We start from the raw sequence: 57,671 nt of genomic DNA, 5'->3' as shown, positions 1-57,671 counted from the left end.
ACCCGGCGCCGCGCCAGCCGTTCACCGTCATTGAGCAGCACGCTGATATCGTCGGCCTCCGCCCAGGCGATCAGGCTCATGTGCAGCGGGTCATAGGCGGCCGCACGGGCGTGCGTCGCGGCCAGCAATTGCTCCAGTGATCGCCCGCGCCGGGCCATGGCCCGCAGCTGATCCGCCAGCTCGACACTCTCCGGATAGAGGTGCGTCATTGCCTGGAGCAATTGCTGTTGAATCGCACCTTCGGCCACAGGCAACCCGCGTCCGCTGAGTGGATAACCGATGCGCCCGTCCAGTAAACGCTGCGGCGGCCTGAACTCGGTGGGTAACGTCCATTGCCCCAACTGCTCGGCCGCCCATTTCGGTTGCGACCGAACCCAGTTGAAGACACGGCGCTTGAAAGCGCGCACGCCGGTCTGCGGGTCGTTGAGCCCCATCGCCTGGCGACTGCTCTCGGGCAGCGCGCGCAACAGCGCGGAAAACAGACTGCCTTTTCCCCCCGATGCCTCAGCGGCCTCTACCTGAAAGCCTTTTTCGCCCTTGATCAACACACGTTGCCGGGTGGCATTCTCGGCGCCGATGCTGTCAAGTAACGCGCCGGTAGCGTCGCCGCTTCGTATCTCAATGCGCACGTCGGCGGGCCATCCCGGGAACGTCGCGAGGCTGCGCAACGTCAGGCGCTGAAGATCGTCATTGGCGGTGCTGGGGGTCAGGAAAAAGCCTTCCAGCGCGCGGCTCATGCGGGTCTGACGCAAATGCCCGCGTACCTTTCCGGCCATTTCCAGCGGGATGCGCCGAGCCTCCAGCATGGCCAGCCGCTGCTCGGCACCGGCCTCAGCGATCAGAGCCTGGCTGGAAGCCAGGGTGAGCGACGGGAAATCGCGTCTCAGCAGTGCAATCAGCGGGTCGTTCGACTGCTCGCTGGCGAGGTATGCCGCGTCCAGGGCCTGGGCAGAGTCGGCCGCCTGCTGACTGAGCCGAAACCGCTTGGCAGTGTCGATCAGCGCTGCGGGCGCGGGTTGCTGACTGATGTGCAATGCGGCCAGACACTCTTCGTCGACGCCGCTCACTGCCATTATCCGGCTGACGGATGGTTCGTCGATGTCTGCGAGTTCGGGGTGCAGACGGCGCAGGGCCGTGCCTACGTCAGTCAGGCGCAGACGACCTGCAGCGTCCCGGGCCGGAAGACTGCGTTTGATGAACGACGGAGGCTGCGACCCAGCGGATTCTGCGGCCATTGCGCCCGTCGCCGCGCCCGCGGCACCCAGCGCGCCTATGAATGCCAGGTTTTGCGCGACACTCCCCAAGTGATCCAACGCCTCATCCATATCGCCATGGCGCCACGCTTCAATGCCTTCGAAGGTCTCGTCGAGCAACTGCGCGCCCGCGACCACCATCATGACTTCACCCAGACCGGGAACGAACAGCGCGGCAACATTCAGCGCGTCCATGCCGTAGTCCAGCCATTCAGCGAGACGTTGCTCCCGGGTTTTCTGGTCCTCGTCATCGGTAGGGACCGCGAGTACGCGAGCGTCGTCCTTGAGTCGCAGCATCTGATACAGGTAGAAAACATCACCCAATGCGCCGCCCACCTCGATGGCTTCCAGATCGAGAAAAGCCGTCTGATCCACCTCGGAAACGCTGATCAGCTGTCGGTGAAAACCTTTGCCACGGGCGACGCTGTGCAGGACATGGGGCGCCAGTCGTTCGTGCAGACGCTTGAAGAAAGCCGACTTGCTGCGCTGGGGAATAAAGCGATCAAAGTAGCGCTGATACACCTCGGAACGCAGTTTGGTCCTCAGTGCCTGTGTGAAATCTTCCAGGGATGCATGGGACTGAATCGCACCATCAGGCTCGCCTGGCAGGTAAACCACGCAACGCGTCTGACCGGCGGCTTTGAACACCAACGCGTCGCGCAACCGGCAGCCCAGCAGTTGCAGGCTAGACACCTGATCCGCAGGCCCGTAGGCATTGACTTGAAGCAGCATCTGGTACTGGGCCTCATCAATGGCGCCCTTGAGGCGTGCGATGTGGGAATCGACCCGCAAGGCCAGACGGGCGTGCTCGATCATGCGCGCCTTGATGTCATCGCTGTCCAGGCTATCTGGCACGTCCGGCCTCGCGACGGGGTGCAGTACATGGTGCAGGTGCCGCTGATACTGGCCGCCCAGATCAAGCCGGCGGCACAGCTCGATGAAGCGACCGGGGCTGACACCCAATGGATGAACGTTTTCCGTCCCCGCCGGCGCATCCGACGCGCCGCCAATGATAGCCGAGGTGCTTTCGCGATCAGCGTCCGTCGCTTCGACCTCCTCGAAATTCTGCAGCGCAGCGGCCAGCAGCGGACGCGTGCTGGAACCCTGAGGCGAAGCGCGACCTGTCAGCCAGTCACGCTGGAATCTGGCGTGAAAGAAGTGGTCACGGTCGACATCCAGACCCGGACCGAATTCGGTGTCGAGGGCCTGAGTCAGCAACGGCCGCGCAAACGACGGCAGGTCCTGAATGCGCAAGAGAACCTGATTGAGGTGTTCGCGGGCGGCTTGCGCGAAGGTCATGTCCCGGCGCAGCGCGTCGCGCATCGCCGGCGTCGCCTGGATAAACCATTGCGGCAGCGTGTTCCGAATGAATGAAGCAGTGAGAGCCAGACTGGCGGTGTTCATGTGACGTCCTTGTTTCTGCGTGTGATCAAAGGCGCATAGATAAACAGGAACGCGCCCGCAAAGTGGCATACATATGTAGTGCACCGCCTACCGGACGCTGGAGTAACATCGCCACCTTGCCCGCCCCGAGCCGAACATGATCACCACTGACCACACCCAGATCGCCAACGCCCAGATTGACTGGGACGAACACGGCAATCCGCATTCGCGGGTGTTCTCCGACGTCTATTTCTCGACCCAGTCGGGCCTGGATGAAACCCGCCATGTGTTCCTGACCCAGAACGAGCTGCCCAAACGCTTTGCCGCTTTGCCGGCGGGCGGTCGGCTGGTAATCGGTGAGACCGGTTTTGGCACCGGGCTGAATTTCCTGTGCGCCTGGCAGCTGTTCAACGCCAGCGCAGTCGCAGATGCACGGCTGCATTTCGTCAGCGTCGAAAAATACCCGCTGAGCCGTGCTGATCTGGAGCGCGCGCTGAATTTGTGGCCCGAGCTCAAGGTGCTGGCGGATCAGTTGCTGGGCCGGTACGTGGCGGTGCATCAGGGCTTTCAGCGATTGGTGTTCGACGGCGGGCGCGTCACGCTGACCTTGCTGATCGGTGACGCGCTGGACATGCTGCCGCAACTCGACGGACAGATCGACGCCTGGTTTCTCGACGGTTTCGCGCCCGCGAAAAACCCGGAAATGTGGACACCCGAGCTATTCGCCGAGCTGGCGCGGCTGGCGGCACCGGGCTCGACCATCGGCACTTTTACCAGCACCGGCTGGGTGCGCCGGGCACTGAACGCAGCCGGTTTCAAAATGAAGCGCGTGCCGGGAATCGGGCATAAGTGGGAGGTACTCAAAGGCCGCTTCATCGCATGGCCTGAAGACGTGCCAACGCCTCCGCGCGCCAAGCCCTGGTTTGCCCGGCCCAGTTCCCTGCCACGTCTACTGCCCCGTTCACCAGACACCCCTCGCACAGCATTGGTGATTGGCGCAGGGCTGGCCGGGTGCGCCACGGCGGCGAGCCTGGCGGCGCGCGGTTGGCACGTCAGTCTTCTGGAGCGCCATGGTGATCTGGCGCAAGAAGCATCGGGCAATCCACAAGGCGTGCTTTACCTGAAACTGTCGGCCCATGGCACCGCGTTGTCGCAGCTGATCCTGAGCGGGTTCGGTCACACCCGACGCTTGCTGGAGCGCCTGCAACGGGGCATCGACTGGGACGATTGCGGCGTGCTCCAACTGGCCTTCGACGACAAAGAGCAGGCGCGTCAGGCGCAACTGGCTGAGGCGTTCCCCGACGATCTGCTGCATGTACTGGACCGGGCTGACGCCGAGTCGCGGGCCGGTATCGTGTTGAAGAGCGGCGGCTTGTTTTACCCACAAGGCGGCTGGGTGCACCCACCGGCGTTGTGTCGTGATCAGGCCAGCGCAAGCAACATCAAGCTGCTGACTCACAACGATGCGATCGAGCTGCGGCGGGACGGGCCGCTGTGGCAAGCGTGGGATGGCGAGCGTCTGCTGGCTTCTGCTCCAGTCGTCGTGTTGGCGGGCGCAGCCGAGATCAAACGCTTCCCGGCCAGCGCTGACCTTCCACTCAAGCGTATTCGAGGGCAAATCACCCGACTGGCTGCCACGCCCGACAGCCAGGCCTTGAAGACTGTCGTCTGCGCCGAGGGTTACGTGGCGCCTGCACGCGGCGACGAACACACGCTGGGCGCAAGCTTCGCCTTCAACAGCGATGACCTGACGCCGAGTACGGCCGAACATCTCGGCAATCTCGAGCTGCTGCGGGAAATCTCCGAGGACCTGACCGAGCGGCTGAACGCCAATGGTTTGCCCGCCGAGGACCTGCAAGGTCGCGCCGCATTTCGCTGCACCAGCCCGGATTACCTGCCCATCGTCGGGCCACTGGCGGACCGGGCGGCATTCCTTGAGACGTACGCCGTGCTGCGCAAGGACGCGCGCAAGACGCCGGATACCGAATGCCCATGGCTGGACGGTTTGTATGTCAACAGCGGTCACGGTTCACGCGGCCTTATCACTGCGCCGCTGTCCGGCGAACTGATCGCCGCCTGGCTGGATAACGAACCCTTGCCCCTGCCGCGAAGCGTGGCCGAAGCCTGTCATCCCAATCGGTTCGCGCTGCGAGGGCTGATTCGCGGGAAATAGCAAAGCCTGCGGTATCGGGTGTCCAGCGCCCGTCATCGCTTTCCGACGCAACTTCTTTGTCCTGCCGAAGATCCACTGCTTCGCCGGCTACATCGGCTCCGGTCAAACCGTTATCCTCCAGCCCATCCCTTCAATCAGGTGCGTGTCGATGCTGCAAGTCCAGGGTGTGTTCAAGAGCTATGCCACGGCCCAGGGCCCTTTGGCCGTTTTGCGTGGCGCGGACCTGCAACTGGATCAGGGTGGCAGCCTCGCGTTGATGGGTGAGTCGGGCAGCGGCAAGAGCACGCTTCTGCATCTGGTGGCCGGGCTGGACAATGTGGACACGGGCAGCATTGAGATTGCCGGACAGCGTCTGGATCAGATGAACGAGGCGCAACTGGCCAACTGGCGGCGCACGGAAGTCGGTCTGGTGTTCCAGCAGTTCAACCTGATCGGCAGTCTGAAGGTAGAAGACAACCTGGCATTTCAGGCGCGTCTGGCCGGGCGCTACCAGCCTGAATGGCAGGCCGAACTGACTGAGCGGCTGGGCCTGGGCGCGCTGCTCAGGCGCTATCCCGAACAACTCTCGGGCGGCCAGCAACAGCGCGTTGCGATCGGACGCGCCCTTGCTTCGCGCCCCGCCCTGCTGCTCGCTGACGAACCCACCGGCAACCTTGACGAAGCCACGAGCGATGAAGTGCTGCAACTGCTGCTGGACCTTCTGGCCGACAGCACCACCAGCCTGTTGATGGTCACCCACAGCCCGAGGGTGGCGGCACGATTGCAGCGTCAGGCCGTGCTGCACCTGGGTCGTCTGGTCAGCGAAGGCGAACGCTGAAATGCCTGTCTTCTACTGGACCTTGAAAGCGCTGCTGAGCCACTGGCGGCGCCACCCCGTGCAGTTTTTCAGCGTGCTGACCGGCCTGTGGCTGGCAACCAGCCTGCTGACCGGGGTGCAGGCGCTGAACAGTCAGGCCCGTGAAAGCTACGCCAAGGCCAGCCAGATGATCGGCGGCGATCCGCAGAAGATTCTGGTCTCGCCCAACGGCGCCAACTTTTCCCAGGACCTGTTCGTGACCCTGCGCCGGGCCGGATGGCCGGTCTCTCCCGCACTGCGCGGGCGCGTCACCCTCAAAGAGGCCCCGGAGCAACGTCTGACCGTGCTCGGCATCGAGCCGGTCTCGCTGCCGGTGAACACCGCGCTGGCCGGGCAATCCCTGGACACCGCGCAGATCGTCGACTTCTTCACCCCTCCCGGCACCACCTGGATTTCACCGCAGACCCTTGCCGCCCTCGGTCTCCATGAAGGCCAGCAGCCGGTCACCGACTCCGGCAAGGTACTGCCGCCATTGCGCGCGAAAACCGACATGGCGCCGGGCGTACTGCTCATGGACATAGGCTTCGCTCAGCAACTGCTCAACCAGCCGGATCAGATCTCGCGGCTGGTGCTGCCAAAGGACTTTGCCGATAACGCCCCCGCCCTGCCGGCCGAGCTGAATGGCGAGCTGGTGCTGCGCAAAAGTGGCGAAGACAACGATCTGGGCAGGCTTACCGAAAGCTTCCACCTGAACCTCGACGCACTGGGTTTCCTTTCGTTCGTGGTCGGACTGTTCATCGTCCATGCCGCCATTGGTCTCGCGCTGGAACAGCGTCGCGGGCTGCTGCGCAACCTGCGCGCCTGCGGGGTCAGCGCACGCGGGTTGATGGTGAGTCTGGTGGTCGAGCTCGGCGTGCTGGCCCTGCTCGGCGGCATAGCAGGTGTCATCAGCGGTTACTGGCTGGCGAGCGCGCTGTTGCCGGACGTGGCGGCGAGTCTGCGCGGGCTGTACGGCGCTGAAGTCGCCGGCCACCTGAACCTTAGCGTCTGGTGGTGGCTGAGCGGTCTGGGCGTCAGTCTACTCGGCGCATTTCTCGCGGGGGCCAGCAGCCTGCTGCGTGCTGCGCGCCTGCCTTTGCTGGCGCTGGCCAATGCCCAGGCGTGGCATGAAACCCATTCCAAATGGCTGCGACGCCAGGGCTGGGTGGCCGGAATATCGGCGTTGATTGCCATATCGGCCGCGCTGTTTGGCGACAGCCTGGCACTGGGCTTCGTGCTGATGGCGAGCCTGTTGTTGAGCGCGGCGCTGGGGCTGCCGGTGCTGCTTAATCTGCTGCTCGATGCACTGCTGGGCAGGAGCCGTTCGGTGCTGGGTCAGTGGTTTCTCGCTGACTGCCGGCAGCAATTGCCGGCCCTGAGCCTGGCGCTGATGGCCTTGCTGCTGGCAATGGCAGCAAACATCGGCGCGGGCAGCATGACGTCGGGCTTCCGCCAGACGTTCACCCACTGGCTGGAACAACGCCTCAGCGCCGAGCTGTACATCAATCCGCAGAACCCGGCGCAAGCCGCGCCGCTGCAGCAATGGCTGAGCCAGCAACCGCTGACGTCGGCCGTGCTGCCCAACTGGCAGGTTTCGTTGCAACTGAAGGGCTGGCCGGCCGAGCTGTATGGGGTGATCGATCATCCGCACTACCGCCAGCACTGGCCGCTGCTGGAGTCGGCAAGCGGTGATGCCTGGAAGCAACTGGCGCAGGAAGACACGCTGATGCTCAGCGAACAACTGGCCCGCCGCCTGGACGTCAGCGTTGGCGATGAAGTAAAACTGCCCGCGCCCGACGGGCCGTGGCCGCTGCGCGTCGTTGGCATTTATGCCGATTACGGCAATCCCAAGGGCCACGTGCTGGTGAACGCCGAGCACCTTCTCAAGCATTGGCCGCAGCTGACACCCAACCGCTTCAATCTGCGCATCGATCCCCGCGCCATCCCGCAACTGCTGCGGGTGCTGCACAACAAATTCACCATCGACGACAACCGCATCGTCGATCAGATCCAGCTCAAGGCCTGGTCGCAACAAGTCTTCGAACGCACCTTCGCCGCCACAGCTGCGTTGAACAGCCTGACGTTGATGGTGGCCGGAGTCGCCTTGTTCATCAGTCTGCTGACCCAGAGCCAAAGCCGCCTCGCGCAACTGGCGCCGTTATGGGCGCTGGGTGTGACGCGGCAGCAATTGATGCTGCTTAATCTGGCGCAGACCTGGCTTCTGGCGGTGCTGACACTGGTGCTCGCAATTCCGCTGGGGCTGTTGCTGGCCTGGTGCCTGGACGCCGTGATCAACGTGCAAGCGTTCGGTTGGCGCCTGCCACTGCAAGTGTTCCCCATGCAGCTGGTGCGCCTGACGCTGCTGGCAATGCTCGCCACACTGCTGGCGTCGGCCTGGCCGCTCTACCGCCTGTACCGCACCCGCCCCGCTGATTTGCTGAGGACTTTCGCCAATGAAGGTTAAAGCCCTGCCCCTGATCACCGTTCGCCTGCAGATCGTCGCCCTGCTGATGCTCGGTCTGCTGCTGAGCGCCTGCGACGACAAACCCGAAGAAGAAAAAGGCTTCGCCGGCCTTGCCGACGACGCCTCAAGTTACGCACAGGTAACGCCGGGCAAGCGGTTCGAGTTTCCCGACGATCACGGCCCCCACGCTGATTTCCGCATCGAGTGGTGGTACGTCACCGCCAATCTGAAGGATGCCGACGGCCAGTCGTTCGGCGTGCAATGGACGCTGTTTCGCAACGCCCTGCCCCGCGCAAAAGGTCTGCAGGGCGATGGGGCTGGATGGAGCAACCGCAACCTGTGGATGGGACACGCGGCGGTGACCTCCCAGGACGAGCACTTCGCAGCGGAACGCTATGCCCGTGGCGGCGTGCAGCAGGCCGGCGTGACACTGGCGCCGTTCGCGGCCTGGATCGACGACTGGTCCTTCACCAGCCAGTCCGCCAGCGATGACCCGCTGGCGGATATACAGCTGCAGGCCAGCGGGCCACAGTTCAACTACCGCCTGCGCCTGAAAGCCACCAAGCCTTTGGTGCTGCAAGGTAAACAGGGCTTTAGCCAGAAGTCCGAGCAGGGGCAAGCGTCGTACTACTACAGCCAGCCGTTCTTTCAGGCGGATGGCAGCATCGAGATCGACGGCAAAACCTACCAGGTGTCCGGGCCTGCATGGCTGGATCGGGAGTGGAGCAGTCAGCCGCTCACCGATAATCAAACGGGCTGGGACTGGTTCTCGCTGCACCTGGGGGATGGTGCCGAAGTCATGCTGTACCGCATGCGGCAGAAGGACGGCGAGCCGTACCTGACCGGGACGTGGATCAACGCCGACGGCAGCACCGAACAACTGGCGGCGGCAGACATAGCGCTGGCACCCGAAGACACCACTGACGTTGAAGGCCGCGACATGCCCACACGCTGGTCGGTGAAAATCCCGTCCAAGGCCGTGGACATCGCCGTCGAAGCGCTCAACCCACAGGCGTGGATGAACTTGCAAATTCCCTACTGGGAGGGACCGGTGACCATAAGCGGCAGCCACGAGGGCGTGGGGTATCTGGAGATGACGGGCTACTGACACGCCGCCGCGACAGACCCTGATAAGCCTCTAAAGTTTCTTGGTCGCTGCCGATAAACAAAGAATCGGACAGTGAACCCGATACCCCAACCCCGTCAGGCCAGGACGCCTGCTTCAATAGCGTCTGGAGCCTCAATGCCTACATTAAGCTTGAAAGATATGCAGCTGGATCTCGAAGATTCGGCGGCTTACTTTGACTCTCTGTCGCAATTTCTCGAAGGTCATGCCATCTACCTGAAGGCTCAGAGAGTTGTGTGTCGACAAGAGGACCTCATGCTCCTCGAAAGTCATGCCGGTAACCTTGCCAACTCGGTGAAGTACATCAAAAGCGCTGCTTTACGGATCGCCAACCGCTCGCGTTGACTCGGGCGAGATATGCGCTCCCAAGACATGACGTGGGCAGCGCTTCTTGGACCTATGAGCGAGTCGACACCCCACGAAAAACGTCGTCAGTGATTGAAAACCCTGTCACACCTCCCTCGCCTGCAATGTTTTTATTGAACGATCCACGCCTGCCGGTACTCGATAAAGCTAGGCCGCTGACGGCAGCGCGCCCTGATGTTGTGTCTGCGCCATAAGGAAGTGGGCTCAGGTCAGGGCTGTATATCCAAGCCGGGACAGGGCCCAAACGTTACTGGCTGAGTGCATTGCGCAAGCTTGGGATTTGACAGCGCAGGATGTACGAAACGCGCCATACGTACGCAACCACGTGCCTGATGCCCGGTGTGAACCCGGCCTTCATCGCCGCGCAATCCCAGTAACGCCAAACACGCCGAAAACATAAAGGGTTTAGGACAGATGTGCGGATTAGCTGGCGAACTACGCTTTGACAATCAACCTGCGGATCTCGCCGCAGTAGAACGTATCACCCATCATCTCGCGGCTCGCGGCCCGGATGCGTGGGGATTTCACAGCCAGGGGCCGGTTGCCCTCGGCCATCGTCGTTTGAAGATCATGGACCTGTCGGACGGATCGGCGCAGCCGATGATCGACAGTCACCTGGGCCTGTCCCTTGCCTTCAACGGCGCCATCTACAATTTCCCGGAACTGCGTGCCGAACTCGAAGGCCTCGGCTATCAGTTCCATTCCGGCGGCGACACCGAAGTGCTGCTCAAGGGCTATCACGCCTGGGGCGCCGACATGCTGCCCAAGCTCAACGGCATGTTCGCGTTCGCCATCTGGGAGCGCGACAACAGAAGCCTGTTCATCGCCCGCGACCGTCTTGGTGTAAAGCCGCTGTATCTGTCGCGCACCGACAAGCGCCTGCGTTTTGCTTCTGCCCTGCCGGCTCTGCTGAAAGGCGGCGACATCAGCCCGATGCTCGACCCGATCGCACTCAACCATTACCTGAACTTCCACGCCGTAGTGCCTGCACCGCGCACCCTGCTGGCGGGGGTTGAAAAACTGCCGCCGGCGTCGTGGATGCGCGTCAGTGCCGAAGGCAAGGTTGAGCAGAAAGTCTGGTGGACGCTGCCCTATGGCCCGCACGCCGACGAAGCGAATCTGACCCTTGAAGACTGGCGCGACCGTGTGCTCGACAGCACGCGCGAAGCCGTTGCCATCCGTCAACGCGCTGCGGTGGACGTCGGCGTGCTGCTGTCCGGTGGCGTTGACTCGAGCATGCTGGTCGGTTTGCTCCGCGAAGTGGGCGTTAAGGATCTGTCGACCTTCTCCATCGGCTTCCAGGATGCCGGGGGCGAACGCGGCGATGAGTTTCAGTATTCGGACCTCATCGCCAAACACTACGGCACCAACCATCATCAGTTGCGCATCAAGGAAAGCGAGATCATCGAGCAACTGCCCGCCGCGTTCCGTGCGATGAGCGAGCCGATGGTTAGCCACGACTGCATCGCGTTTTATCTGCTGTCCCGCGAAGTCGCCAAGCATTGCAAGGTGGTCCAGAGCGGTCAGGGCGCGGACGAGTTGTTCGCCGGTTACCACTGGTACCCGCAAGTGGACGGCGCCAGCGACCCCTATGGGGCCTATCGCGATGCGTTCTTCGACCGCAGCTACGCCGAATACGCCGAAACCGTTACGCCGAAGTGGCTGACAGCGAATGACGCAGCCGGTGATTTCGTGCGCGAGCACTTCGCGATGCCGGGCGCTGATGCCGCAGTGGACAAAGCCCTGCGACTGGACAGCACTGTCATGCTGGTGGATGACCCGGTCAAGCGCGTCGACAACATGACCATGGCCTGGGGCCTCGAGGCGCGCACCCCGTTTCTGGACTATCGACTGGTCGAGCTGTCTGCCCGCGTTCCCGGCCGCTTCAAATTGCCCGACGGCGGCAAGCAAGTGCTCAAAGAAGCCGCGCGTCTGGTGATCCCGTCAGAAGTCATTGATCGCAAAAAAGGCTATTTCCCGGTGCCGGGCCTCAAGCACCTGGAAGGCAACACGCTCAACTGGGTGCGCGATCTGCTGCTCGATCCAAGCCAGAACCGCGGGCTGTTCAACCCGGTCATGCTCGACAAACTGCTGACAGATCCGCAGGGTCAATTGACGCCACTGCGCGGCTCCAAGCTGTGGCAGCTCGCAGCGCTGAACCTCTGGCTCAGCGAACAAGGACTCTGACCGATGAAAGCCAACGCTTCGATTCACAACCAGCGTTTGTTGCGCGGCCAGGCGCCGTCGTACGAACGCTTGCAGGCTCGCCTTGCCGAAGACGGCAGCACGCCTGAGACAGAACCGCTGGCTCTGCATTGCGGCTGGGGACGGCTGCTGATTGGCCATACCTACCCTGACCCGGCCTCTCTCGCGCAGGATTTGATCAACGAAAAGCAGGGCGAGCGCGACATCGCTTTATACGTCGCTGCCCCGCAACAGGTGCTGGCGCAATCGCCGCAACAGCTGTTTCTCGATCCGTCGGACACCCTGCGCCTGTGGTTCAGCGATTACCGCCCGGCCCAGCGCGTGTTTCGTGGCTTCAGGATTCGCCGGGCACAAAGCGAGGGAGACTGGACGTCGATCAACAACCTGTACATCGCCCGTGGCATGTTGCCCATCGACCCCAACCTGCTGACACCGCGTCATCAGGGCGGCCCGGTTTACTGGATCGCCGAAGACGAGGCCACCAATGCCGTGATCGGCAGCGTGATGGGCCTGAATCACCAAAAGGCTTTCAACGATCCCGAAAATGGCAGCAGCTTGTGGTGTCTGGCGGTTGATCCGCAATGCACACGGCCCGGTGTCGGCGAAGTGCTCGTGCGTCATCTGGTCGAGCACTTCCAGAGCCGGGGCCTGGCGTACCTGGATCTGTCGGTGCTGCATGACAATCAGCAGGCAAAGAGCCTTTACGCCAAGCTGGGGTTTCGCAACCTGCCGACCTTCGCCATCAAGCGTAAAAACGGCATCAACGAGAAGCTGTTTCTCGGCCCCGGCCCCCAGGCGGACTTCAACCCCTATGCCCGGATCATCGTAGAAGAAGCCCATCGCCGCGGCATCGAGGTGCAGGTGGATGACGCGGAAGCCGGGCTGTTCACGCTGATTCATGGCAGTCGCCGCGTGCGTTGCCGGGAGTCACTGAGCGACCTGACCACCGCGGTCAGCATGACGCTGTGTCAGGACAAACGCATGACCCAGAAGACGCTGAAGGCCGTAGGTCTGGCAGTGCCGGTGCAGCAGCTGGCCGGCAATGGCGACGATAACCTGGCGTTTCTTGAAGAACATCAGCGCGTCGTGGTCAAACCGGTCGACGGTGAGCAGGGTCAGGGCGTGGCCGTGGACCTTCGCACCATCGAAGACGTCCAGGCAGCGGTCGAGCGTGCTCGGCAGTTCGACAGTCGTGTGCTGCTCGAGAGCTTCCATGAAGGCCTGGACCTGCGCATCGTCGTGATCGGATTCGACGTGGTCGCCGCCGCGATCCGTCGGCCCGCCGAGATCATCGGCGATGGCCGTCACACCGTCGGCCAATTGATCGAGGCCCAGAGCCGGCGTCGGTCTGCCGCTACCGACGGCGAGAGCAAGATCCCGGTGGACGATGAAACCCGCCGCACCGTTGAAGAAGCGGGGTTCAGCTTCGACAGTGTGTTACCGGCCGATCAGCGCCTGGCCGTGCGACGCACCGCGAACCTGCACACCGGCGGCTGTCTGGAAGACGTCACCGCGATTCTTCACCCGGTACTCAAGGACGCCGCCGTACGCGCCGCGCGCGCCCTCGATATCCCGGTGGTCGGCCTGGACCTGATGGTCCCCGCCGCCGATCAGCCGGAGTACGTATTCATCGAAGCGAACGAGCGCTGCGGTCTGGCCAATCACGAGCCACAACCGACGGCCGAGCGCTTCGTCGATCTATTGTTTCCCCACAGCCAGCCTGCCCATGGCTAAGGCGCCATCCCTGTAGCAGTGAGCTTGCCGGCGGATCGAATCCGCCAGCGAGCCCGCTATCAGGTCATTCAGCGCCCCACACTGAGGTTCCTATGACGACTGCAAACATCCATGAACCGGATCTGAATTACCTGCAGAAAGTCCTGCTGGAAATGCTCGCGATCCCGAGCCCCACCGGTTTCACCGACACCATCGTGCGCTACGTCGCCGAGCGCCTGGAAGAACTGGGCATCCCGTTCGAGCTGACCCGCCGCGGCACCATCCGCGCCACGTTGAAAGGTAAACAGAACAGTCCCGACCGCGCCGTCTCCGCGCACCTGGACACCATCGGTGCCAGCGTTCGCGAAGTCAAAGACAACGGCCGGCTGGGTCTGGCCCCGGTCGGTTGCTGGTCCAGCCGCTTTGCCGAAGGCAGCCGCGTCAGCGTGTTCACCGACAATGGCGTGATTCGCGGCAGCGTGCTGCCATTGATGGCCTCCGGGCACGCGTTCAACACGGCCGTCGACACGATGCCCATCAGTTGGGACCACGTCGAAGTGCGCCTGGACGCCTACAGCGCGACCCGCGCGGATTGTGAATCGGTGGGCATCAACATCGGCGACTTCGTGGCATTTGACCCGTTGCCCGAGTTCACCGACAGCGGGCATATCAGCGCGCGCCATCTGGACGACAAGGCCGGCGTCGCCGCCCTGCTCGCGGCGCTCAAAGCCATCGTCGACAGCGGCGTCGAGCCCCTGATCGATTGCCACCCGCTGTTCACCATTACCGAAGAAACCGGCAGCGGCGCTGCGGGCAGCCTGCCGTGGGACGTCAGCGAGTTCGTCGGTATCGACATCGCCCCCGTTGCCCCCGGCCAGCACTCCAGCGAACACGCGGTCAGCGTGGCGATGCAGGATTCCGGCGGCCCCTACGACTATCACCTGTCACGCCATTTGCTGCGCCTGGGCGAGCAAAACGAACTGTCCGTACGCCGCGACCTGTTCCGCTATTACTACAGCGACGCGCACTCGGCGATCACTGCCGGTTACGACACGCGCACCGCCCTGCTGGCGTTCGGCTGCGACGCGACACATGGCTACGAACGCACCCACATCGACAGCTTGAGCACGCTGAGCCGTCTGCTCACCGCCTACATCATGAGCCCGCCAGTGTTTGCCAGCGACGCGCATCCGTCCAACGCATCGCTGGAGAATTTCAGCCATCAACTGGAGCACGACGCGCAGATGGAAAGCGACACTCGTGTGCCGTCGGTGGATACATTGGTGGGGCAGCGGTAGCCTGCCCGCACGGGGCGCGATAGCATCGCCGCCCCGTGTACTTTTTGTGATGGCCGAGAAACCTATGCTGATCCCTTACGACCAACTCGAAGCCGACACCCTGACGCGCCTGATCGAGGATTTCGTGACCCGCGACGGTACTGACAACGGCGACGACACCCCCCTCGAAACCCGCGTATTGCGGGTGCGCCATGCGCTGAGCAAAGGTCAGGCAGTGATTTTTTTCGACATGGACAGCCAGCAATGTCAGCTGATGCTCAAGCATGAAGTGCCAAAGGAATATTTCGAGGAATAGGTCACCTGCCCGGCAACCGGTTGGCGAGGTGCTGCAGCCGTGAGGCGATCCGTCGGATAACTTCTGCCCGATGAATCCTGATGCTCTGGGGCGCATCGATTCCCAGGCGCACTTGATTGCCGGTGATGCCCAGCACCTTCACGGTGATGTCATCGCCAATGTTGAAGGTCTCTCCGATTTCCCGCGTCAATACCAGCATACGTCCTACTCCTTGGCTGTAACCGAGGAAGCAGGTTGACGCTCAGGTCCCCGCGCTTCAATGCGCCAGAGCAAAATCAGTAACGCCCTTCATCCCTTCAAGAACATGGCCGACAGACGCGTCCTACGCACTTGGACATTTCCGGCCCACGCGTCGGAGAAAGGTACGGCAGACGTCAGGTTGTGCCTCAGGCACAACGCATCAGGCGGCTGACCAGCGCGGGCCGAGCAGGATGATGGTCGCGCCGATCACGCACAGGCCAACGCCGATCCAGTCGGACGTCAACGGTCGGACACGTTCGATAACGCCCAGCCAGGCAATGGAAGCAATGATGTAGATGCCACCGTAGGCTGCGTAGGCGCGCCCGGCATACGTGGCTTCGACCCGGGTCAACAGCACGGCGAACAGCGTCAGGCTGACCAGCGCCGGAATCACCCACAGCGCGCTCTTGCCCTGGCGCAGCCACATCCAGAAGGCATAACACCCGGCGATCTCGAACAGCGCGGCGAGGAAAAACCACAGGTAATTGAGCACAATGAGCCTCGTCTTGGGCAGCCGGAAAGTGCCGGCCACCCTATCAGAAAAGACCCGTTCAGAATGTCTGGCTCAGCTTCCGGACTTCGCCTTGGCGCGCATCTTCTCCGCCATAGTGGCCATCTCGTCGTACAGCAACTGAGGATTTTTCTGCTTGAGCTGCCAGGCCATTCGCCCTTGCTCATGGGGCAGGATCATGAACTCGCCACTGGCCACCTGCTGGTAGATGTAATCGGCGATGTCCCTCGCGCTGATGGGCGAACTCTCCAGCAACTTTCCAACCTGGGCTTTCATCGCCGGCGTGGGGCCGCGAAAGGAATCCAGCAAATTGGTCTGGAAGAACGACGGACACACCACATGCACGCTGATTTCCTGCTGGCGCAGCTCGATCAGCAGGCTCTCCGACAGCGCAACCACCCCCGCCTTGGCGACGTTGTAATTGCTCATCGCCGGCCCCTGCATCAATGCCGCCATGGAGGCGATGTTGATGATCTTGCCCTTGCTCTGTTCCAGCAGCGGCAAAAACGCTTTGCAGCCCTTGACCACCCCCATCAGGTTGATCGCGATCTGCCAGTCCCAATCCTCCAGCGACAATTCGCCAAAGAATCCGCCTGAAGCGACGCCGGCGTTGTTGACGATCACATCGATGCCGCCGAGTTTCTGTTCGCAGGCCTGGGCGAACGCGGTCAGCTGGCTGTAGTCCCGCACGTCACAGCGCTGAACGAAACCGTCCCCCCCTCCTTCGCGCACCAGGCGCAGGGTTTCCTGAAGGCCGCTGTCACTGACATCCGACAGCGCCAGCTGCCACCCTTCGCGCGCCCAGCGCAGCGCGATCTCGCGTCCCAGCCCGGACCCTGCGCCGGTGATCATGATGCGATTGTGCATAGCAGACGCCCTGTCGGTTGCGAAGAATTAGCCAGAGTGTAAACAGGAGGATTGTCCGACAAACCCTTCATCAGGTCGCTGAATATGAGAGGCAAACCGATGCTTTGAATGGATGGCCACTCTTTTGGATGTATTCGGTCTGCGGTTGATTAAAGCGCAGCGTGTTATATCAAACTTGGCGACCAGTTAGTTACAGGTTCGTTCCACACTAAGCCAGGCACTTTTTGCGCATTTTTAATCAAAATCTGCTGCGATAAATTGTCTTGCTAAAATTTCAAGCCCATGATTTATATTGTTTTTTCCACAGGTGTTAATTTTTATTTCCGCCGCTCAGAACCTTTTGATTAAAGCGATAGTCGGATTCATCAAGCAGCACAATGACTCGCCTGAGAGGCAACGTCTTGAGTTGCATAGCCATCTTCCAAGAACACTAGAAGGAACTCGTCATGGGCATCGGCACAATTCTGATCATCATCCTCATCCTGCTGTTGATCGGTGGACTTCCGGTATTCCCGCACTCCAGAAGCTGGGGCTACGGTCCGTCGGGCATCATCGGTACGATCCTGGTGATCCTGCTGATATTGGTGCTGCTGGGCAGGATTTAACTGCCGGGCTGACATTAAAAAGAACCGCGCTTAGGCGCGGTTTTTTTATGGAAGCGGTTCTGCTGGAGCAGAACTGTTTCGCCTTCGGCGAGTTACTTGGAAAAGCACCCCAAGTAACCAAGGGTGCTTGCTCTCGGTTAGGCCCGACTTCGTCGGGTTCCTTCACTCCGGCCTCGCTCCGTGCGCCCGCGCCGAACGGGCATCCATGCCCTGACGGCGCTCTCGCCGCATCCATGCGGCTCGGCCCACTCCACGAGACCTGCGTTCAGCCTGCACCAAAGTCGCGATTGGCGGTGTTTGAGCCTTTTGTGTACGAAGATCAAAAGCGCTTTAAAGCAGATCAAGAGCTTCCCGGCTGAAGCCGGTCCTACCGGGGTGTACGCGGTGTGCTTTTTAGTGGGACCGGCTTTAGCCGGGAATGGGTCGGTTTGAACACTAACAATTCAGAAACTTGCGTTCGTCCGTCAGCGGCAGCCACTGGGTGTTGAGGAGATCGGGGGGGGGGGGAATTTACAACGATCGAACAGAACGTTCTGGGGAAGCTAGGGCGTGAAGCCCTAGCCAGGTGCAGACATTACTTTTTCTTTTTTGCAGGCTTGTCGGCCTTTTCTGCCTTGTCTGATTTCTTGGCCTTTTCTGGCTTGCTGTCAGCTTTCTTTGCCGCCTTCTTTGGCTCAGCGGCTTTCTTTGGTTCAGCCGCTTTCTTGGTGTCTTTCTTGGTATCTTTCTTTTCAGAAGACTTAGAAAGAGTCGAGGCCGCCGCTGATTTCTTTTCCGGAGAGGACTTCTTGTCCTTCAAATCCTTGCTGGCTTTCGAAGCTTCACCTTTGGTTTTCTTGTCGTCTTTAGCCACGTTAACCACCTCTCGAAGAGTGCCGGTATTAGCACAAGGCCTGTGGGAATCTCCACACGCTGATCATTAGGCGAACCGGCGTAAAAGCGGTTCAATCTTTTTTAAGCACTGATCGCAAAAATGACATCTGCCTCAGATTTACCCGCGCCTGAACTGGCCCCTTCCCGGCTAAAGCCGGTCCCACTAAAGCAGCGCGGGCATTCAGTAAAACGTTTGGTGATCAAACCGACCTCTTCCCGGCTAAAGCCGGTCCTACACCGGACGCGCTTGTGATCTTGCTCTTCCTACGCAAAAACTCCAGTCACCGCCAAACGCGACTTGGGTGCAGGCTGAACGGAGGTCTCGCGGAGTGGGCCGAGCGGCATGGATGCCGCGAGAGCGCCGTCAGGACATGGATGTCCGTTCGGCGCGGGCCCACGGAGCGAGACCGGAGTGAGGGTACTCCGACGAAGGAGGAGCCCAACCAGGAGCACAAGCCCTTGGTTACTTGGGGCTTTATCAAGTAACTCGCCGAAGGCGAAACAGTCCTGCCGTTAGGCAGGGCCCCTAAACAAAAACGCCCCGAATTAATCGGGGCGCTTTCACAACAGCACTACCTCACATCAATGCGACACCGCACCACTGGCCCCCAGGCCCGTCTGCGAACGCACAAACTGCGGGAAGAACAACGCGCGCTCACCTTCTGCCGCCTTCGACTTATCCGTAATCGAGAAAAACCAGATCCCGACAAACGCAATCGCAATCGAAAACAACGCAGGATACTCGTACGGGAAAATCGCCTTCTCGTGATGCAGAATCTGCACCCAGATGGTCGGACCGAGCACCATCAACACCACCGCACTGACCAGCCCCATCCAGCCGCCGATCATCGCGCCACGCGTGGTCAGGTTCTTCCAGTACATCGAAAGCAACAACACCGGGAAGTTACAGCTCGCCGCAATCGAGAACGCCAGGCCCACCATGAACGCAATGTTCTGACTCTCGAACGCGATACCCAGCAGAATCGCCACGACCGCCAATGCAACCGTGGTGTACTTCGACACACGGATCTCGTCTTTCTCGTTAGCCTTGCCCGCCTTGATCACACTGGCATACAAGTCGTGAGACACCGCCGAAGCACCGGCCAGGGTCAGACCTGCCACCACCGCCAGAATGGTTGCGAACGCCACCGCCGAGATAAAGCCCAGGAACAGACTGCCACCGACCGCATCGGCCAAGTGAACCGCCGCCATGTTATTGCCGCCGAGCAGCGCGCCCGCCGCGTCCTTGAACGCCGGGTTGGTGCTAACCAAGAGGATCGCGCCAAAACCGATGATGAAGGTCAGGATGTAGAAGTAGCCGATGAAACCGGTCGCGTAGAGTACCGACTTACGGGCTTCCTTCGCGTCACTCACGGTGAAGAAGCGCATCAGAATGTGGGGCAAGCCCGCGGTGCCGAACATCAGCGCCAGACCCAGGGAGAACGCCGAAATCGGATCTTTCACCAGACCGCCCGGGCTCATGATCGCTTCACCTTTGGGGTGAACTTTCACCGCTTCCGAGAACAGCACGTTGAAGTCGAAGTTGACGTGCTTCATCACCATCAACGCCATGAACGACGCACCGGAGAGCAGCATCACCGCCTTGATGATCTGTACCCATGTGGTCGCCAGCATGCCGCCGAACAGCACGTACAGGCACATGAGGATACCGACGAGCACCACCGCCACCGCATAGTCCAGACCGAACAGCAGCTGGATCAGCTTGCCGGCGCCGACCATCTGCGCGATCAGGTAGAACGCCACGACCACCAGCGAACCGCAGGCGGACAAGGTGCGGATTTCCTTCTGCTTGAGGCGATAGGACGCCACGTCAGCGAAGGTGTACTTGCCCAGGTTACGCAGGCGTTCGGCGATCAGGAACAGGATAATCGGCCAGCCCACCAGGAAGCCGATGGAGTAGATCAGACCGTCGTAGCCGGAGGTGTACACCAGCGCGGAAATCCCCAGAAAGGACGCCGCCGACATGTAGTCACCGGCAATGGCCAGACCGTTCTGGAAACCGGTGATCTTGCCGCCTGCCGAGTAATAGTCCGACGCTGTCTTGTTCTTTTTCGACGCCCAGTACGTGATGTACAGGGTGAATCCGACGAAGACCACAAACATGATGATCGCCGACACGTTCAACGGTTGCTTCTGCACCACACCGGTCAGCGCTTCGGCTGCCCAGAGTGTCGGTGCGAAAGCCGCAAGGCCGAAGGCCGCAAGCAGGCGCCGGATCATTGCTGTGCCTCCTTCAGGATCGCGTTGTTCAGGTCATCGAACTCACCGTTTGCGCGGCGAACGTAGATGGCGGTCAGAATAAACGCGGACAGAATCAGCCCGACGCCGATCGGCATACCCCAGGTAATGGTTGATGTGGCGCTGAGTTTAGCGCCGAGAATCTGAGGCCCATACGCAATCAGAAGGATGAATGCGGCATAGAGCCCAAGCATGATTGCCGAGAGAATCCAGGCGAATCGTTCCCTTTTCGAGACCAGCTCCTTGAAGCGCGGGCTGTTCTGAATCGAGAGGTAAATGCTGTCGTTCATTGTTTTTGTCCTCGCAGCACAGATGGATGTCACGGTTTGCACTTTAGTCCGCTCTGCGTTGCACTCCAGACGACCTTAGTATTAGAACGACATTAGTTGAGATACGCCGAATTGCACCGCTTCTGCCGACCGCTTTGAAAGAAGTCATGACAGGCGAGCTGAATGGCCAATAAAAAACCGCCTGGCGATGGCTCACCAGGCGGTTCGGTGCAACGTTAAACTTTTGTGACCGGTTACTTGCCGGTCCACTCCTTGACGCGATCCGGGTGTTTCGCGACCCAGTCCTTGGCCGCCGCTTCAGGCTTGGCGCCGTCCTGGATGGCGAGCATGACTTCGCCGATTTCATCCTTGTTGGCCCACTGGAACTTCTTCAGGAAGTCCGCCACGTCGGGGGCCTTCTTCGCCAGGTCCAGGCTGCCGATGTTGTCGACGGTTTCAGCCGCACCGTATACACCTTTCGGGTCTTCGAGGAACTTCAGCTTCCACTTTGCGAACATCCAGTGCGGCACCCATCCGGTCACCGCAATGGACTCCTTCTTGTTCTCCGCGCGGGTCAGCTCGGCGATCATGCCGGCGCCCGAACTGGCCTGCAGCTTGTAACCGTCGAGGCCGTAATCCTTGATCGCTTGATCGGTCTTGATCATGACGCCTGAACCGGCGTCGATGCCGACGATTTTCTTCTTGAAGGAGTCGTCGGTCTTGAGGTCTGCCACCGAGTTGGCTTTCACATACTCAGGCACGATCAGGCCGATTTTCGCGTCCTTGAAGTTGGGGCCGTAGTCGGTGACCTTGTCCTTGTTCTTGGTCCAGTACTCGCCGTGGGTCACGGGCAGCCAGGCGGACAGGATCATGTCCAGTTTGCCGGTCGCGACGCCCTGCCACATGATCCCGGCGGCAACGGCCTGCAGCTTCACCGGATAACCCAGTTTCTGCTTGATCACCTCGGCGGCGACGTTGGTGGTGGCAACACTGTCGGACCAGCCATCGACATAACCGATGCTCAGCTCGGGTTTGGCGTCGGCATGGGCCAGCGTGGAACTGATGGCCAGTGCCAGCGCGGCACCGACACCCAGGATTTTTCGCATCGTCATTTTCACTTCCCCGGTAGTCCAGAACCCGACAGCGGTCGGGCGTCGTTAACGTTCTTATAACGTCGCACTCGCGCCCTGGTTCGGGGCAAGCCACGCGTTTCACGCTTCCACCACGTGCCCGCGCAGACGCAATCACTGCGTGGACAATGGATCATCAACCCCCACAGACCTTGTGCCTTTCCTGCCAGCGACACCCAGCCACCCGGTAAACGACATCACCGGGCCATCAACGACAGACAGGTCGTAACGACGCTATGAAACCGTCCGAAAATTGCATGGCGTGCAAAAGCGCAGAGAGGATGAGGTGTGTAACCGCGTCATCTTGCTACTATGCCGACCTTCGCCCCACTTCGGCCCCGTCATGTCCGCAACCTCCCGCTCCCCTGTCGCCCTCCTTTATCTGCTCTCCTGTCTGATTGCCCTGCTTGGCCTGTGCGGCTATTGGTACTGGCTGGGCAAGCCGGTGATTCTGCCGGACGCTGCCACGCCGACCCACAAACTGCAGTGCGCGTCCTACACGCCGTTTGACAAGGATCAATCGCCCTTCGACCAGCCGTTCACCCTGCGCCCCGCGCGCATGGACGCAGACCTCGCGTTGCTGGCGACCCGTTTCGACTGCATTCGCACCTATTCCATGACCGGCATGGAAGCGCTTCCCGACATTGCTCGCAAGTACGGCCTCAAGCTGATGCTCGGCGCCTGGGTCAACGGCAATCCGGTCGACACGGCCAAGGAAATCAAGGCACTGGTGACGGCAGCCAATACGCATCCGGATGTCGTGACGGCAGTGATCGTCGGCAACGAAAGCCTGTTGCGCAAGGAAGTCACTGGCGCTCAACTGGCCACGTTGATTCGTCAGGTCAAGGCTCAGGTCAAGCAGCCGGTGACCTACGCAGACGTCTGGGAGTATTGGCGGCAGTACCCTGAAGTCGCGCCTGCCGTGGATTTCCTGACGATCCACCTGCTGCCGTACTGGGAAGACGACCCCACCGGCATCGACGAAGCCCTGGCCCACGTCGCGCAGATCCGCGAAACGTTCGGCAAGCAATTCGCGCCCAAGGACATTCTCATCGGCGAGACCGGCTGGCCCAGCGAAGGCCGCCAGCGTGAAACGGCGTTGCCCAGCCGGGTCAACGAGGCGCGATTCATTCGCAGTTTCGTCACGATGGCCGAGCAGCACGGTTGGCACTACAACCTGATCGAGGCCTTCGACCAGCCCTGGAAGCGCCAGTCCGAAGGCGCCGTGGGCGGTTACTGGGGGCTGTTCGACGCGGATCGCCAGGACAAAGGCGTGCTGGCCGGGCCGGTCTCGAACCTGCCCTTGTGGCCATTCTGGCTGACGGTCAGTGGTGCGATCGCCCTGATGGCCCTGGCGTGGGCCGGCCGTGTCAGTCAACCACGCAGCGCGCTGATGCTCCCGTTGCTGGCGGCGTTCGCCGGTTGCTGCATCGGCACGTGGGGTGAACTGGCCCGGGTGACCAGCCGCTTCGCCGGCGAATACCTGTGGGCGGCGGCGCTGGTAGCGCTCAATCTGCTGGTCCTCGCCCACGCAGCGCTGGCGTTGTCAGCCCGCGCGGGCTGGCGCGAGCGGGTGTTCGCCTGGCTGGACGCTCGGGCCGGGTGGTGGTTGTACGCCAGCGGCTTCGCAGCGGCGGTGATGATGCTGGCGATGGTCTTTGATCCGCGCTACCGCAGCTTCGCGACGGCGACGCTGTGGCTCCCCGCCTTGGTCTACCTGATTCGCCCGGTGGCGGCACCGCGCCGGGAAATCGGCCTGCTGATGTTCATCGTCGGCGCGGGCATCGTGCCGCAGCTGTTTCGCGAAGGCTTGAGCAATCCTCAAGCGTGGGCGTGGGCGGCGGTGAGCCTGCTGATGGCGCTGGCACTGTGGCGCAGCGTGCGCATCGATGTTCGGTTAACCGCGCCGAGCGGTACGCGGACCCGCAGCGAAGAGGCTGTGTAACCGAGTGTGCGGCGCCACGGATACATTGTGTTACCGCCGAGGGACTGAAAAGCCCGAAGGCGGGTAACACGGAAACAAAAAACCGTTACACCGCAGGGGTGGCGATTGATCAGATTTCACAACCCCTTGATTTAAAAGGGATTAAAAAAGTTGGCACGCACCCTGCTATATCTCCTGCATAACAAGAACAAAATGTGAAAACCCAATAAAAATAAGATGAATCGGCTCTGACATAACAAGAACAACGGCACAGAGACGCAGCCAACAGATTTTTTTGGAGTAGAAACGCTTTACCGAGGCCCCGGCCTCGCAGCCCGACCGAGAACAATAAAACTACCCTCAGGTAGCGGCCAGAACGGGTTGGATCACCTCTCGCAGAAGAGGAATCAAAGCAGGTCAGCGCTCAAAAAAATACGTTTGCTCTTGTATCCCGTATGGGGATCACCGAAGACGCTGTAAAGGGACCGGTTGCCAATAACAACAACAGACCGCCCTACAACAATAAGAAAGAGCACGTGCAACGATTTAAAGGGGAGCCTCGGCTCCCCTTTATGCTGTCTGGGCTTTGGCGTTCAGCGCTCGGTTTTTTAAGTCACGCCTGCCGAGCCCGCACCAGCCGCAACCCGGCAATCACCACCGCGAACACCGCCAGACTGGCCGTGTACAGCACCAGCGCCAGTATCCCCAGCAACAAGCCAACGACCGCGAGCGCCCGGCCAACCTGACGGGGCACAAAGAACGCGACCAGCGATGCAATCAGCGCGCCCCACCCGAACACACCGAAGTGAATCCACAGGCCCAGGTTCGAGCGCAACTGGCACTGCCATTTCGACGCCTCGTCAGCGCAAATTCCTACCCATTGCACGTCTTCCATCAGGCCGTAGCGCAAGCCATAACTGACGGCCAGCCACAGCAACAGGATAAAAAACAGCACCACCAACGGCAGACGACGGGACACGACACACTCCAGAAAATAACCAACGGCGCGCAGCATAGCCGCAGCCGCCCGGGCAAAACCATACGGGCGATAAAAAGCACGAGCAGACAGGCCAGAAGTGCCATAACCTGTATCGTCGCGGAGGGTCATGCGAGAGTCGCTTGCCGTCACGGCACTTTGGCACTACACCCGTGTCATAGCCTGCGTATTTCAACAGCACATCATTCCCAAGGGATTCAGTCATGCTTCGTTTTCTGCGCCTCGCCGCCTTATCAGGCGGCCTGTTTTTGAGTGCGTCCGTGATGGCGGTCGATATCGATCCGTCCAGCTATGGCTTCCCCTTGACCAATCCGTTCGAAGCGACCATCGCCACGACCCCACCGGATTTGCGTGCCAAGGTGCCTGAAGACGCCGACATCGATCAGGACGATTACAGCCTCACAATGCGCCCGGAGCGTGAGTTCACACTGCCGGACAACTTCTGGGCCGTGAAGAAATTGCGTTATCGCCTCGCCAAACAAGACCACCCTGCGCCGCTGATCTTCCTGATCGCCGGCACCGGCGCGCCTTATAACAGCACCCTGAACGAATACCTGAAGAAGCTTTATTACGGCGCGGGTTACAACGTCGTACAGCTTTCGTCGCCGACCAGTTATGACTTCATGAGCGCCGCTTCGCGTTTCGCCACCCCTGGCGTGACCAAGGAGGACGCCGAAGACTTGTACCGCGTCATGCAGGCCGTTCGCGCCCAGCAGTCCAAACTGCAGGTCACCGAGTATTACCTGACCGGCTACAGCCTCGGCGCGCTGGATGCGGCCTTCGTCAGCAAACTCGACGAAACCCGCCGCAGCTTTAACTTCAAGAAAGTGCTGCTGATCAACCCTCCGGTGAACCTCTACACGTCGATCACCAACCTCGACAAAATGGTTCAGACCGACGTTAAAGGCATCACCAACAGCACCACCTTCTATGAACTGGTGCTGCAGAAGCTGACCCGCTACTTCCGCGAAAAAGGTTACATCGACCTGAACGATGCCCTGCTGTATGACTTCCAGCAGTCCAAGCAGCACCTGTCCAATGAACAGATGGCGATGCTGATCGGCACCTCGTTCCGCTTCTCCGCCGCCGATATCGCGTTCACTTCCGACCTGATCAACCGTCGCGGCCTGATTACCCCGCCCAAGACCCCGATCAGCGAAGGCACCAGCCTGACGCCGTTCCTCAAGCGCGCGCTGCAATGCGATTTCGATTGCTACGTCACCGAGCAGGTCATCCCGATGTGGCGTGCCCGCACCGACGGCGGCAGCCTGCTGCAACTGGTTGATCAGGTCAGCCTGTACGCGCTCAAGGATTACCTGGCCAGCAGCAAGAAGATTGCGGTGATGCACAACGCCGACGACGTGATCCTCGGCCCGGGCGACCTCGGTTTCCTGCGCAAGACATTTGGCGATCGCCTGACCGTTTACCCTTACGGCGGTCACTGCGGCAACATGAACTATCGCGTCAACAGCGACGCCATGCTGGAGTTTTTCCGTGGCTAAACGTCTATTGCTTATCGCCGCCCTCCTCTGCGCTGGCGCCGTCCACGCGGCCGACGCGCCGATCGTTTCCCAGGCAGCCCCGGTCCAGCGGATCGACAACCCGGATGGGTTCACCGAGCCGTTGAAGTCGCTGAAATTCAACCCGGGTCTGGACGCTCAGGAGTTCGAGCGCTCGTCGCTCAACGCACTGAATGTCTACGATCCGCTCGAATCCTGGAACCGCCGGGTTTACCACTTCAACTATCGCTTCGATGAGTGGGTGTTCCTGCCGGTGGTCAACGGCTACAAATACGTCACGCCGAGCTTCGTGCGCACCGGCGTCAGCAACTTCTTCAGCAACCTGGGCGATGTGCCGAACCTGCTGAACAGCCTGCTGCAGTTCAAGGGCAAGCGCTCGATGGAGACCACCGGCCGCCTGATCGTCAACACCACCCTGGGCATCGCCGGGCTGTGGGACCCGGCGACCATGATGGGCCTGAAGAAACAGAGCGAAGACTTCGGTCAGACCCTGGGTTTCTATGGCGTTCCGGCCGGTCCGTACCTGGTGCTGCCGATCCTCGGCCCATCGAACCTGCGTGACACTGGCGGTCTGGTCTTCGACTTCACCGCTGAATCGCAGATCAACTTCCTCAACGTCGCCCAGGTCAGCGAAGACCACCCTGAGCTGTACCTGCTGCGCGCCATCGACCGTCGTTACACCACCAGCTTCCGCTACGGTCAGATGGACTCGCCGTTCGAGTACGAGAAAGTGCGTTACGTGTACACCGAAGCCCGCAAGCTGCAGGTTTCCGAGTAACGCGGCCTGAACGCTGCCGGCACTGCTGGCAGCAAAACCTGTAGACCGGTTTCAGCCGGGAAGAGGCCCGTCGGCACGCCATCACATTCGGGGTGTTAATGCCGGCGTCTTCCCGGCTAAAGCCAGTCCTACCAGTGCACGGTCCGGCCGCTGGAGATCTAGCGGCTGCTCACACCTCTTCGCGAGCAAGCTCGCTCCCACATGGACAGTGTTTGCTGCTCGACCTTACGGCGCCCGGATGAAGGGGCTCCCCAACAGTATCCGGAACAAGCCCCAGACCCATCGCCAAACCCGATCATTCCCCCGCAAAAACCTCACCCATCCATCGCCCCAACAGGCCTACCATAGGCGCCATTCCCCTTCTGCCGGAGTGAGCCCCATGCCTCAATTTCGTAACGTGCTGTCGATCCAGGCCGGCCAACCGACGTCGGACGGCGCTGGCGTCAAGCTGACCCGAGTGTTCGGCGGGCCAGGCGTTGAATCCTTCGACCCGTTCCTGATGCTCGACGAGTTCGGCTCCGAGAACCCTGATGAATACATTGCCGGCTTTCCGCCGCATCCCCATCGCGGGTTTGAAACCGTGACCTACATGCTCGAAGGCCGCATGCGCCATGAAGATCACATGGGCAACGTCGGCCTGCTGCAAGGCGGCGGCGTGCAATGGATGACCGCGGCGCGCGGGGTCATTCACAGCGAAATGCCCGAGCAGGAAAAAGGCGCCATGCGCGGCTTCCAGCTGTGGCTCAACCTGCCCGCCAAAGCGAAGATGGGCGACGCCGGCTACGACGACATTCAGCCTGAGCGCATTCCGCGCATCACCACGCAGAACGGCGTCGACGTTGTGGTCATCGCAGGTCAATTCGACGACGGTCAGATGTCCCAGGCAGGCGCCGTGCAGCGTCCGGATACCGAGCCGCAGTATTTCGATTTCCACATGCCCGCCGGCAGCCACATCAACCCGCGCGTCGCCGAGGGCCATCGCGTGCTGCTGTACGTGTACGAAGGTGAAGTCGAGATTGCAGGACAGCCGCAGAAACTGGGCACGAGCCGTCTCGCGCGGTTGTCGGAAAGGGGTGAAATTCAGCTGAACACCCAGGCGGGCGCCCGCCTGCTGCTGATCGCTGGCAAGCCGCTGAACGAACCGATCGTGCAATACGGCCCGTTTGTGATGAACAGCCGTGAAGAAATCGAACAGGCCCTGCGGGATTTTCGGGATGACAAACTGACGGCGTGATCGCCGTCCCTCCGGCATTCAGCAACGCAGTCAGTCCAGCCGCAAGAACCGCTTCAACTCTTCCTTCTGGGCCATCGCATCGCGGCGGCCCAGCTCGATGAGCTCGCTGCAATAACCCGACTCGAACAGCAGATAACTCAGCACCCCCGCCCCGCTGGTCTTGGTCGCGCCCGGGCCGCGCAGAAACGTGCGCAGCGCCGGGGGCAGTTCGCGGCGATGGCGGGCGGCGATTTCGTCGATGGGCTGGCTGGGCGAAATCACCAGCACCTCCACGGGCGCCAGGGACTGAATGGGCGTGGATTCCGACGACTGCGGCCTGGGCTCGTCGGGCCCGGGCAGCATTCGGCTGACCAGATTCAGCCGTTCCAGCAATTCAATGTCACTCTCCAGGCTGTCGATGAACGTGCTGTTGAGCATGTGCCCGCCGATCTGCGCGAGGCTCGGCTGCGTGCCACGGACCGCGCGCGGCACAGGCGGGTTCGCGCCCGGGCCACGGGGGTTGCCGCTGACGCCCACCACCAGCACACGGTTGGCGCCCAGGTGCAGCGCCGGACTGATCGGCGCCGACTGCCGCACCGCGCCGTCACCAAAATATTCCTGCCCCAGTTTCACCGGCGCGAACAGCAAGGGAATCGCCGAACTGGCCAGCAGATGGTCGATGGTCAAGCGCGTGGGCAGGCCGATGCGGCGGTGCCGCAGCCAGGATTCGATCGTGCCCTTGCCCTGATAAAACGTGACCGCCTGCCCCGACTCGTAACCAAACGCGGTGATTGCCACAGCGCGCAGATGCTTTGCTTCAATGGCTTCCTGGATGCCGTCGAGGTTGAGCCGCGCGGTCAGCAGATCCTTCAGCGGCGAACTGTCGAGCAGCGCCACCGGCACCTGTTGGCGACCGATCCCCAACAGGCTGCGACCGAAGAACCGCGCGGCCTGCCGAACGACCCCGGGCCAGTCACTGCGCAACACTTGGTGGCTGCGAAAGCCCTGCCAGAAGTCGGTCAGCTCGTGGACCGCGGTACGAAACTGCGCCGCGCCGCTGGCCAGCTTCACCGCGTTGATCGCCCCGGCGGAGGTGCCGACAATGACCGGAAAGGGGTTTTTGGCGCCGACCGGCAGCAGGTCGGCAATGCCGGCGAGCACGCCCACCTGATACGCCGCGCGGGCGCCACCGCCGGACAGGATCAGCCCGGTGATGGGCTCGACGCCGGGAGATATCGCTGAGTCGTCGCGCACCGCTTGTTGTTCTATGGCGCTTGTCGTCATGGGGATTGAGTTCTCGGTTTCAGCCACGCTTCTTGTACAGCTTCGGCTCACCCGGCGGCCGACTCTTGAAGCGCCGGTGCGCCCACAGGTACTGCTCGGGGCATTCGGTGACCGCGCGCTCGACCCAATGATTGATGCGAATGCAGTCCGCCTCGTCGCTCTCCCCCGGAAAATCGCTCAGCGGCGGATGGATCACCAGCTTGTAACCACTGCCGTCGGCCAGACGCTCCTGAGTGAACGGCACGACCAGCGCGTGGCCGAGCTTGGCGAATTTGCTGGTGGCCGGCACGGTGGCCGCCTGAATACCGAACAGCGGCACGAAGATGCTCTGCTTGGCGCCGTAGTCCTGATCTGGCGCATACCAGATCGCGCGGCCCTTGCGCAGTTGCTTGATCATGCCGCGCACGTCTTCGCGCTCGACAGCGATGGAATCCTGGTTATGCCGCTCGCGGCCGCGTCGCTGCACATAATCGAACAGCGCATTCTTGTGCTCGCGGTACATGCCGTCGATGGTGTGCTGCTGGCCGAGCAAAGCCGCGCCGATTTCCAGCGTTGTGAAGTGCAGCGCCATGAGGATGACGCCATGGCCGTCCAGCTGCGCCTGCTTTAAATGATGAAGGCCTTCGATGTGGGCCAGCCGCGCAAGACGGGGCTTGCTCCACCACCAGCTCATGGCCATCTCGAAAAAGGCGATGCCGGTAGAGGCGAAGTTCTCCTTGAGCAGGCGTTTGCGCTCGGCCTTTGAATACTGGGGAAAACACAGCTCGAGGTTGCGCGCGGCAATCACCCGTCGATCGGTCGCCTGGTAATACATGACCCAGCCCAGCGCACGGCCAATCACAAGCAACACGCGAAACGGCAACTGCACGATCAGCCAGAGCACGCCCAGCCCCAGCCACAGCAGCCAGAAGCGGGGATGAAGAAAGTGAGCTCGAAAACGCGGGCGATCCATTACAGCTTCCGTCAAGACAAAGGCGGGCATTCTACATCGGTTCGCGCAGATCGTGCCCCCGTCGGTTGCGCCTCCCTTGCGGCTGGCGGGCGTTATCGTTATAAGTCTCGGCACTTTTAGCGACAAGCCGCTGTATGCCGACATGAGCCAAATCGAATTGCAAGACAAGGACCCCGTGTTCCAGCTGAAGGGCAGCATGCTGGCCATCACTGTGCTGGAACTGGCCCGCAACAACCTCGAAGCGCTGGATCGTCAACTGGCGGCAAAAGTCGCCCAGGCGCCGAACTTCTTCAGCAATACACCGCTGGTGCTGGCCCTCGACAAGTTGCCGCCGGATGAAGGCGCGATCGATCTGCCGGCAATGATGCGCATCTGCCGCCAGCACGGGTTGCGCACCCTGGCCATTCGCGCCAATCGCATCGAAGACATCGCCGCCGCCATTTCCATCGACCTGCCGGTATTGCCGCCTTCGGGCGCGCGGGAGCGACCGCTCGATCCGACGGAAGGCGAAGTCAAAAAGAAGCCGGAAATCATCGAAAAACCGCCCGAGCCGCTGATCAAGCCGACCAAGATCATCACGGCGCCTGTGCGCGGTGGTCAGCAGATCTACGCCCAAGGCTCGGATCTGGTGGTGATTTCCTCGGTCAGCCCCGGCGCCGAACTGCTCGCCGACGGCAACATTCACGTGTACGCCCCGATGCGCGGCCGCGCGCTGGCCGGGATCAAAGGCGATACCAAGGCTCGGATTTTCTGCCAGCAAATGGTCGCCGAACTGATCTCCATCGCCGGTCAGTACAAGGTGTCCGAAGACCTGCGCCGGGATCCGCTGTGGGGCGCCGGTGTGCAGATCAGTCTGTCCGGCGACGTGTTGAACATCACCCGTCTTTAACGGATACTGCGCCATTTTTAAGCCACTCTGATTCGTCGCGAAAACGACGCGAAGGCACCGGAATGTTCGGGTTATTTTTTTGTTTTCCCGAGCAGGGATTCCGTTACGGATTCCGATCACCGCCCTCGCCCGCTTTAGTTGCGCCGTCACGAGGGGCTCTTCAGGGACTCAACGTCCTTTTCCTCTAGGGGTGATACACCTTGGCCAAGATTCTCGTGGTTACATCCGGCAAGGGTGGTGTGGGCAAGACCACCACCAGCGCCGCCATCGGTACCGGTCTCGCACTGCGCGGCCACAAAACAGTTATCGTCGACTTCGACGTCGGCCTGCGTAACCTCGACCTGATCATGGGTTGCGAACGTCGCGTCGTTTACGACTTCGTCAACGTAGTCAACGGCGAAGCCAACCTGCAGCAAGCGCTGATCAAGGACAAGAAGATCGAAGGTCTTTACGTCCTCGCTGCCAGCCAGACCCGTGACAAAGACGCGCTGACCAAGGAAGGCGTGGAAAAAGTCCTGATGGAACTCAAGGAAACCTTCGAGTACGTCGTCTGTGACTCCCCTGCCGGTATCGAAACGGGCGCTCACCTGGCGATGTATTTCGCCGACGAAGCCATCGTTGTGACCAACCCGGAAGTGTCTTCGGTTCGTGACTCGGACCGCATGCTGGGCCTGCTGGCCAGCAAGTCCCGCCGCGCCGAGCGTGGTGAAGACCCGATCAAGGAGCACTTGCTCCTGACCCGCTACAACCCTGAGCGCGTGAGCAAGGGCGAGATGCTGGGCGTGGAAGACGTCAAGGAGATCCTCGCGGTGACCCTGCTGGGCGTGATTCCGGAGTCCCAGGCCGTACTCAAGGCGTCCAACCAGGGCGTGCCGGTCATCCTTGATGATCAGAGCGACGCTGGCCAGGCGTACAGCGATGCCGTTGACCGTCTGTTGGGCAAGGACCGTGAGCACCGCTTCCTGGACGTACAGAAAAAAGGATTTTTCGAACGCCTGTTCGGGGGTAACTGATGAGCATTTTTGACTTCTTTCGTGCCAACAAAAAGCCCAGCACCGCGTCGGTAGCGAAAGAGCGTCTACAGATCATCGTGGCGCATGAACGCGGCCAACGCAGCACCCCGGATTACCTGCCTGCCTTGCAGAAGGAGCTGGTAGAGGTGATCCGCAAGTACGTCAATATCGGCAACGATGACGTGCATGTCGCTCTTGAAAATGACGGCAGCTGCTCGATTCTGGAACTTAATATCACCCTGCCTGATCGTTGATCGAGAAGGCAGTCGCCACGGCGGCCCGGTTGCCTGAATCCCTTGGCGGAATCAGGCAAGCGCGCCGCCGTTGGCGTTCCTGAAGACCTGTTTTCTGCGCCGCGATGGCTGTTTCGATCGTGCTGCGCCTGTTTGAGTGATGAGGCGTTCAATGCCGCTGTCCAACGTTCATATCCTCCATCAGGACGACGCTGTCCTGGTGGTGAACAAACCCACCCTGCTGCTCTCGGTCCCTGGTCGCGCTGACGATAACAAGGACTGTCTGATTACCCGCCTGCAGGAAAACGGCTACCCCGAGGCGCGCATCGTCCATCGGCTGGACTGGGAAACGTCCGGGATCATTTTGCTGGCCCGTGACGCGGACACGCACCGTGAGTTGTCCCGGCAGTTTCATGACCGCGAGACGGAGAAGGCCTATACGGCACTGGCCTGGGGTCAGCCCGACCTGGACAGTGGCAGTATCGATTTGCCGTTGCGCTACGATCCGCCGACCAAGCCGCGTCATGTGGTGGATCATGAGTTCGGCAAGCATGCGCTGACGTTCTGGAAGGTGCTGGAGCGGTATGACACCCATTGTCGGGTTGAGTTGACGCCGATCACGGGGCGTTCGCATCAGTTGCGGGTGCATATGTTGTCAATCGGGCATCCGTTGCTGGGCGATGGTTTGTACGCCCATCCGGAGGCCCTGGCGGCGTATCCGCGGTTGTGTCTGCATGCGAGCATGCTGGCATTTACCCATCCAGGGACGGGCGAGCGGGTAAGGTTTGAGTGTCCGGCGCCGTTTTGATTTTGTTCGTCAGAACAGACTGGAGATCAAGAACATCTGCCTAACGGCAGATCATTTCGCCTTCGGCGAGTTACTTGGAAAAAGCCCCCCAAGTAACCAAGGGGGCTTGCTCCTGGTTGGGCCCCTCGTTCCTCGGGGTCCCTTCACTCCGGTCCCGCTCCGTGGGCCCGCCGCCATCCGCCATCCATGGCGGGGGGCGGCTCTCGCGGCATCCATGCCGCTCGGCCCACTCCGCGAAACCTCCGTTCAGCCTGCACCAAAGTCGCGTTTTGCGGTGTCTGGACTTTTTGTGTAGGAAGATCAAAAGCACAGCAACAGCAACAGCATTCGCGAGCAAGCTCGCTCCCACGGGGAGAGAGCCAGGCCAGCAAAATAGTCAGCGCCCACACCGGCCTCTTCCCGGCTAAAGCCGGTCCTACAAAAAGCACACTGCGTACCCCCGTAGGACCGGCTTCAGCCGGGAAGCTTTTGATCTTGATCTTGATCTCAAACACAAGAGTTTCAGACGACATCAATCGCGACTTGGGTGCAGGCTGAACGCAGGTTTCGCGGAGTGGGCCGAGCCGCAGGGATGCGGCGAGAGCGCCGTCAGGACATGGATGTCCGTTCGGCGCGGGCCCACGGAGCGAGACCGGAGTGAAGGAACCCGACGAAGTCGGGCCCAACCGAGAGCAAGCACCCTTGGTTACTTGGGGTGCTTTTCCAAGTAACTCGCCGAAGGCGAAACAGTCTGCCCCCAGGCAGACGCTTTTGATCTTAAGGATCTTGATCTTGATCTTGATCTCGATCAAAACACCTTTTGGCCTGTAAACTCCCGCCCATTGCTGCCTGGAGTAACCTATGCGCGAAGAGTTGAATCAGGGCCTTATCGATTTCCTGAAGGCCTCCCCCACCCCCTTCCATGCCACCGCCAGCCTGGTCCAACGCCTCGAAGGCGCCGGCTACCAGCGGCTCGACGAACGCGAGCCCTGGTACACCGAAGCGGGCGGCCGCTACTACGTCACCCGCAACGACTCCTCCATCGTCGCCTTCAAACTCGGCCGCCTGTCGCCCCTCACCGGCGGCATCCGCCTCGTCGGCGCCCACACCGACAGCCCGTGCCTGCGCGTCAAGCCGCAACCCGAACTGCAACGTCAGGGCTTCTGGCAACTGGGCGTCGAAGTCTACGGCGGCGCCTTGCTTGCGCCATGGTTTGACCGCGACCTCTCCCTCGCCGGCCGCGTCACCTTCCGCCGCGACGGCAAAGTCGAAAGCCAGCTGATCGACTTCAAGCTGCCCATCGCGATCATCCCCAACCTCGCGATCCACCTCAATCGCACCGCCAACGAAGGCTGGGCGATCAACCCGCAGACCGAACTGCCGCCGATCCTGGCCCAGGTCGCCGGTGACGAACGTCCCGACTTCCGCGCCCTGCTGACCGATCAACTGGCCCGCGAGCACGGCCTGAATGCCGACGTCGTTCTCGACTACGAACTCAGCTTCTACGACACCCAAAGCGCCGCCGTCATCGGCCTCAACGGCGACTTCATCGCCGGCGCCCGCCTCGACAACCTGCTGTCCTGCTTCGCCGGGCTGCAAGCGCTGCTCAATGCCGATCGCGACGAGACCTGCCTGCTGATCTGCACCGACCACGAAGAAGTCGGCTCAACATCCGCCTGTGGTGCCGACGGCCCGATGCTGGAACAAGTGCTGCAACGCCTGCTGCCGGAAGGCGACGACTACGTGCGTACGATTCAGAAATCCCTGCTGATCTCCGCCGACAATGCCCACGGCGTGCACCCCAACTATGCCGAAAAGCACGACGCCAACCACGGCCCGAAACTCAACGCCGGCCCGGTGATCAAGGTCAACAGCAACCAGCGCTACGCCACCAACAGCGAAACCGCCGGTTTCTTCCGTCACCTGTGCATGGCCGAAGAAGTGCCGGTACAAAGCTTCGTTGTGCGCAGCGACATGGCTTGCGGCTCGACCATCGGCCCGATCACCGCAGGCCACCTCGGCGTTCGCACCGTCGACATCGGTCTGCCGACCTTCGCCATGCACTCGATCCGCGAACTGGCCGGCAGCCAGGACCTGGCGCATCTGGTGAAGGTGTTGTCGGCGTTCTATGCGAGTGCCGAGTTGCCCTGATTATCAACAGCGCGTTGCGGCGCTCGCCGCAGCACGCTTTTTCCTACCCTCCTGTCATTCCTGCGTTGCGACCGGCAAGGGCTGCGCTGCCTGGGGCTCATCGTGCCCACGACAACAATTACGCTACTTCAATACCCTAACCACTCGAGCTGGTTCCGAATCGGAATAATGTCTATCGCAACTTAATATAACGTCGATAACCATTTTGATGGACTGAGGCTATACCGCACGCCCTATAATCAAGTGGCATCCTCCACTCATACAAAGGAATAGCATCATGGATAATCAAAATAGCGGTTCAGCGATCAAGCCGATCATCGTCATCATTCGCTCGGGCGGATTCGACGTTGAAAGAGGTGGCTCTGCTGGTGACACCATGGAGCTATACGGAAGTTCTGAAAAGAACGCCAGGATTGATATTAAAGACCAAACCCAAATGTTAGCCACGACTGAAGCAAATGAATTCGGCGGTTGGAAAGTGCTGCTCAATGACCTTGCGAAGGGCGAACACCGCTTTGTCGCAGGCGCTCAGGCGACGGGCATTGTGTCGGAAGAGTATTCGGTCAACAATTTGGCACCACCCCAGTAATAATACGTCTGGATGACAGTCTGGCTTCGCTTACGGCACTGCGCGCCACGGATGACGAGACGCGCAGTCGGCTTATTTTCGATACATCAGGTAAACCCTGCTTGATGATAAAAATCAAAAATAACCAGCTAGAGCAAATTAAGTAATGATTGAAGAGTTTAGGTGTAGAGGCACAACCAGCGCTCTACGAATACCCAAGGCCACAGTTGATATTAAGCTGCGGACACCAACCTCAAACAATGGACCGCTCGAACATGACCCACTCCTTAAAACCAACATGATATGCAATCTACTGGGTGGGGACCGCTCGCAGCATTAAAGAGAGAGAGGCAAGCTGTTCCTCTTACATCTCACGCGGCCACTGAAACGTCTCCATTCTATTGAACACCGCTAAATCTCCTCGCCACACCCCCCATCCCCTCGTAAACTCATCCGCCTCTGCTTGACCCGGCATGGCTCCCAAACCACGCCATCCCAAGCGCCTGTCTATTCGAGGTCTGTTTCCAGGTGATCGCTCCCACCCGCCTTTCCGTTCTGCCCCGCCTGTTTTTGCTCTGCCTGCTGGCGCTGTTCCCGTTTGCGTTGACCCACGCCGCTGGCCTGCCAAGTCTGCTCAGTGGCGGCGACAAGACGCAGCCTCAGGCCCAGGAACCGCTGGGGCAGTCCCTGGACGAGGTCATCACGTCGCTGGAAAACGATCAGCAGCGCAGCAAGTTGCTGCAAGACCTGAAGAAGCTGAGGGACGCCACCAAAAAAGCGCAGCCAACCGTGGAGCAAGGCGTACTGGGCCTCATCGGCAGCTCGCTTGCCGAGCTGGAAAAACAGTTCACCGGCACCGACAGCCCGCTCAGCCGCTGGGCGGATGAGGCGGGTATGGCAGAGGACGAGCTGATGGCGCTGATGCTGCCGGCCAACCAGTGGTGGCCAATCATCTGGGGCTTTGCCGTGGTGCTGGCGATCTGGGGCCTGCTGGCGGCGGCGTTGATCTGGCTGGGCCACAAGGTGCGCTTGCGCTTCGGCCTTTCCGCCGAGCTTCCGCAGCACCCGCGCCTGTCGGACATGCTGCGCTTCGCGCTACGCAAGCTGGGCCCTTGGCTGGTGGCGCTGGTCATCACGATCTACCTGAGTTACTCCCTGCCGCCGTCGCTCGGCCGCGATCTGGCGATGGTGCTCGCTTACGCGTTGGTCGTTGGCACGCTGTTCTCGGCGGTGTGTGTTATCGCGTTTTCACTGCTGGACGGGCCGCACCGGCATCGGGCGCTGTACATCCTGCGGCATCAGGCGTTTCGGCCGCTGTGGTGGATCGGCAGCTTTGCCGCGTTCGGCGAGGCGTTGAGCGATCCGCGCCTGGTCGCCAGCCTTGGCGTGCACCTGGCGCACACCGCCGCAACCCTGGCCAATGTCATGGCCGCGCTGTCCACCGGCCTGTTCATCATTCGTTTCCGGCGCCCGATCGCACACCTGATCCGCAACCAGGCCCTGGAGCGTCGCCTCAAACGCCGCGCCCTGAGCGACAGCATCGAGGTCCTCGGTACGTTCTGGTACCTGCCGGCGCTGGTACTGGTGGGCGTTTCCCTGTTCGCCACGTTCTTTTCGGCTGGCGACACCAGTACCGCATTACGTCAGGCCCTGATCTGTACCGTGCTGCTGGTGATGTGCATGGTCATTAACGGCCTGGTGCGGCGTCATTCACTCAAGCCAAGCCACGCTCACAAGCGTCACGCCCTGTATTCGGACCGCCTGAAGAACTTCTTTTATACCGTTGCGCACATGCTGATCTGGCTGGTGTTCATCGAACTGGGCCTGCGAGTCTGGGGTTTGTCGTTGATTGGCTTCGCCGAAGGCGACGGCCGCGACATCAGTCTGCGGCTGATCGGCCTGGCGGCCACGCTGATGTTTGCCTGGCTGATCTGGATTCTCGCAGACACGGCGATTCATCACGCCCTCACCCGCTCGCGCAAGGGCCTGGCCAATACCCGCGCGCAGACCATGATGCCGCTGATCCGCAACGTGCTGTTCGTGACCATCTTCATCATCGCGCTGATCGTCGCGCTGGCGAACATGGGCATGAACGTGACACCGCTGCTGGCCGGTGCCGGTGTGATCGGTCTGGCCATCGGTTTCGGCGCCCAGTCGCTGGTGGCGGATTTGATCACCGGGCTGTTCATCATCATCGAAGACTCCCTGGCCATCGACGATTACGTGGACGTCGGCGGCCACCTGGGGACCGTGGAAGGCCTGACCATTCGCACGGTGCGCCTGCGCGACATCGACGGCATCGTCCACACCATTCCGTTCAGTGAGATCAAGAGCATTCAGAACTACTCGCGGGAGTTCGGTTACGCGATCTTCCGCATCGCCATCCCGGCGAGCATGAACATCGATGACGCCCTGAAGATGATCCGCGACGTCGGCCAGAAGATGCGCACCGACCCGCTGCAACGACGCAACATCTGGTCGCCGCTGGAGATTCAGGGGGTGGAGAGTTTCGAGTCCGGCAACGCCATTCTGCGCGCGCGCTTCAAGACCGCGCCGATAAAGCAGTGGGAAGTGTCGCGGGCGTTCAACCTGTCGCTCAAGCGTTATCTGGATGAAGCGGGGATGGATCTCGCGACCCCTAGATTGAGCGTGCAGGTCAACACCAATGGTGGCAGCGTAAGTGAGGTGCGTGGGAAGAAGGGTGACCCGGCAGGCTGATGTGTCAGCCTGTCGACCATCGCTGAGAGTGACGCTTGGTGGAGCCTCTGTCGGAAATCGGCCTCGGGGCTATCTCGCTGATGACCCAAAACACGATTCAGAACTCCCACATGCCGGGGCAGCTACTCAAACGTAAACGTATCGACTAAAAACCAATCTCCGCGAGCCGTTTTAAATACCATCTCTCTAATACCCACGGCAGAGAATGTACTTTCAGTCACATAGGGGCTCTCGGGGGGTAATACCACTATCCCCAATGGCGAACCCTCATGATTATAAAAAGATACCTGGTGATCCCTCTCGTTCGTAGCGCGGCACCAAAAACTCACTTTAGAGCAACTCCCTCTCAACTTCACACTGACGGTCTGACCCGGTGGCTTTGGATTTCCGCCAGTAAATTTTGCATGGAAGTTCAGCGTCTGCTTTTCTATCTTTCCGGGATAATTGGTGCCCGCAGGCAAGATGCCTACATTACCCACACCTTCTAAAAACGTAATCGTCATCATCGGCGCTTCGATGCTTTGACCAACTGAGATCATGGTATCTGGAAGCGAGTCGAAATTCTCAACGCCCGCTAGCGCACGCTCAACCTGTAAGGCCCACGGGTCGGAAACAGTCGTACCGTCTGCTGTCTTTGCAATAAAGCTGTGAGCCCCCTCCTCCAGCCCTGAAACATTCTTTTCCCACACGCGGCCGCTCACTGGGACAAATCCCAGCGAAACACCGTTATCAAACAACTCCACCTGGGCATCGGCGTTGCTGTCAGCCCCGTTGGCTTCTTTTAACTGGACCTGCCGCTCCATAATGAATTCCTTTCCATGGCGTTAGCTGAATGATGGATAACGCTATCAGTGTGACGCAATACATGCATTTGGCAACGGCAGCTCAAGAACCCGCGAATGAGCAAACGCAGCCAGAGATCCGATCATGCGACATGATTCACTTTAAAAATCATAAACATAAAGAATAAAGCTATTCAAATTCGAAATAATGTTAATTTCAAATTGATCTTATAAGCATAAATTAAGGGCCAAGCAGAGCGCCTGATGTGGAGTACGAAGCTCACAACACAACTTCACCAAAGGAATTCAAATATCCGCCACCACTGCGCTCACGTGAATCGCGTCATGGCGCCAATACTCCAGATCGCAATCGATCAGCCGGCCGCGCTGGTCGTGATTGACCCGGGCGATGCGCAGGCCCGGGCTGCCGATGGAGACTTTCAGCGCTCCCGCCGCTTCCATGGGCAGCGCCGTGGGCACCATTTCGAAACGCACCTGGCCATAGCGAATGTCGTAATGGCTGGCGTAGAGCTCGGTCAGCGACTGGTTCAGGTCCAGATCGAGGATCTGCGGAAAGTAATCGGGATTGAGGTAGTGCTCGACATAGAGCACCAGTCGCTCGTCAATACGGCGGGCGCGGCAGATCTGGATCACACTGGACAGCGCCGGCAACTGCAGCAACCCGCAGATGACCGCCGAGGCCGGTTGCAGCCGCGCGGATATCACCTGGGTCGCGGGCACCCGCCCCTGAGCCTGAACCATCGCGTGAAAGTGGCTGCGGCGCATCAGGTCATAGGCCAGTCGCGGCGGTGAAATGAACCAGCCGCGCCGCTCCTCGCGGTAGATCAAGCCCCGCGCCTCAAGCTGCACCAATGCCTCGCGCAAGGTAATGCGGGTGGTATCGAAGACCTCGCTCAGCTTGCGCTCGGCCGGCAACTTGCTGCCCGGCGGCAGCAGACCGTGCTCGATCTGCTCTTGCAGCGCATTGCAGATGGTCGTCACCGCTCGGGGCATTTCTTCGCGCATTGCGTTACCTATCTGGACTAGACCAGCGCTATTTAAGGGCAAGGTCGCTCGCTGACTGGCCCGTTTCGGTGCTCCAGAGCCTAGGCAGCGTAGATGACCGTTGCGTGACATTCCAGCCGGGAGCGGCGGCAACGCCGGACTTCAGGAAATCGTCAGGGCCTTTCAGATCAGGCGCTTGAGCATGGTCTACGCTCATTTCACAGCGATTGCCCGGGTTGTGGCTTGCTCCAGCAAGAGTCGGTCCAGACACGAAAGCGTCATGTTACTGGCCTAACTTGGCTCAGGTATTGCTGACCTAGACCAATCATCCGCAACGAACACTTCTATGAGTCCGTCGAGAAGTGCACAAAGGAGCTTCGAATGAAACACCTTTTGCTGGCATCACTCCTGGGTTCGGCCATCGCGCTGAGCACGTCGGCCATGGCCGCCGACACCGACCTCAAAACCCTCGAAGCCGCGGCCAAGGCCGAAGGCGCGGTCAACAGCGTGGGCATGCCCGATGACTGGGCGAACTGGAAAGGCACCTGGACCGACCTGACCGCCAAATACGGTCTGGTGCACATGGACACCGACATGAGTTCGGCTCAGGAAGTGGCCAAGTTCGATGCGGAAAAAGACAACGCGAGCGCTGACATCGGCGACGTGGGTGCAGCGTTCGGCCCGATCGCTGTCGCCAAGGGCGTCACTCAGCCCTACAAGCCGAGCACCTGGGCGCAAGTGCCTGACTGGGCCAAGGATAAGGAAGGCCACTGGGCGCTGGCATACACCGGCACCATCGCGTTCATCGTCAACAAAAAACTGTTGCACGGCTCCGACGTACCGACCAAATGGGCTGATCTGAAAAACGGCAAGTACAAGGTCACCATCGGTGATGTCAGCACTGCGGCCCAGGCTGCCAACGGCGTACTGGCCGCTGCGATTTCCATGAAAGGCGATGAGACCAACCTCGCGCCGGGCCTGCAACTGTTCACCGAACTGGCCAAACAAAAGCGCTTGGGCATCAACAACCCAACGATCCAGTCGATGGAAAAGGGCGAAGTGGAAGTGGGCGTGGTCTGGGACTTCAACGGCCTGAGCTACAAGGCCAAGATGACCAATCCTGACGACTACGTGGTACTGATCCCGTCCGACGGCTCGGTGATCTCGGGCTACACCACGATCATCAACAAGTACGCCAAGCACCCGAACGCCGCCAAGCTGGCCCGCGAATACATCTTCAGCGACGCCGGGCAGATCAACCTGGCCAAAGGCAACGCACGCCCGATCCGCGCCGAGCACCTGACATTGCCGCCAGAGGTCCAGGCCAAGCTGCTGCCTAACGAGCAGTACAAGAACGTGACCCCGATCAAAGACGCTGCGGCCTGGGAAAAATCCTCGAAAGCCCTGCCACAACAGTGGAACGAGCAAGTCATCGTCGAGATGCAGTAATCCTCAACGGCTAACGCAGCCCCCTTGTAGGAGTGAGCTTGCTCGCGATGTCGGTGTGTCACTCGACCTGTCTGTCGCAGGCATACCGCGATCGCGAGCAAGCTCACTCCTACAGTGATGTTTGGCGATCCACCCTCCGGAGATGCCATGAAACACAACGTCATCCTCATCCTGCTGGACGGCCTGAGTTACAGCGTGGCGCAACATGCGATGGGGCATTTGCTGGCCTACCGAAACGCAGGCCGCGCGGCGTTGTACAAACTCGAATGCGAACTGCCGTCGCTGTCCCGCCCGCTGTATGAATGCATCCTGACCGGCGTGGCGCCCATCGACAGTGGCATCGTGCACAACCAGGTTTCCCGGCTTTCCAGCCAGCGCAGCGTGTTTCACTACGCCACCGACGCCGGGCTGACCACTGCCGCTGCCGCGTACCACTGGGTCAGCGAGCTGTACAACCGCAGTCCGTTCATTGCCGCACGCGACCGCCACACCGACGATGCCGAATTGCCGATTCAGCACGGGCACTTCTACTACGTCGATCACTACCCCGATTCCCACCTGTTCGACGACGCCGAGCATCTTCGAACAGCGCACGCGCCGCACTTCTTGTTCGTCCACCCGATGAACATCGATGACGCCGGCCACAAGCACGGCCTCGACACCCCGCAGTACCGCAACAGCGCACGCTCGGCCGACATCATCCTCGCCGAATATCTGCAGCGCTGGCTGGATGCGGGCTATCAAGTGCTGGTGACCGCCGACCACGGCATGAACAACGACCGCTCGCACAACGGCGTGCTGCCGGAAGAGCGCGAAGTCCCGTTGTTCGTGCTCGGTGACGCCTTCAGCCTCGACCCCGAGGCGCGACCGAAACAGAGCGAGATCTGCGGCACCGTCTGCGCGCTGCTCGGCGTACCCCACGACAAACCCGTGTGCAGAGAGGTGCTCAAGTGAATTCACTAAGTCGCGGCAAATGGCTGGGGCTGTTGTGCCTTGTGCCGTTTGCGGTTTTTTTCATCGCGTTTCAGATCGCGCCGCTGGCCTGGGTGGCGATCAACAGCCTGCAATCAGACGCCGGCTGGGGCATCGACAACTTCATCAAGGCGTTTAATTCGCGTTTCTACCGCCAGGCCATGCAGTACAGCCTGGAGATCAGCTTCTGGTCGAGCCTGATCGGCATCATCATCGCGATCCTCGGCAGCTATTCCCTGCGCAAAGTGCCGTCGCGCCTGCGGGATTTCGTCAGCGCCTTCGCCAACATGACCAGTAACTTTTCCGGCGTCCCGCTGGCGTTTGCCTTCATCATCCTGCTCGGTTTCAACGGCGCGCTGACGCTGATTCTCAAACAGGCCGGGATCATCGATGACTTCAACCTGTACTCGAAAACCGGCCTGATCATCCTTTACACCTACTTCCAGATCCCCCTGGGCGTGCTGCTGCTCTACCCCGCTTTCGACGCGCTGCGCGAAGACTGGCGCGAGTCGGCGTCACTGCTGGGCGCCAGCGGCTGGGATTTCTGGCGGCACATCGGCATTCCGGTGCTGACCCCAGCGCTGCTCGGCACCTTCGTGATCCTGCTGGCCAACGCGCTGGGCGCCTACGCCACGGTGTATGCGCTGACCACTGGCAACTTCAACGTCTTGCCGATCCGCATCGCGGCGATGGTGGCGGGCGACATCACGCTGGACCCGAACATGGCCAGCGCTCTGGCGATGATTCTGGTGGGGATGATGACGCTGGTGACCGTCGTGCATCAGTGGCTGTTGAAGAGGAGCTACCATGTCTCGCGCTGAACGCCGCCCGCCGGGGCTCTACCACCGCGTCGTGGTGTACCTGCTGTTTCTGATCCTGCTCGCGCCGCTGCTGGGCACCTTTGTGTATTCGATCGCCACCAGTTGGTCGGCGACGATTCTGCCCGACGGCCTGACCTATAAATGGTACGTCGCGCTGTGGAGCGATCCGCGTTTTTTGCGCGCGTTCGGCCAGTCGCTGCTGGTGTGCGTCGGCGCGCTGGCGCTCTCGGTGGTGCTGATTCTGCCGCTGCTGTTCGTTGTGCATTACCACTTCCCCAAGCTCGACGCGCTGATGAACATCCTTATCCTGCTGCCTTTCGCGGTGCCGCCGGTGGTGTCCTCGGTGGGCCTGTTGCAGCTCTACGGTTCGGGGCCGCTGGCGATGGTCGGCACGCCGTGGATTCTGATCGGCTGCTATTTCACCGTGGCGCTGCCGTTCATGTACCGGGCGATCACCAACAACCTGCAAGCGATCAACCTGGTTGACCTGATGGACGCCGCCCAGTTGCTCGGCGCCAACACCTTTCAAGCCGCGTTTCTGGTGGTGCTGCCGAACCTGCGCAAGGGCCTGATGATTGCCCTGCTGCTGTCGTTCTCGTTCCTGTTCGGCGAGTTCGTGTTCGCCAATCTGCTGGTCGGCACCCGCTACGAGACCCTGCAGGTGTACCTGAACAACATGCGCAACAGCAGCGGTCACTTCAACAGCGCGCTGGTGATTTCCTACTTCTTTTTCGTACTGCTGCTGACGTGGGCGGCCAACCGACTGAACAAGGACAAAGACTGATATGAGCTTCGTCAGTGTCGAAAACCTGCAGAAGAATTACGGCAGCACGGCGGTCTTCAGCGACATCAATTGCGACATCCGCAAGGGCGAATTCGTCACCCTGCTCGGCCCGTCCGGTTGCGGCAAGTCCACCTTGCTGCGCTGCATCGCGGGGCTGACGCCTGTGACCAGCGGCAGCATCTTCCTTGACGGCAAGGACCTGGTGCCGGTGTCGCCGCAGAAGCGCGGCATCGGCATGGTGTTCCAGAGCTATGCGCTGTTTCCCAACATGAACGTGGAGCAGAACGTCGCGTTCGGCCTGCGCATGCAGAAAGTCAGTACCGACGAAATGAAGCAGCGGGTGGCCGAGGTGCTGAAGCTGGTGGAGCTGAACGAGTTCGCCACGCGCTACCCGCATCAGCTCTCGGGCGGGCAATGTCAGCGTGTGGCATTGGCGCGTTCGCTGGTGACCCGCCCTCGCCTGCTGCTGCTCGATGAGCCGCTGTCGGCCCTCGATGCGCGCATCCGCAAACACCTGCGCGAGCAGATCCGTGCGATTCAGCAGGAGCTGGGCCTGACGACGATTTTCGTGACCCACGATCAGGAAGAAGCGCTGACCATGTCCGACCGGATTTTCCTGATGAATCAGGGCCGAATCGTGCAGAGCGGCGACGCCGAAACCCTGTACACCTCGCCGGTCGATGCGTTCGCTGCCGGCTTCATCGGCAACTACAACCTGCTGGAAGCCGACGCCGCCAGCCGCCTGATGCAGCGCCCGATCAACAGTCGCGTGGCGATTCGCCCGGAAGCGATTCAATTGAGCCTGACCGGTTCGCTGGAAGGCGAAGTGCGCAGCCACAGCCTGCTGGGCAACGTGATCCGCTATCGCGTCGAAGCCCGGGGCGTGGAACTGGTGGTCGACGTGCTTAACCGCTCGGCCAGCGACTTGCACCCGAACGGCCAGCGCGTCACCCTGCACATTGAAGCGTCGGCGTTGTGTGAAGTCGCATGAATTAGACGCCAACCCTGTAGGAGCGTGGCTTGTCCCGCGATCGGCGGGGAACCCGTCGTGAAACCTGCGACGAAGGTCAGAATGACACACCGCATTGGCCTGGGTTGCTGCCGGTTCCCGGCAGATCGCGGGACAAGCCACGCTCCTACAGTTGATCTGCGTGTGAATGATTTAAGAGGACAGTTTTAATGGCTTTAGCAATTTTCGATCTGGACGAAACCCTGATCCACGGTGACTGTTCAAGCCTGTGGAGCGAGCAGATGGGGCGTTTGGGCTGGGTCGACCCCGAGTGGTTCATGAAGAAAGACCACGAACTGATGGAAGCCTACGGCAAGGGCGAGCTGGCCATGGAAGATTACATGGCGTTCAGCCTGGACCCGATGGTCGGGCGCACGCCTGAGGAAGTGGATTTTCTGGTGGGGCCGTGGGTTGAGGATTACATCGAGCCGATCATTTTCAGCGACGCGACCAAGGCCATCGCCGAACACCGCGCCGCCGGGGATCGCATCCTGATCATCTCGGCGTCGGGGGTGCATCTGGTCAAGCCCATTGCCGAGCGCATCGGCGTTGATGAAGTGCTGGCCATTGATCTGGACGTCGCCCACGGCGTCTACACCGGCAAGACCACCGGCGTGCTCACCTACCGCGAAGGCAAGATCACCCGCTTGATGGCGTGGCTGGATCAGGAAGGCGAGAACCTTGAGGGGGCGAGTTTCTATTCGGACTCACGCAATGACCTGCCGCTGCTGCAGAAAGTGGATTTTCCGCACGCGGTGAACCCTGACCCAGTGCTGCGCGAAAAAGCGCAAGAGAACGGATGGCCGATTCATAACTGGAAGTGATCCAGCCACTGCGCTCAAGGGAACACCGCGTGTAGGAGTGAGCTTGCTCGCGAAAAGGCGGGTGCATCCGCTAAATTTTCAGCGGCTGTCATGCAGTCTTCGCGAACAGGCTCCCACAGGTTAAGCCCAGCACATCAACAGGTCATCACACCAGGCTTTCGTTGATCACCAGCACGACTTTGCCCGACACCTGATTGGTCGCCAGCTCCGAGTAAGCCGCTTCCGCTTCACTGATCGGAAAACTGCGCGCCAGTTGTGGCTTCAGGCGGCCTTCGGTGAACAGCGGCATGACGTGTTGGCCCAGGTCGCTGAGCAGGTCGGCCTTGAACTGATCGTCGCGACTGCGCAGGGTCGAGCCGAGGATATGAATGCGCTTGCCCAGCACCTTCGCGAAGTCCAGCTCGGACTTGCTTCCGCCCATCAGCCCGATCAGCACCAGACGACCGTCAACGCCAAGCACCTTGAGGTTCAGCGCCGCGTAGTTGGCGCCCACCGGGTCAAGGATGACGTTGAACGGCGCAAAGTCGTTCAGCGCGTCGAGGTTCTCATTGCGCAGCACACCGCCCTGGGCGCCGAGGGATTCGCAATACGCCAGCCGCTCCGCCGAGCCCACGGTGACCCAGACCGGGTTGCCGAAGGCCTTGCACAGCTGAATGGCAGCTGAACCAACTCCACTTGCTCCGGCGTGCAGCAACACTTTTTCGCCGGGCTGGAGACCGGCCAGCTGAAACAGGTTGAGCCAGGCGGTGGCGTACACCTCGGGTATCGCCGCTGCTTCGTGCAGCGAAATCCCCTCGGGCACCGGTAGCACATGCCGCGCGTCGACCACGACTTCTTCGGCCATCGCCCCGCCCGCAACGAGCGCACACACGCGGTCGCCGACTTCCCAGGCGCAGCCCGGGCCAACCTCGGCAATCACCCCTGAACATTCCATACCGAGGATTTCCGTCACACCCGGCGGTGGCGGGTAATGCCCCGAGCGTTGCAGCAAATCGGCACGATTAAGTCCGGCGGCTGCCACCTGGATGCGGACTTGTCCTACATCCAGCGTCGGCGATGGCTCATCAACCCATTCCACACGACCTTCCACGCCTTGCAATGCTTTCACGGTGCCTCCATAGTGAGTCTTGACTGAGCCCATGTGCCTCACGGCCACTGGGCTTTTTGCATTATGCGACCGTGTTCTGACCGAACCGGCGACCTCCAAAGACGGCCTAATATGCGTTATCAATTGTCCCCGCGTCGAATCAGCATGAAGCATTTTTTACCCAGCACCACCCTTGCATTACTCATTGGCCTGACTGTCCTGCCAATGTCGGCCAGTTCGTTTGCCGCCAACAGCTGGGATAATCTTCAACCTGATCGCGATGAAGTCATCGCCAGTCTGAATGTCGTGGAGCTGCTCAAGCGCCACCATTACAGCAAGCCGCCGCTGGACGACAAGCGTTCGGAAATCATCTATCAGAGCTACCTGAAACTCCTCGATCCTGCGCGCAGCTACTTCCTCGCCAGTGACATCGCCGAGTTCGACAAGTGGCGTTTCCAGTTCGACGACTTCCTCAAGAGCGGCGACCTGGCCCCAGGCTTTACTATCTATAAACGTTATCTGGACCGCATCAAGTCGCGTCTCGATTTCGCGCTTGCGCAGCTGAGCAAGGGCGTCGACAAGATCGACCTGAACACCCAGGAAACCTTGCTGGTTGATCGCAAGGACGCGCCATGGGCCAAGAACGAAGCCGAGCTCGACGACCTCTGGCGCAAGCGCGTCAAGGACGAGGTTCTGCGCTTGAAGATCGCCGGCAAAGACCCCGCGAAGATTCAGGAAACCCTGACCAAGCGCTACAAGAACCAACTCGCGCGCCTGGGCCAGACCCGCAGCGAGGACGTGTTCCAGGCTTACCTGAATACCTTCGCGATGTCCTACGATCCGCACACCAACTACCTGTCACCTGACAGTGCGGAAAACTTCGACATCAACATGAGCCTGTCCCTGGAAGGGATCGGCGCTGTCCTGCAGAGCGACAACGACAACGTCAAGATCGTGCGCCTGGTGCCGGCCGGCCCTGCCGCCAAGACCAAGCAAGTGGCGACCGCCGACAAGATCATCGGCGTTGCCCAGGGCGACAAAGAGATGGTCGACGTGATCGGCTGGCGCCTGGATGAAGTGGTCAAACTGATCCGCGGTCCGAAGGGTTCGGTCGTGCGCCTGGAAATCGTCCCGGCCAGCAATGCGCCAAGCGACCAGACCACCAAAATCGTCTCGATCACCCGCGAAGCAGTGAAGCTTGAAGAACAAGCGGCGAAGAAGTCGATCCTGCACCTGAACCAGGACGGCAAGGATTACAAGCTGGGCGTCATCGAGATCCCCGCTTTCTACCTGGACTTCAAGGCCTACCGCGCCGGCGATCCCGAGTACAAGAGCACCACCCGCGACGTCAAGAAACTGCTGACCGAATTGCAGTCCGAGAAAGTCGACGGCGTGGTCATCGACCTGCGTAACAACGGTGGCGGTTCGTTGCAGGAAGCCACCGAGCTGACCAGTCTGTTCATCGACAAAGGCCCGACCGTTCTGGTGCGTAACGCCGACGGCAAGGTCGATGTGCTGGAAGACGAAAACAGCGGTGCGTTCTACAAAGGCCCGATGGCGTTGTTGGTCAACCGCCTCTCGGCCTCGGCTTCGGAGATTTTCGCCGGCGCCATGCAGGATTATCACCGCGCGCTGATCATCGGCGGCCAGACCTTCGGTAAAGGCACCGTGCAGACCATTCAGCCGCTGAACCATGGCGAGCTGAAACTGACGCTGGCCAAGTTCTACCGTGTTTCCGGTCAGAGCACCCAGCACCAGGGCGTACTGCCGGACATCGCCTACCCGTCGATCATCGACACCAAGGAAATCGGCGAAAGCGCACTGCCTGAAGCGATGACTTACGACACCATCAAGCCGGCGATCAAGCCTGCGGTGGATCCGTTCAAACCGTTCCTCGCCCAGCTGCAATCGCGTCATGACGTGCGTTCGGCCAAGGACGCCGAGTTTGTCTTCATCGAAGAGAAACTGGCGCTGGCGAAGAAGCTGATGAGCGAAAAGACCGTCAGCCTCAACGAAGCCGAGCGCCGCAAGCAACACGCCGACATCGAGAGCAAGCAGCTGGCGATGGAGAACGTGCGTCGCAAGGCCAAAGGCGAAGAGCCGCTCAAAGAGCTGAAGAAGGAAGACGAAGACGCGCTGCCTTCTGACGACGACAAGACCAAACCCGAGGATGACGCCTACCTGGCTGAAACCGGGCGCATCTTGCTCGATTATCTGGGCTTGAGCGGTTCGGTGGCGAAAAAGTAAAACGCCATGAAACGTGACAAAATGATGGCAATTCGTCATCAAACAGTCATGAAGCTGTCGTGAAATAGCGGGGCTCGACGCCACAGGCGTCCAGCCCCTTTTTCTTGCCCCGAGATTGCCATGACCGTGACTGAGCAGCTGGGCGCTTTGAGTTCGATTCTGACTCGCGGCGACTTGCACAGCCTGTTCCAACCGATTGTGTCGCTATCGGATCGGCGCATTCTCGGCTACGAAGCCCTGACTCGCGGTCCTTCCAACAGCGCGCTGCATTCCCCCATCAGCCTGTTCGCCGTGGCCCGCCAGGCCGGGCGCCTGAGCGAACTGGAACTGGCCTGCCGCGAGTCGGCTTGCCGTCGTTTCAGCCAACAGAAGCTGGACGGCAAGCTGTTTCTCAACATCTCGCCGGAGTCCCTGCTGGAAGCCTCGCACCCGCCGGGGCGCACCTTGCAGCTGTTGCAGCGCTACGGCATACCGCCGAGCCGCGTGGTCATCGAACTGACCGAGCAGACCCCGACCGATGACTTTGGCCTGCTCTACAACGCGCTGTATCACTACCGCGATATGGGCTTCTCCATCGCCCTGGATGACTTGGGCGCAGGGTATTCGAGCCTGCGGCTGTGGTCCGAGTTGCGCCCGGATTACGTGAAGATCGACCGGCACTTCATCGACGGCATCCATCAGGACGCGGTCAAGCGTGAGTTCGTGGGCTCCATGCTGCAGATGGCCAAAGCGTCGCGGGCGCTGGTGATCGCTGAAGGCATCGAGTTGCAGGAAGAGCTGGCGGTCTTGATCGAAATGGGCGTCGAACTGGTTCAGGGCTATTTGCTGTGCCGTCCGCAGGAGTTTCCGCCCCGTGACGCTCGCGCGCTGCTGCCGAAAATCGACCCGGCCGCTGCGACCCTGACGGAGGAAACCAGCGACCTCAGCGCCCTCCTCAACGAGCTGCCGGCGGTGGTGCAGACCACGCCCACCGCAACGGTGCTGGAGGCGTTTCGCAAGCAGGCCAATCTCAACTCCCTGGCGGTGCTGGATGAGCAGCATCAGCCGATCGGCATCGTCCATCGCCACTCGCTGTCGGACGTGCTGCTGCAGCCCTTCGCCACCGAACTGTATGCGCGCAAGCCCATTAGTCGTCTGATGAGCGACGACTTTCTAGCCGTCGAGCTGAGCCAGTCGCTTCAGCAGGTCAGCCGGCTGATCACCAGCCGCGCGCGGCAACGCATCGAAGAAGATTTCATCATCATGCAGAACGGCCTCTACCTTGGGCTGGGCCGGGTGATCGATGTACTGAAGCTGATTACCGAAGTGAAGATCCAGCAGGCGCGCTACGCCAACCCGCTGACCCTGCTGCCGGGCAACGTCCCGATCCAGCAATGCCTGACCCGGTTGTTGCAGCAGGGTCGCGAGTCGATGATCTGCTACGTGGACATCGACAGCTTCAAGCCCTTCAACGACATTTACGGCTATGGGCGCGGCGACGAGGTTCTGCTGTGTCTGGCGCAGTGCCTGAACGACCGGATTGACCCGAGCCGCGACTTTGTCGGCCACATCGGCGGCGACGATTTCCTGATGGTGCTGGGCTCGGACGACTGGCGCAAACGCCTGAACATGTTATTGGAAGATTTCCAGAACCAGTGCCGACGCTTCTACCGCGCCGAGCATCTGGAGGCCGGCTGCTTCGTCGCGCTCAACCGCCAGGGCCAACGCCAGGAATTCCCGCTGCTGTCGCTGTCCATTGGCGTCGTGCACCTGCACCCGGAGGTCTGCACGACCCTAGACGCCAGCCAGCTTGCCGAACTGGCGTCTCAGGCCAAGCACCACGCCAAGGAGGTGACCGGTGCAAGTGTGCATGTGATCAATACGCTGGAGGCGGAGGCAATGGCGACCCTGAATCAGGCGGTTTTGGGGTGAGCCGCCGTTCTTTAGAAATGGGGTTGGGGTCAATCTCGAAATCCCGAGTACAACACTAGCCAGGTGGGAGCGAGCTTGCTCGCGAAGGCGACAGTTCGGCATACCTCGGATCAGAAGATGCTCTACTCCGGCTTTACCGGCTGCGCATACTCGAATTCAAACACGCGGGCCACTTCCGAGGCGTGCCAGGACGCTGCAGCGATGCCGTCAGAGGGTCCGGAGAAACGGCCGAGGCGTTCGACGCATTCAAAGAACCCGGTGCGAGGCAGACGGCTGGCGCCCTGACTGATCACCAACGAACTGCGCAATGGCTGCTCGGCGCGGGCGTCGAGGGCGGCGAGGTGTTCAAGGGCGGCAGTCAGGGTTTGCATGGCGGGGGTGGGTAATTGCAACCGCTCAAGCAACGCGCGATAGGTCACCAGGTGACGCTGACGACGGGCCAGGTCCAGTTCGGCGAGCAGCCCGTCCCAGTGCTGGCGACTGATACGCACGCTCATGCCTCACCCCGCCAGCCCGCGACGCCCAGCTCCCACGCCAGACTCCGGCGAATGGCCGCGTCCGGCTCACGGGCGCCGCTCTCAATCAGGTCCAGGTAAGAAGGACTGATGCCGACCGTGCGCGCCAGCTGCGCCACTGCCAGGCCCTTGGCCTCGCGCAATGCACCCAACTGAGATAAAGAAGGCAGGTCTGCGGCGGATGAGGACTGTTCAGACTCGGCCTGGATGTGGGTAGCCGCCTCTGGCTCCGGGCTAGGCGCAACACCTGCGGCGCGCAACAGGGCCTGATACTGCGCCCATGGCAGCACCGCATATTCCGGCTCTCCATCGCGCGAAATAATCTGAAGATCCATAACGCTCCCCTGTAGGACTAAACACGCTTTTACGCAGTCTTTTTCTAAGTATGGGCGGCATCTTAACAGCGGTTGGCTACGACTTGGGTGTGGGGATCACTGCAGCACTGGCGACGGAATGGATGAGCTGCACCAACCCGCGTTCAAATCTTTTTCTCGTGCTCCAGCAGGACAGGCGTTGCCGGCAAACGCTCGACCACCGCGAGCTTCTCCGGGTTCTGCAATTCGCGCCAGGCACGGAATGCGCTGAGCTCGGCTTCGAGGTGCTTCATCACCCAAGCCAGGACGGCGATGTCGTCCAGCATACCCAAGCCGGGGATCCAGTCGGGAATCGCATCCAGTGGGCTGAGGAAATACATCAGACCGGCCACGATAGAGAGAATCGCCTTACCGCTGATAGCGCGATATTCCCCGCGCCAGTAGGCCAGGCACAGCGCTTGAAGCAGTTTCAAATCGTCTTTGATCTTGCCCAGCCGACCGCCCTCACTGGCGGTTTTACCTGCAACGGCGAACAGCAACGCGGGCAGGCGACCTGCGGCCATCAAGCGCTTGGCCATGGGCAGATAACGAATGAGATTCCAGGGTGCTTTCATATCCACTCCACGATTACCGATAAAAATCGACATTCCGGCTGACTGCGTAAGCCGCAGTCGCCTGCTGACGCGTGTGCGGGTTCCGCCCCCAAAGGTTATCCACACAAATTGTGGATAACCTTGTGAACAGACCCGCTTTTCGGGGTCGGAACGCCCGTTCTACAGGGGCCGGACTTAGATCGCGCGTTTTTTACACACATAAAAACCCGCGAAAATCGTTGACTCACTGGGGCTGTGGCGCTAGCCACAATCCAATGAGCACCGCGATGAGCGCCCCGCAGCCTCCGACAAATCCCGGGTTAAAGCCCGTTGACTGACCGACATGGGACTCTGCCCGTCCATGCCGGTTCGATGAAATAGGCCCGGAAATGAAAATGCCCCGTCGAGACGGGGCATTTCTTTCAAGCGGTAACCGAACTTACGAACGATTACTTCTTGGCGGCTGGCTTGGCCGGTTCGGCGGCCGGGGCAGCCTCTTCTTCTTCATCAGCGCCGGCGGCAGCATCATTGGCGCCTGCAGCAGCAGGGTCCTTGATGCCCAGCAGTTCGAGGTCGAAGACCAGAACCGAGTTCGCCGGGATCATTGGGCTAGGGCTCTGTGCGCCGTAGGCCAATTCGCTAGGGATGTAGAGTTTGACTTTCTCGCCGACGTGCATCAGCTGCAGACCTTCGACCCAACCCGGGATCACGCCGCTGACCGGCAGATCAATCGGGCTGCCACGTTCAACAGAGCTGTCGAACACTTTGCCGTCAGTCAGCTTGCCTTCGTAGTGAACGGTCACGACATCAGTCGGCTTCGGTACTGGACCGTCGGCTTTCTTGATGATTTCGTATTGCAGGCCGGAAGCAGTCGTGGTGACTTCCTTACGCTTGCCGTTCTCTTCGAGGAACTTCTTGCCGGCGGCTGCCGACTCTTCGCTCATCTTGGCCATGCGCTCTTCAGCGCGCTTTTGCAGGTCGCCAAATGCTGCAACCAACTCTTCGTCTTTGAGCTTCTGCTCTTTCTTGCCAACGGCGTCTTCGATACCCAGCGCTACCGCTTTGGAATCCAGATCGTCCATGCCTTCCTGAGCCAGGCTTTTGCCCATGTTCAGGCCGATGCCGTAAGAGGCTTTCTGGGCCGGGGTTTTCAGCTCAACGGTGCTGGCTTGCTTGTCGCAGCCCGCGAGTACCAGACCGACCAGGGCAATCGCCGCTGCCAACCGATGCTGTTTCATTCTGTTTCCTTGTTCATGCGCCAATAGGGCAAACGAGTAAAGCCGCGAGCTTATCAGGCTGCCGCGATCAATGGCTACCGGCATGAGAGGGAGAAAAGGCAGATAAGTTCAGGTATCCAAAGGTTTTCTTGTTTGATCGAGAAATTCGTTCAGTTGGGGTTCAGCGGACAGCTACGGGGGGAGAGAACGGCGCTAATACACGTCGCGCACATAGCGCTTCTGCTCGGTCAGACAGCGCAACTGTTCGGCCGCCTTTTCCAGGCTGACGCCGCCCTGTTCGCTGATCACACGACGCAGCGCCTGATCGACATCCCGCGCCATCCGCGAAGCATCGCCGCAGATGTACAGGTGCGCGCCCTCCTCCAGCCAGCGCCAGAGTTCGGCGCCCTGTTCCTGTATGCGCTGTTGAACGTAGATTTTCTCTGCCTGATCCCGGGAAAACGCCAGGCTCAGCCGAGTGAGCAGGCCGTCCTGCTGCATGCCTTGAAGCTCGTCGCGGTAATAAAAGTCGGTGGCCTGATGCTGCTCGCCAAAGAACAGCCAGTTCCGGCCCCGATCGCCCCGGGCGCGCCGCTCCTGTAGAAACGCCCGGAACGGCGCCACACCGGTGCCCGGACCGATCATGATCATCGGCACATGGCCATCGACCGGGGGGCGAAAATGCCGCGTGGGCTGCAGGAAAATCGGCACCTCGCACTCGGCCGCACGATCCGCCAGAAAGGTCGACGACACGCCTTTGCGCGATCCATAGCGCACCGCGGAAACCGTCAGGTGAACTTCATCGGGATACGTCTTGGCGCTCGACGCAATGGAATAAAGCCGCGGCTGAAGGGGCTTGAGATGATCAAGCCATTCCTGCGCAGAGCAGGCGATGGGGAACTCACGCAACACGTCGGCCAACTGTCGGCCCCACAGCCAGTCCTTTAGCTCGCTTTTGAAGGGTTCGGTCAGCAGGGTTTTCAGATCGTTGCTGCCGTTACGCTCGGCGATGAACGCCAAAGTGTCTGCGCCAGGTCGCGCAATCTCGAACTGCTCGGCCAGCGCCTGACACAGCGGCACGTCGCCAGCCTTCACGCCACACACCGGTTGCTCGGCGTTCAGACCCGTAAGCTCAAGCCACTCGTTCACCAGTTCAGGGCAATTGCGCGGCCACACCCCCAACGCGTCGCCGGCTTCATAGGTCATTCCTGAACCTTCAAGGGTCAATGCCAGTTGCCGCGTGTCCTTGGCGGCGCCCTCCGCATTCAGTCGCCGGTTGAGCGACACCTTGGCGTGATGGGGCTGTGTCCGTGAAGGCTGATTCCCAAAAGCTGGGGCGTTGTCGGTGATTGAAGGGGTAGGAAGATTCAGCGACAGCGCCTGCTGCAACCCGGTGAACCAGTTGTCTGCGTGGGCCTGGTATTCGCCGTCGCAATCGATTCTGGGGAGCAGTGACGAAGCGCCCAAGTGCTGCAGGCGCTGGTCGAGGTTCTTGCCGTGTTGGCAAAAGCGGTCGTAACTCGAATCGCCCAGCGCCAGCACGGCGTAGCGCAGCGATTCCAGACGTTCTTGCCGGGCAGCCAGTGACTGCCAGAACCGTTGCCCGTTATCGGGTGATTCGCCGTCGCCGAAGGTGCTGCTGATCAGTGCGACGTTCTGCAGTTGGTCAAGACGCTCGCAGGGGAAACTGTCCATCGCCGCCACGTAAACGGGTACGCCGGCAGTCTTCAACCGGTCGGCGAACTGCCGGGCCAACGCTTCGGCATTGCCGGTTTGTGATGCCCAGAGCAGCGTCAACAGCGGCGCATGGTCAGGTGCTGTCTGCGTCTCGGAGTCGACTTGGGGCACATTGAGGAAGCGATGCCCGATCAGCTCGACCTTGCGCAAGGCGACCGCACAACACTTGAATTCGGGCTGGCGGGAGATCGGGTCGACGGCGTCGTTGGTCACGGCGTTAATCGCCAGCTTTTCGCCATACACGTCATTCCAGTGAAAGGGCGCGAAGCAGTTGCCCGGCAGCACGCGGTCGCTGATCACCGCAGGCAACACCGCCAGGCCTCGTACGGAACGGATTTCCACGCCATCGCCTTCGCGGATGCCCAGCGCAAGGGCATCGTCGGGGTGCAGCTCGACGAACGGACGGGCATTTAGCGCGTTCAGTGTCGGGACTTTCCCGGTCTTGGTCAGGGTGTGCCACTGGTGTTGCAGGCGGCCGGTATTAAGCACCATGGGAAATGCATCGTTGGGCAGTTCAGCTGCAGGCATGTGCGGGCGTGGGAAAAATACCGCCTTGCCGTTTGCGGTGGGAAAGACAATCGCCGGGCGTGCCGTGGGGCCGTCTTCAACTGAGCTCGCGTTGCTATCGCTGTCACTGTGGTTGTCGCTGAGGTAGCGAATCGGATTGCGCACGCGCTCGTCATTGGGCGCACACGGCCACTGCACCGGTTGATCCCGCAGCCGCCCATAGCTGGCGCCGCGAATGTCGTAGCCCGTGGCAGGGTTCCACGCCTGTTTGATTTCCTCGAACACCGCTTCGGCGCAGGCATAACTGAAAGCATCAGCGAAGCCCATTTCACAGGCGACCCTGGCGATGATCTGCCAGTCCGGCAACGCCTGGCCCGGTGCATCGACGGCTTTCTGTGTCAGGTTTAGATTGCGTTCGGAATTGATCATCACCCCTTCCGCCTCAGCCCAGAGCGCGCCCGGCAACAAGATGTCGGCGTAGCGATTGGTCTCGGTGTCGAGGAAGGCGTCCTGGGTGATGACCAGTTCGGCGGTCTTCAGGGCGTCGATGACCGTGGTGCGGTTGGCAACGCTGGCGACCGGGTTGGTGCAGATGATCCAGCAGGCCTTGATCACGCCCTCGCGCATCTGCTCGAACAGGTCGATGGTGCCGCCGCCGGGCATGTGCGGGATGCTGCCCTCCGGGATGCGCCAGATGTCTTCGATGAAGCGGCGGTCGGCGTCTACCAACACCGAGCGCTGTCCGGGAAGTCCCGGGCCCATGTAGCCCATTTCCCTTCCGCCCATGGCATTCGGTTGGCCGGTCAGGGAAAACGGACCGCTGCCGGGCCGGCAAACCGCTCCGGTCGCCAGGTGCAGGTTGCACAGCGCATTGGTGTTCCAGGTGCCGTGGGTGCTCTGGTTCAGGCCCATGGTCCAGCAACTCATCCACTCCTGCGCCGCGCCGATCATCCGCGCAGCCTGACGGATGTCGACTTCGGCCAGGCCGGTGATCTGCGCGACGTA

At 60.8% G+C, this 57,671-nt stretch carries 48 protein-coding genes (2 of these 48 only partly in view); 29 read left to right on the top strand and 19 right to left on the bottom strand.

Translation table 11 applies throughout. The annotated features are described in order from the left end of the window. Window positions 1-2,657 carry the 5' portion of a dermonecrotic toxin domain-containing protein gene (locus tag BBI10_RS03835; protein ID WP_065986907.1) on the bottom strand. Its footprint begins 1,642 nt before the window's first position, so 2,657 of the gene's 4,299 nt are visible here — the first part of the coding sequence; the start codon lies at window positions 2,655-2,657; its stop codon lies off the left edge, out of view. Between the two features lie 136 nt (window positions 2,658-2,793). On the opposite strand from BBI10_RS03835, the gene mnmC reads away from it, so the two are divergent. The 9 genes from mnmC to BBI10_RS03790 all read left to right on the top strand — a co-directional run bounded on the left by mnmC (window position 2,794) and on the right by BBI10_RS03790 (window position 15,111). Next, window positions 2,794-4,809, top strand: a complete 2,016-nt coding sequence (gene mnmC / locus BBI10_RS03830; protein ID WP_065986905.1) for a bifunctional tRNA (5-methylaminomethyl-2-thiouridine)(34)-methyltransferase MnmD/FAD-dependent 5-carboxymethylaminomethyl-2-thiouridine(34) oxidoreductase MnmC — start codon at window positions 2,794-2,796, stop codon at window positions 4,807-4,809. A 148-nt stretch (window positions 4,810-4,957) separates the two neighbouring features. Further along, a complete protein-coding gene (locus BBI10_RS03825; protein WP_065986903.1) occupies window positions 4,958-5,626 on the top strand; it encodes an ABC transporter ATP-binding protein in 669 nt (222 codons plus the stop codon). Between the two features lies 1 nt (window position 5,627). Further along, window positions 5,628-8,108 (top strand): FtsX-like permease family protein, encoded by a 2,481-nt coding sequence (locus BBI10_RS03820; RefSeq protein ID WP_065986901.1) that lies wholly within the window; start codon window positions 5,628-5,630, stop codon window positions 8,106-8,108. Further along, window positions 8,098-9,216 carry a lipocalin-like domain-containing protein gene (locus tag BBI10_RS03815; RefSeq protein ID WP_065986899.1) on the top strand — a complete coding sequence of 373 codons (1,119 nt, stop codon included), beginning with the start codon at window positions 8,098-8,100 and terminating at the stop codon, window positions 9,214-9,216. The genes BBI10_RS03820 and BBI10_RS03815 overlap by 11 nt, the downstream gene beginning before the upstream one ends. A 135-nt stretch (window positions 9,217-9,351) precedes the next feature. After that, window positions 9,352-9,579 carry a hypothetical protein gene (locus tag BBI10_RS03810; RefSeq protein ID WP_065986897.1) on the top strand — a complete coding sequence of 76 codons (228 nt, stop codon included), beginning with the start codon at window positions 9,352-9,354 and terminating at the stop codon, window positions 9,577-9,579. Window positions 9,580-10,014: 435 nt separating this feature from the next. Next, complete coding sequence (locus tag BBI10_RS03805; protein ID WP_065986895.1) at window positions 10,015-11,787, top strand: N-acetylglutaminylglutamine amidotransferase; 1,773 nt, start codon at window positions 10,015-10,017, stop codon at window positions 11,785-11,787. Window positions 11,788-11,790: 3 nt separating this feature from the next. Then, complete coding sequence (ngg, locus tag BBI10_RS03800; protein ID WP_065986893.1) at window positions 11,791-13,539, top strand: N-acetylglutaminylglutamine synthetase; 1,749 nt, start codon at window positions 11,791-11,793, stop codon at window positions 13,537-13,539. A 92-nt stretch (window positions 13,540-13,631) separates the two neighbouring features. Next, window positions 13,632-14,816, top strand: a complete 1,185-nt coding sequence (locus BBI10_RS03795; RefSeq protein ID WP_065986892.1) for an osmoprotectant NAGGN system M42 family peptidase — start codon at window positions 13,632-13,634, stop codon at window positions 14,814-14,816. 64 nt (window positions 14,817-14,880) lie between these two features. Further along, entirely contained in the window at window positions 14,881-15,111 is a 231-nt protein-coding gene (locus BBI10_RS03790; protein ID WP_065986890.1) for a YheU family protein, read from the top strand. Window position 15,112: 1 nt separating this feature from the next. Here BBI10_RS03790 and csrA read toward each other — a convergent pair whose 3' ends face one another. From csrA to BBI10_RS03775, 3 genes are all read right to left on the bottom strand, one after another. Then, window positions 15,113-15,310 (bottom strand): carbon storage regulator CsrA, encoded by a 198-nt coding sequence (csrA, locus tag BBI10_RS03785; RefSeq protein ID WP_065986888.1) that lies wholly within the window; start codon window positions 15,308-15,310, stop codon window positions 15,113-15,115. 201 nt (window positions 15,311-15,511) lie between these two features. Continuing rightward, the gene (locus tag BBI10_RS03780) at window positions 15,512-15,844 is read right to left on the bottom strand and encodes a YnfA family protein (protein WP_065986886.1); all 333 of its coding nucleotides are present in this window, start codon (window positions 15,842-15,844) and stop codon (window positions 15,512-15,514) included. Window positions 15,845-15,916: 72 nt separating this feature from the next. Further along, a complete protein-coding gene (locus BBI10_RS03775; protein WP_065986885.1) occupies window positions 15,917-16,729 on the bottom strand; it encodes an SDR family oxidoreductase in 813 nt (270 codons plus the stop codon). A gap of 446 nt (window positions 16,730-17,175) precedes the next feature. On the opposite strand from BBI10_RS03775, the gene BBI10_RS03770 reads away from it, so the two are divergent. Beyond that, window positions 17,176-17,334 carry a DUF3309 family protein gene (locus BBI10_RS03770; protein ID WP_092410703.1) on the top strand — a complete coding sequence of 53 codons (159 nt, stop codon included), beginning with the start codon at window positions 17,176-17,178 and terminating at the stop codon, window positions 17,332-17,334. 574 nt (window positions 17,335-17,908) lie between these two features. On the opposite strand, the gene BBI10_RS03765 is transcribed toward BBI10_RS03770, so the two are convergent. From BBI10_RS03765 to BBI10_RS03750, 4 genes are all read right to left on the bottom strand, one after another. Beyond that, a complete protein-coding gene (locus tag BBI10_RS03765) occupies window positions 17,909-18,196 on the bottom strand; it encodes a hypothetical protein (RefSeq protein ID WP_065986884.1) in 288 nt (95 codons plus the stop codon). 593 nt (window positions 18,197-18,789) lie between these two features. Further along, on the bottom strand, window positions 18,790-20,448 hold the full coding sequence (locus BBI10_RS03760) for a cation acetate symporter (RefSeq protein ID WP_065986882.1): 1,659 nt from the start codon (window positions 20,446-20,448) through the stop codon (window positions 18,790-18,792). Continuing rightward, complete coding sequence (locus tag BBI10_RS03755; protein ID WP_065986881.1) at window positions 20,445-20,756, bottom strand: DUF485 domain-containing protein; 312 nt, start codon at window positions 20,754-20,756, stop codon at window positions 20,445-20,447. The genes BBI10_RS03760 and BBI10_RS03755 overlap by 4 nt, the downstream gene beginning before the upstream one ends. 233 nt (window positions 20,757-20,989) lie before the next feature. After that, window positions 20,990-21,847: a glycine betaine ABC transporter substrate-binding protein gene (locus BBI10_RS03750; RefSeq protein ID WP_065986879.1), complete on the bottom strand. Its 858-nt coding sequence runs from the start codon at window positions 21,845-21,847 to the stop codon at window positions 20,990-20,992. Between the two features lie 361 nt (window positions 21,848-22,208). On the opposite strand from BBI10_RS03750, the gene BBI10_RS03745 reads away from it, so the two are divergent. After that, window positions 22,209-23,810, top strand: coding sequence for a glycosyl hydrolase family 17 protein (locus tag BBI10_RS03745; RefSeq protein ID WP_065986877.1), 1,602 nt, complete (start codon window positions 22,209-22,211; stop codon window positions 23,808-23,810). Window positions 23,811-24,402: 592 nt separating this feature from the next. Here BBI10_RS03745 and BBI10_RS03740 read toward each other — a convergent pair. After that, a complete protein-coding gene (locus BBI10_RS03740) occupies window positions 24,403-24,768 on the bottom strand; it encodes a hypothetical protein (RefSeq protein ID WP_065986985.1) in 366 nt (121 codons plus the stop codon). Between the two features lie 221 nt (window positions 24,769-24,989). Between BBI10_RS03740 and BBI10_RS03735 the strand changes: the two genes are divergently transcribed. The 3 genes from BBI10_RS03735 (at window position 24,990) to BBI10_RS03725 (ending at window position 28,318) form a co-directional block, all read left to right on the top strand. Then, window positions 24,990-26,288: a serine/threonine protein kinase gene (locus tag BBI10_RS03735; protein WP_065986875.1), complete on the top strand. Its 1,299-nt coding sequence runs from the start codon at window positions 24,990-24,992 to the stop codon at window positions 26,286-26,288. Continuing rightward, entirely contained in the window at window positions 26,281-27,084 is an 804-nt protein-coding gene (locus BBI10_RS03730) for an MlaA family lipoprotein (RefSeq protein WP_065986871.1), read from the top strand. The genes BBI10_RS03735 and BBI10_RS03730 overlap by 8 nt, the downstream gene beginning before the upstream one ends. A 379-nt stretch (window positions 27,085-27,463) precedes the next feature. Continuing rightward, window positions 27,464-28,318: a pirin family protein gene (locus BBI10_RS03725; RefSeq protein ID WP_065986869.1), complete on the top strand. Its 855-nt coding sequence runs from the start codon at window positions 27,464-27,466 to the stop codon at window positions 28,316-28,318. A gap of 30 nt (window positions 28,319-28,348) precedes the next feature. Here the strand turns inward: BBI10_RS03725 and BBI10_RS03720 are convergent, their stop codons facing one another. Both BBI10_RS03720 and BBI10_RS03715 read right to left on the bottom strand, forming a co-directional pair. Then, entirely contained in the window at window positions 28,349-29,581 is a 1,233-nt protein-coding gene (locus tag BBI10_RS03720) for a patatin-like phospholipase family protein (RefSeq protein WP_065986868.1), read from the bottom strand. Between the two features lie 19 nt (window positions 29,582-29,600). Next, the gene (locus BBI10_RS03715; RefSeq protein ID WP_065986866.1) at window positions 29,601-30,533 is read right to left on the bottom strand and encodes a lipid A biosynthesis lauroyl acyltransferase; all 933 of its coding nucleotides are present in this window, start codon (window positions 30,531-30,533) and stop codon (window positions 29,601-29,603) included. Between the two features lie 142 nt (window positions 30,534-30,675). Here BBI10_RS03715 and minC point away from each other — a divergent pair, with 142 nt between their 5' ends. From minC to BBI10_RS03680, 7 genes are all read left to right on the top strand, one after another. Then, window positions 30,676-31,422, top strand: a complete 747-nt coding sequence (gene minC / locus BBI10_RS03710) for a septum site-determining protein MinC (RefSeq protein ID WP_065986982.1) — start codon at window positions 30,676-30,678, stop codon at window positions 31,420-31,422. A gap of 200 nt (window positions 31,423-31,622) precedes the next feature. Further along, window positions 31,623-32,435: a septum site-determining protein MinD gene (minD, locus tag BBI10_RS03705; RefSeq protein WP_037013830.1), complete on the top strand. Its 813-nt coding sequence runs from the start codon at window positions 31,623-31,625 to the stop codon at window positions 32,433-32,435. Continuing rightward, complete coding sequence (gene minE, locus BBI10_RS03700) at window positions 32,435-32,689, top strand: cell division topological specificity factor MinE (RefSeq protein WP_037013831.1); 255 nt, start codon at window positions 32,435-32,437, stop codon at window positions 32,687-32,689. Before minD ends, minE begins: the two co-directional genes overlap by 1 nt. 151 nt (window positions 32,690-32,840) lie before the next feature. Next, window positions 32,841-33,476, top strand: a complete 636-nt coding sequence (locus tag BBI10_RS03695) for an RluA family pseudouridine synthase (protein WP_065986861.1) — start codon at window positions 32,841-32,843, stop codon at window positions 33,474-33,476. Between the two features lie 840 nt (window positions 33,477-34,316). After that, window positions 34,317-35,606, top strand: a complete 1,290-nt coding sequence (locus tag BBI10_RS03690) for a M18 family aminopeptidase (protein ID WP_065986859.1) — start codon at window positions 34,317-34,319, stop codon at window positions 35,604-35,606. Window positions 35,607-35,883: 277 nt separating this feature from the next. Continuing rightward, window positions 35,884-36,195 carry a hypothetical protein gene (locus BBI10_RS03685; protein WP_065986858.1) on the top strand — a complete coding sequence of 104 codons (312 nt, stop codon included), beginning with the start codon at window positions 35,884-35,886 and terminating at the stop codon, window positions 36,193-36,195. A gap of 507 nt (window positions 36,196-36,702) precedes the next feature. After that, on the top strand, window positions 36,703-38,892 hold the full coding sequence (locus BBI10_RS03680) for a mechanosensitive ion channel domain-containing protein (RefSeq protein ID WP_244160303.1): 2,190 nt from the start codon (window positions 36,703-36,705) through the stop codon (window positions 38,890-38,892). Window positions 38,893-39,014: 122 nt separating this feature from the next. Here BBI10_RS03680 and BBI10_RS03675 read toward each other — a convergent pair whose 3' ends face one another. Both BBI10_RS03675 and BBI10_RS03670 read right to left on the bottom strand, forming a co-directional pair. Continuing rightward, window positions 39,015-39,695 (bottom strand): hypothetical protein, encoded by a 681-nt coding sequence (locus BBI10_RS03675; RefSeq protein WP_065986857.1) that lies wholly within the window; start codon window positions 39,693-39,695, stop codon window positions 39,015-39,017. A 285-nt stretch (window positions 39,696-39,980) separates the two neighbouring features. Then, the gene (locus BBI10_RS03670; protein WP_065986856.1) at window positions 39,981-40,700 is read right to left on the bottom strand and encodes a UTRA domain-containing protein; all 720 of its coding nucleotides are present in this window, start codon (window positions 40,698-40,700) and stop codon (window positions 39,981-39,983) included. Window positions 40,701-41,060: 360 nt separating this feature from the next. Here BBI10_RS03670 and BBI10_RS03665 point away from each other — a divergent pair, with 360 nt between their 5' ends. The 6 genes from BBI10_RS03665 (at window position 41,061) to BBI10_RS03640 (ending at window position 46,538) form a co-directional block, all read left to right on the top strand. Then, the gene (locus tag BBI10_RS03665) at window positions 41,061-42,128 is read left to right on the top strand and encodes an ABC transporter substrate-binding protein (RefSeq protein ID WP_065986855.1); all 1,068 of its coding nucleotides are present in this window, start codon (window positions 41,061-41,063) and stop codon (window positions 42,126-42,128) included. A 147-nt stretch (window positions 42,129-42,275) separates the two neighbouring features. Next, a complete protein-coding gene (locus tag BBI10_RS03660; RefSeq protein ID WP_065986854.1) occupies window positions 42,276-43,082 on the top strand; it encodes an alkaline phosphatase family protein in 807 nt (268 codons plus the stop codon). Then, a complete protein-coding gene (locus BBI10_RS03655) occupies window positions 43,079-43,921 on the top strand; it encodes an ABC transporter permease (RefSeq protein ID WP_065986853.1) in 843 nt (280 codons plus the stop codon). The genes BBI10_RS03660 and BBI10_RS03655 overlap by 4 nt, the downstream gene beginning before the upstream one ends. Beyond that, window positions 43,908-44,705: an ABC transporter permease gene (locus BBI10_RS03650; RefSeq protein ID WP_065986852.1), complete on the top strand. Its 798-nt coding sequence runs from the start codon at window positions 43,908-43,910 to the stop codon at window positions 44,703-44,705. Before BBI10_RS03655 ends, BBI10_RS03650 begins: the two co-directional genes overlap by 14 nt. 1 nt (window position 44,706) lies before the next feature. Next, window positions 44,707-45,696, top strand: coding sequence for an ABC transporter ATP-binding protein (locus tag BBI10_RS03645; RefSeq protein WP_065986851.1), 990 nt, complete (start codon window positions 44,707-44,709; stop codon window positions 45,694-45,696). A 188-nt stretch (window positions 45,697-45,884) separates the two neighbouring features. Next, a complete protein-coding gene (locus BBI10_RS03640) occupies window positions 45,885-46,538 on the top strand; it encodes an HAD family hydrolase (protein ID WP_065986850.1) in 654 nt (217 codons plus the stop codon). A gap of 145 nt (window positions 46,539-46,683) precedes the next feature. Here BBI10_RS03640 and BBI10_RS03635 read toward each other — a convergent pair whose 3' ends face one another. Further along, window positions 46,684-47,646 carry an NAD(P)H-quinone oxidoreductase gene (locus tag BBI10_RS03635; protein ID WP_065986848.1) on the bottom strand — a complete coding sequence of 321 codons (963 nt, stop codon included), beginning with the start codon at window positions 47,644-47,646 and terminating at the stop codon, window positions 46,684-46,686. Between the two features lie 144 nt (window positions 47,647-47,790). Here BBI10_RS03635 and BBI10_RS03630 point away from each other — a divergent pair, with 144 nt between their 5' ends. Together BBI10_RS03630 and BBI10_RS03625 are read left to right on the top strand one after the other, a co-directional pair. Further along, window positions 47,791-49,872: a carboxy terminal-processing peptidase gene (locus tag BBI10_RS03630; RefSeq protein ID WP_208600730.1), complete on the top strand. Its 2,082-nt coding sequence runs from the start codon at window positions 47,791-47,793 to the stop codon at window positions 49,870-49,872. A 120-nt stretch (window positions 49,873-49,992) separates the two neighbouring features. After that, on the top strand, window positions 49,993-51,783 hold the full coding sequence (locus BBI10_RS03625) for a bifunctional diguanylate cyclase/phosphodiesterase (protein ID WP_065986841.1): 1,791 nt from the start codon (window positions 49,993-49,995) through the stop codon (window positions 51,781-51,783). Window positions 51,784-51,905: 122 nt separating this feature from the next. Here BBI10_RS03625 and BBI10_RS03620 read toward each other — a convergent pair whose 3' ends face one another. From BBI10_RS03620 to BBI10_RS03600, 5 genes are all read right to left on the bottom strand, one after another. Then, window positions 51,906-52,280, bottom strand: coding sequence for a hypothetical protein (locus BBI10_RS03620; RefSeq protein ID WP_065986840.1), 375 nt, complete (start codon window positions 52,278-52,280; stop codon window positions 51,906-51,908). Next, on the bottom strand, window positions 52,277-52,633 hold the full coding sequence (locus BBI10_RS03615) for a helix-turn-helix domain-containing protein (protein WP_065986839.1): 357 nt from the start codon (window positions 52,631-52,633) through the stop codon (window positions 52,277-52,279). The genes BBI10_RS03620 and BBI10_RS03615 overlap by 4 nt, the downstream gene beginning before the upstream one ends. A 143-nt stretch (window positions 52,634-52,776) precedes the next feature. Continuing rightward, window positions 52,777-53,226, bottom strand: coding sequence for a YkvA family protein (locus tag BBI10_RS03610; RefSeq protein ID WP_065986833.1), 450 nt, complete (start codon window positions 53,224-53,226; stop codon window positions 52,777-52,779). Between the two features lie 428 nt (window positions 53,227-53,654). After that, window positions 53,655-54,443 carry an FKBP-type peptidyl-prolyl cis-trans isomerase gene (locus tag BBI10_RS03605; protein WP_065986831.1) on the bottom strand — a complete coding sequence of 263 codons (789 nt, stop codon included), beginning with the start codon at window positions 54,441-54,443 and terminating at the stop codon, window positions 53,655-53,657. A gap of 192 nt (window positions 54,444-54,635) precedes the next feature. Then, window positions 54,636-57,671, bottom strand: partial view of a bifunctional nitrate reductase/sulfite reductase flavoprotein subunit alpha gene (locus BBI10_RS03600; protein WP_083233008.1) — the 3' portion only. It continues 789 nt past the right edge of the window; only the last 3,036 of its 3,825 coding nucleotides appear in the window; its start codon lies off the right edge, out of view; the stop codon is at window positions 54,636-54,638.

The organism is Pseudomonas graminis (assembly GCF_001705435.1).
GTDB lineage: Bacteria > Pseudomonadota > Gammaproteobacteria > Pseudomonadales > Pseudomonadaceae > Aquipseudomonas > Aquipseudomonas graminis_B.
Note: the sequence above shows the minus strand (reverse complement) of the source record. Positions and strands in the feature narration are given on the sequence as shown.

What these genes read in the sequence shown, in the direction of transcription:
- mnmC (WP_065986905.1), top strand. Translation starts at nt 2,794, where the DNA reads ATGATCACCACTGACCACACCCAGATCGCCAACGCCCAGATTGACTGG.
- BBI10_RS03825 (WP_065986903.1), top strand. Translation starts at nt 4,958, where the DNA reads ATGCTGCAAGTCCAGGGTGTGTTCAAGAGCTATGCCACGGCCCAGGGC.
- BBI10_RS03820 (WP_065986901.1), top strand. Translation starts at nt 5,628, where the DNA reads ATGCCTGTCTTCTACTGGACCTTGAAAGCGCTGCTGAGCCACTGGCGG.
- BBI10_RS03815 (WP_065986899.1), top strand. Translation starts at nt 8,098, where the DNA reads ATGAAGGTTAAAGCCCTGCCCCTGATCACCGTTCGCCTGCAGATCGTC.
- BBI10_RS03810 (WP_065986897.1), top strand. Translation starts at nt 9,352, where the DNA reads ATGCCTACATTAAGCTTGAAAGATATGCAGCTGGATCTCGAAGATTCG.
- BBI10_RS03805 (WP_065986895.1), top strand. Translation starts at nt 10,015, where the DNA reads ATGTGCGGATTAGCTGGCGAACTACGCTTTGACAATCAACCTGCGGAT.
- ngg (WP_065986893.1), top strand. Translation starts at nt 11,791, where the DNA reads ATGAAAGCCAACGCTTCGATTCACAACCAGCGTTTGTTGCGCGGCCAG.
- BBI10_RS03795 (WP_065986892.1), top strand. Translation starts at nt 13,632, where the DNA reads ATGACGACTGCAAACATCCATGAACCGGATCTGAATTACCTGCAGAAA.
- BBI10_RS03790 (WP_065986890.1), top strand. Translation starts at nt 14,881, where the DNA reads ATGCTGATCCCTTACGACCAACTCGAAGCCGACACCCTGACGCGCCTG.
- csrA (WP_065986888.1), bottom strand. Translation starts at nt 15,310, where the DNA reads ATGCTGGTATTGACGCGGGAAATCGGAGAGACCTTCAACATTGGCGAT.
- BBI10_RS03775 (WP_065986885.1), bottom strand. Translation starts at nt 16,729, where the DNA reads ATGCACAATCGCATCATGATCACCGGCGCAGGGTCCGGGCTGGGACGC.
- BBI10_RS03770 (WP_092410703.1), top strand. Translation starts at nt 17,176, where the DNA reads ATGGGCATCGGCACAATTCTGATCATCATCCTCATCCTGCTGTTGATC.
- BBI10_RS03760 (WP_065986882.1), bottom strand. Translation starts at nt 20,448, where the DNA reads ATGATCCGGCGCCTGCTTGCGGCCTTCGGCCTTGCGGCTTTCGCACCG.
- BBI10_RS03755 (WP_065986881.1), bottom strand. Translation starts at nt 20,756, where the DNA reads ATGAACGACAGCATTTACCTCTCGATTCAGAACAGCCCGCGCTTCAAG.
- BBI10_RS03750 (WP_065986879.1), bottom strand. Translation starts at nt 21,847, where the DNA reads ATGACGATGCGAAAAATCCTGGGTGTCGGTGCCGCGCTGGCACTGGCC.
- BBI10_RS03745 (WP_065986877.1), top strand. Translation starts at nt 22,209, where the DNA reads ATGTCCGCAACCTCCCGCTCCCCTGTCGCCCTCCTTTATCTGCTCTCC.
- BBI10_RS03735 (WP_065986875.1), top strand. Translation starts at nt 24,990, where the DNA reads ATGCTTCGTTTTCTGCGCCTCGCCGCCTTATCAGGCGGCCTGTTTTTG.
- BBI10_RS03725 (WP_065986869.1), top strand. Translation starts at nt 27,464, where the DNA reads ATGCCTCAATTTCGTAACGTGCTGTCGATCCAGGCCGGCCAACCGACG.
- BBI10_RS03720 (WP_065986868.1), bottom strand. Translation starts at nt 29,581, where the DNA reads ATGACGACAAGCGCCATAGAACAACAAGCGGTGCGCGACGACTCAGCG.
- BBI10_RS03715 (WP_065986866.1), bottom strand. Translation starts at nt 30,533, where the DNA reads ATGGATCGCCCGCGTTTTCGAGCTCACTTTCTTCATCCCCGCTTCTGG.
- minC (WP_065986982.1), top strand. Translation starts at nt 30,676, where the DNA reads ATGAGCCAAATCGAATTGCAAGACAAGGACCCCGTGTTCCAGCTGAAG.
- minE (WP_037013831.1), top strand. Translation starts at nt 32,435, where the DNA reads ATGAGCATTTTTGACTTCTTTCGTGCCAACAAAAAGCCCAGCACCGCG.
- BBI10_RS03695 (WP_065986861.1), top strand. Translation starts at nt 32,841, where the DNA reads ATGCCGCTGTCCAACGTTCATATCCTCCATCAGGACGACGCTGTCCTG.
- BBI10_RS03690 (WP_065986859.1), top strand. Translation starts at nt 34,317, where the DNA reads ATGCGCGAAGAGTTGAATCAGGGCCTTATCGATTTCCTGAAGGCCTCC.
- BBI10_RS03685 (WP_065986858.1), top strand. Translation starts at nt 35,884, where the DNA reads ATGGATAATCAAAATAGCGGTTCAGCGATCAAGCCGATCATCGTCATC.
- BBI10_RS03675 (WP_065986857.1), bottom strand. Translation starts at nt 39,695, where the DNA reads ATGGAGCGGCAGGTCCAGTTAAAAGAAGCCAACGGGGCTGACAGCAAC.
- BBI10_RS03670 (WP_065986856.1), bottom strand. Translation starts at nt 40,700, where the DNA reads ATGCGCGAAGAAATGCCCCGAGCGGTGACGACCATCTGCAATGCGCTG.
- BBI10_RS03665 (WP_065986855.1), top strand. Translation starts at nt 41,061, where the DNA reads ATGAAACACCTTTTGCTGGCATCACTCCTGGGTTCGGCCATCGCGCTG.
- BBI10_RS03660 (WP_065986854.1), top strand. Translation starts at nt 42,276, where the DNA reads ATGAAACACAACGTCATCCTCATCCTGCTGGACGGCCTGAGTTACAGC.
- BBI10_RS03650 (WP_065986852.1), top strand. Translation starts at nt 43,908, where the DNA reads ATGTCTCGCGCTGAACGCCGCCCGCCGGGGCTCTACCACCGCGTCGTG.
- BBI10_RS03645 (WP_065986851.1), top strand. Translation starts at nt 44,707, where the DNA reads ATGAGCTTCGTCAGTGTCGAAAACCTGCAGAAGAATTACGGCAGCACG.
- BBI10_RS03640 (WP_065986850.1), top strand. Translation starts at nt 45,885, where the DNA reads ATGGCTTTAGCAATTTTCGATCTGGACGAAACCCTGATCCACGGTGAC.
- BBI10_RS03630 (WP_208600730.1), top strand. Translation starts at nt 47,791, where the DNA reads ATGAAGCATTTTTTACCCAGCACCACCCTTGCATTACTCATTGGCCTG.
- BBI10_RS03625 (WP_065986841.1), top strand. Translation starts at nt 49,993, where the DNA reads ATGACCGTGACTGAGCAGCTGGGCGCTTTGAGTTCGATTCTGACTCGC.
- BBI10_RS03620 (WP_065986840.1), bottom strand. Translation starts at nt 52,280, where the DNA reads ATGAGCGTGCGTATCAGTCGCCAGCACTGGGACGGGCTGCTCGCCGAA.
- BBI10_RS03615 (WP_065986839.1), bottom strand. Translation starts at nt 52,633, where the DNA reads ATGGATCTTCAGATTATTTCGCGCGATGGAGAGCCGGAATATGCGGTG.
- BBI10_RS03610 (WP_065986833.1), bottom strand. Translation starts at nt 53,226, where the DNA reads ATGAAAGCACCCTGGAATCTCATTCGTTATCTGCCCATGGCCAAGCGC.
- BBI10_RS03605 (WP_065986831.1), bottom strand. Translation starts at nt 54,443, where the DNA reads ATGAAACAGCATCGGTTGGCAGCGGCGATTGCCCTGGTCGGTCTGGTA.